This is a genomic window from Corynebacterium sp. LK33 (assembly GCF_014334955.1).
Classification (GTDB): Bacteria; Actinomycetota; Actinomycetes; order Mycobacteriales; family Mycobacteriaceae; genus Corynebacterium; species Corynebacterium jeikeium_D.
In genome coordinates this window covers 173014-230684 of sequence record NZ_PDGU01000007.1, presented here as the reverse complement: position 1 = coordinate 230684, position 57671 = coordinate 173014, and the positions used below count along the sequence as shown (strand labels likewise).

Genomic DNA, 57671 nt, shown 5'->3' with positions numbered 1-57671 from the left:
TCACGCGCCGTCGCCCAGGACAGATGTCCGGCGGTCAAGCACAACGTGTGGCAATTGCCCGCGCGATGGCCGGCGAGCCAGGTGTCATCTTCGCCGATGAGCCGACTGGCGCGCTGGACCAGTCCACAGGCCATGAGGTCATGCAGCAGCTCACCGCGTTGGTGGAGCAGACTGGCACGACATTGGTGATGGTCACGCACGATGTGAAGGTGGCCGACTGGTGTCGTCGACGTGTGGAGATCCGCGATGGCCTGATTCACGACGACCGCATGCTGGCAGGAGCGGAGGTTACAAAGTGAGCACCGTAACTGAAGCACCAAAACCCCAGAGAATTCGTACCGGCGCACTAGCGGACTTGAGCACGCGGCTGCAGCGCGCCGGGCGTGAATCGCATTCGGGAAACGGCTGGTTGTCCGCACTGTCCGTGGTAGCTATGACCGTGAGTACCTGGTTGGCGTTGGTCGTCGTCGGTGGCACGGCGATGTTTTACCGCCGTTGGCAGGCTGAGCCACAGTTGCCGCCGAACCCAACGCCCGAGGATTACATGAATCAAGGTCAGGGCGAGATGTACCTGCAGCTGGCCCTCGTGGCCTGTGTTTTTGTGATTCCGGCAATGGTTTCGCTCGTGGCACAGTCGGCGGTGCTTGGCGCTGCAGGACGTGAGCAGCGGTTGGCAACTCTGCGCTTGATTGGTCTGTCTAACGGGGCAGTTACGCGCATGGTGATTATCGAGACCCTTGTATTGGCAGCTGTTGGGCTTGTGGTGGGCACGTTGTTGTCGGTGGCCACTGCGCCATTCTGGGCGATAATCAAGTTCGACAATGACTACCTGGATACCTGGGACATGTTGCTGCCCTGGTGGGGCTACCCGCTGGTCTGGGTTGCCGTGGTAATCCTCGCGCTCTATGCGGCTGTGGTTGGTTTGCGAAGGGTGATGATTTCACCACTCGGCGTTAGCCGTAAAGAAGTGCCCAAGTCGATGAAGGCGTGGCGCATGATTGTGGCCGTTGTCATCGGTGCGGGTGTCCTGTACGTGGTTGCCAACTCCAATATCGCGGGTGGGACCGTCACGGCCACGCTTGGTGTCGCAGCGATGATGTACCTGATGGTCTGGGCAATTGGCCTGGTGGCGCCTTTCTTTATCCAGCTTGTTGCCCGCATCTCCAGCTTCTTCGGTACTTCAAGTGATTTTGTGGCGACGCGACGAGTAGCGACTAACGCTAAGGAATCGTGGCGTCGAGTAAGTTCCATGGCCTTCCTGTCTCTGCTGCTTGGCTACACAATGATGGTGCCTGGCGAAGACAAGATTGAAGAGGTTGCAGATGTCACATTCGCGCACGATATTGCAACCGGTGTGACTATCACTTTCGTAATCGGTTTCATTCTGCTGCTGGTGTCAACGCTTCTGACTCAGGCCTCAGCCGTCTATGAAGAGGCATCGCTGACAAAGGCGCTGGACTTCATCGGGACGCCAATCAACTTCCACCGCACGGTCACTTTCAAGCAGACATTCTTTCCCATGCTTGCGACCAGTATCTTCGGCTTTGTCATGGGTGCGCTGTTGGGAGCCACCATGTTCGGACCGATTGCGAACGAAATCACGTTTGGTCAACGCTCCCTTGTTGTTGCGCTGGCGTATCTCGTGGGAGTTGTATCAGTTGGCGCTGTGACCTTGGCGGTTGATCCGCTTCGCCACAAGTTGCTGGGTCGCCAAATCCGTCACAACGACTAGTCACCATTGCAACGACTAGTCGCCATTAAAAGGGCAGTGGAGTGGCCGGGCAGTGGTGCTCGGTGCTCGGCCAGTTCCTTAGGGTTCAACTTGAGGATTAGAGCCTGTAACCAACTGTGGTTCATCTGATAACCAAGCATTCATCTCACAACCACGTAATTTCTACCTCTGACTTTTAGCCTGAGGGCATGCGTACCTACGTGCTTGATACCTCGGTCCTGCTGTCCGATCCCCACGCCACCAAGAAGTTCGATGAGCACCAAGTTGTGCTTCCGCTGGTCGTGGTGAGTGAGTTGGAGGCCAAGCGCCACCACCCAGAGCTGGGGTGGTTCGCCCGAGAAGCGCTCCGTTTCCTCGAAGAGCTGCGTTACCGCTACGGCCACCTGGACCGGCCTGTGCCCGCCAATGATCTTGGCGGGTTTATGCATATTGAGCTCAACCACTCCGATCCCTCCATCCTTCCCGCAGGCTTCCGCACCGCCGAAAACGATCACCGCATTCTCGCTTGCGCCCTTAATCTTCAGCACGATGGACATGATGTCGTGCTGGTCACCAAGGACATTCCGCTTCGCGTCAAGGCTGGTGCGGTCGGCTTGCCTGCCGACGATTACCGCGCCCAGGACGTCGTTCTGACTGGGTACTCGGGAATGGTGGAAGTAGACGTCGACCCGGAGGAAATTGATCGTCTCTTCGCCAATGGGTTCCTTGAGCTCGAGCAGATCCAGGATCAGCCGCTGCACTGCGGCGTGCAGCTCAGCGCTGGTAGCCAGTCTGCGCTGGCACGGGTGAGCGCCCCGGGCGTCGTCAAGCTTGTGCGGGGCGATACGGAGGCGTTTGGCCTGAAGGGGCGGTCGGCGGAGCAGCGTGTGGCGCTTGACCTGCTGTTGGATGACTCGGTGGGGATTGTTTCCCTCGGCGGCCGAGCCGGTACGGGTAAGTCGGCGCTTGCGCTGTGCGCGGGACTGGAGTCGGTGCTGGAGCGCGGACTGCATCGCCGGATTGTGGTGTTCCGTCCGCTCTACGCGGTAGGTGGTCAGAACCTTGGCTACTTGCCAGGTAGTGAGGACGAAAAGATGAACCCGTGGGCGCAGGCTGTTTACGACACCCTGGAGGGATTGGTTTCAGACAACGTGATGGATGAGATTGCCTCGCGCGACATGCTGGAGGTACTGCCACTGACACACATTCGCGGTCGTAGCCTGCATGACAGCTTCGTGATTGTCGATGAGGCACAGTCGCTGGAGCGCAACGTACTGCTGACGGTGCTGTCGCGTCTTGGTAGCAATTCCCGGGTCATCCTTACGCACGATGTGGCGCAGCGTGACAACTTGCGCGTCGGCCGCCATGACGGCGTGCAGGCGGTGATTGAAAAACTCAAGGGCAACGAGCTTTTTGCACACATCACGCTGAAGCGCTCGGAGCGCTCGAAGATTGCGGAGCTCGTGACGGGGCTGCTCGATTAAGGGTAAGCTTGTGAGGCAGATACGTAGGAGCTGTTCCTGCGGTTACTTTCACTCGGATCGTTCGGCACGTACCTGCCGATGAAAGGTTTGTATTCACATGGCTACTGTGACTTTTGCTGATGCCACTCGCATTTACCCTGGTGCGACGAAGCCTTCTGTGGACAAGTTCAACTTGGAAATTGCCGATGGCGAGTTCCTGGTTCTGGTGGGCCCCTCCGGTTGTGGTAAGTCCACAACACTGCGCATGCTTGCCGGTCTGGAAGAGGTCAATGAGGGCAAGATTTTCATTGGTGACCGTGATGTGACCAATGTCTCGCCTAAGGATCGCGATATTGCGATGGTCTTCCAGAACTACGCCCTGTACCCGCATATGACGGTGCGCGAGAACATGGGCTTCGCGCTCAAGATTGCTGGTGTGGACAAGGACGAGATTGACCGTCGTGTCGAAGAAGCTGCGAAGACCCTGGATCTAACTCAGTTCCTGGACCGTAAGCCTAAGGCTCTGTCCGGTGGTCAGCGTCAGCGTGTGGCAATGGGGCGTGCGATTGTGCGCAAGCCGCAGGTGTTCCTGATGGACGAGCCGTTGTCGAACCTGGACGCGAAGCTGCGTGTTCAAACCCGTACTCAGATTGCGGCCATGCAGCGTCGGATGGGTGTGACCACTATGTATGTCACCCACGACCAGACTGAGGCGCTGACCATGGGCGACCGCATCGCGGTCATTAACTTCGGTGTTCTGCAGCAGGTCGGTACTCCGCGGGAACTCTACGAAACCCCGGCAAACGAATTCGTCGCAGGCTTCATTGGTTCGCCTGCGATGAACTTGGGCACGTTCAACGTCTCTAATGGTTACGCCACGTTGGGTGAGGCCAAGATTAAGCTGCCGGAAGCCACACTTGCTGCAATCACGCCGGAGGATCAGAACCAGATTATCGTGGGCTTCCGTCCGGAGGCATTCGACCTGGTCGAGGGTCCGGGCGATGACGTCATTCCGGTGCAGGTTAACTTGGTCGAGGAGTTGGGCTCCGATGCATTCATGTATGGCGACCTCGTCGGTGGCGGAGCACTGAGCTCCGGATCTTCCTCTAACCCGGACGAAGAGGAACACGGTCAGGTGGTTATTCGTACCGCCCCGCGCACCGCGCCGAAGTTGGGCTCGGTAGTTTACGGCAAGATTCGTCCGGGCATGCTGCACCTGTTCTCGAAGTCGACTGGTATGCGCCTTCCGGCCTAAACTCTTTCGTTTAGATGAAATGAGTAGCTGGTAGGGCAGTGGGACAGTAAGACAGTTTTAGGAGCCACCGTGTCGGAAACTATGAAAATAGCCGCGACAACGGTGGCTTCAAAGCTTTTGCGCCTTCCTTGGCATATACCTCTGGAACAGTGGCCAGATGATTTGTTAGCCGCCTTGCCTCAGGGAATTTCGCGACACATTGTTCGATTCGTCAACTTAGATGACCGCGTCATTGCAGTGAAAGAAATTGGTGAGTTCACTGCTCATCATGAGTATCGAATGCTGCGTGACCTGGTCAGGCTCGGTGCTCCATCGGTTCGCCCGCTCGCGGTAATCACCGGCCGGAAGGATCCAGATGGCGAACCGTTAACTGCCGCACTCGTCACAGAACATCTCGAGTATTCGCTGCCGTATCGTGCAGTTTTTTCTCAACAGGTCACCCGCGAAACTGTGGTCCGCCTGATTGACTCGCTGGTAGTCCTGCTAGTTCGGTTACATCTCCTTGGTTTTTACTGGGGCGACGTGTCACTGTCGAACACGTTGTTTCGTCGTGACGCAGACGCTTTCTCCGCCTACCTTGTCGACGCGGAAACGGGAGATTTGCAAGGCACACTCTCAGATTCCCGCAGGCTTTACGACGTTGACGTTGCCCATACCAACATCATCGGAGAGCTCATGGATCTGCAGGCCGGCGGATTCCTCGATCCTGAGTTGGACGTAATTGCGGTGGGTAGGCGCATTATTGAGCGTTATGAGGACCTGTGGCAAGAGCTGACGGGGGAAGAATCTATTGGTGTTGAGGAGCCTTGGCTTGTCGATGAGCGGATTCGCAGGCTCAACGACCTCGGTTTCGATGTTGGCGAGCTGAAAGTCACCAGTGATGGTGGCCGCGTTGTGTTCCGACCACGAGTGGTTGACGCAGGGCATCACAATCGGCAGTTAATGCGACTGACGGGGTTGGATGTTCAAGAACGGCAAGCGAGGCGGATGCTCAATAGTATGCAGACCTTTCGGTTGGCGGAAGGTCTTGAAGGGGTTCCGCTAGAGCAGGTTGCGCACCGATGGCTGCGTGAAGTTTTCGAGGCCACAATCCTGGCTGTGCCCGAGGGGCTGCGTGGAAGGCTGCAGGATGCGCAGGTTTTCCACGAGGTCTTGGAGCATCGCTGGTACATGGCAGAAAAACGCCGTGCGGATGTGCCGCTTCAAGAAGCGGTGCAGAGCTACGTGGACCGAGTGTTGCCCGGGCATCGCGACGAGTCCGTATATCTTCCGGCGAGCGATGAGGTCGAGTAGCTCTCTAGAAGCAGACTGTCGAGCGTACGATTATTTCAAAAGTGACAAGTAAACGACCCGCCAGAATATTATAAAAATATACATTCAGGCCAAACAGGGGTGCTTTTGGTGGTCGGGTGGTTGTCGGGTCTGCGTGTGATTGTCGCGGCCAGGTGCCTACTTTGGTGCCGGTAGGCGGCTCTGTTCAGCGAAAACAGCTCGAATTCTAGGTGTGCTTTCGAGAGCTTTTGCTATTTTTCTCCTTTGCATTTGTTCACAGCTGGCTGAAGGTCAACCTAAATTGGTTTTGGTCAAGTAAGATTTTGGTGAGACCGAATACCCGCGTGGGTGGCGTCGAAGTTCGCATGAAAGGCTACTTCTAGCCGCAGGGCGGGATAATCCAATTAGGCCACGGCTGCTGGCAAATATTCGTCCGAATTACTCGGAGGATGCCATTGAAGTGGCCTTTCTTCTCAAGGGAGAAAATATAGTGAAGAACTTCAAGCGCCTTTCAGCTCTGTGTGCAGCAGGCCTGATGGCAACCGCTGGTTTGGTTGCGTGCTCGAGTGATGATGCGGTTGCAGATGGTGGTGTCTACTTCCTTAACTTCAAGCCGGAGCAGGATGCCGCATATCAGAAGATTGCGAAGGCATACACTGACAAGACTGGTGTCCAGGTCAAGGTCGTTACCGCTGCTTCGAATTCCTATGAGCAAACTCTGAAGGCCGAGATTGGTAAAAAGGACGCGCCAACACTGTTCCAGGTCAATGGTCCGGCGGGCCTGCGTACTTGGCAGGAATACATGGCTGACATGTCTGACACTGAGATCGCACAAAACCTCAACGAGGGCATCGAGCCGCTGAAGGGCGAGGACGGCAAGGTATACGGCGTCCCGTTTGCAGTCGAGGGGTTTGGCCTGATCTATAACGAAGAGATCATGGACAAGTACTTCGCGCTGCCCGATGCCAAGGCCAAGAGCATCGACGAGATTAAGGCCTTCGGAAAGCTGAAGGAAGTCGCTGAGGACATGCAGGCCAAGAAGGACAAGCTGGGGATTTCCGGCACCTTCGCTTCCACCTCGCTCGCATCCGGTGAGGATTGGCGCTGGCAGACACACTTGGCCAACGGACCGGTTCATTATGAATTCGAGGACCTTGGCACCAAGGAAACCGCTGATGTGAAGTTCAAGTACAACAAGGAGTTCAAGAACCTCTTTGATCTGTACCTGAATAACTCCACTGTCGAAAAGACTCTGGCCCCGTCGAAGGCTGTGTCCGACTCGATGGCTGAATTCGCTCAGGGCAAGGCCGCTATGGTTCAGAATGGCAACTGGGCATGGTCCCAGATCAACGATGTCTCCGGCAACGTGGTCAAGCAGGACAAGATTAAGTTCATGCCTATGTACATGGGCCTGAAGGACGAGGATAAGACCGGCATCTCGGTTGGTACTGAGAACTACCTGACGGTCAACTCTAAGGCTTCGGAGGCTTCCCAAAAGGCAACGAAGGACTTCGTCAATTGGCTGTTCAACACCGATGAGGGCAAGAAGTACGTCGTCGAGGATCTTGGATTCATCGCTCCGTTCCAGAACTTCACTGAAGCCGACACTCCGAATGACCCGCTGGCCAAGGAAGTGGCCGCAGCAATTGAGAACGAGGACCTGACCACCATCCCGTGGGACTTCCAGTACTTCCCGTCTCAGCAGTTCAAGGATGATTTTGGCGCAGCGCTGGCGCAGTACGCTTCCGGAAAGATGCCGTGGGACAAGGTTGTCGAGACTTTCGCCGACAGCTGGAATGCGGAATCTCCGAACAATTAAATACCAGCAAATCAATGGTGATCCATTCCATCGGTGAGTGTGAAGCGAAAGCTTCTCGCGCATGAACAACCGACGGAATGAGTTCATCCAATGGCAAGGCGGAGCTCGGGGCTCGGTGACCTGTTAAACCGGTCTCGAGGCACCGGGCTCCGCCTTTAGCTTTAGGAGCGGTGTTGTAGATGCAAGCAACATTGAAAAAGTATTTCCCAATTTTCGTGCTACCCACGCTGATTGCCTTCGCAATCGCGTTCCTGGTGCCGTTCGTTATCGGTTTCTTCCTATCATTTACTGACTTCACAACCATCACTAATGCGCAGTGGGTTGGTATCGAGAACTACCAGAAGGCATTTAGTGAGCGCGAGGGCTTCGTCGCTTCCTTCGGATTCACTCTCATGGTGGTTGTTGTTTCCATCATTACTGTGAACTTGTTCGCGTTCTGGATCGCATGGATTCTGACGCGCAAGCTGAAGGGCACGAACTTCTTCCGCACAGTCTTCTTCATGCCGAACCTTATCGGTGGCATCGTGCTCGGTTACACCTGGCAGTCGATGATTAACGCCGTGCTGGCATCGTACGGTACGACGATTGTGTCCGACTGGAAGTTCGGTTACGCAGGTCTGATCATCCTCATCAACTGGCAGCTGGTCGGCTACATGATGATTATCTATATTGCCGGTCTGCAGAATGTCCCGCCGGAGCTCATCGAAGCTGCGGAGATTGATGGCGCTGGACGCTGGGAGATCCTGCGGCACGTTACTATCCCGATGGTCATGCCATCGATTACCATTTGCCTCTTCTTGACCCTGTCGAACACTTTCAAACTCTTCGACCAAAACTTGGCCCTGACCAATGGTGCGCCGGGTTCAGAGACAGAAATGGTTGCTCTGAACATCGTCAACACCATGTTCAACCGAATTGGTGTGGAGGGCGTTGGTCAAGCCAAGGCAGTAATTTTCGTCGTCGTGGTCGTAGCGATCGCGATGCTGCAGCTGCGTGCTACTCGCAGCAAGGAAGTGGAGGCATAAATGTCTGTCGACGCTGCAATGACCACTGAAACGGCCACCAAGCTCCCCAAGGCCAAGCCCGCTAAGCAGGACGAGGCCAAGGTGGGAGGCGTATCTAAGGTCATCATCTACGCGATTCTGGTGTTTTTGACCGTCGTGTTCTTGGGGCCAATCGCGTTCATTATCTTCAACTCGTTCAAGTCCAAGTTCGCAATTTCAGATAACCCCTTCCAGCTGCCACTAGGTGACATGTGGGTCGGGTTCGAAAACTACGCCGTCGGCCTGATGAAGGAGGGCTTCGGCTGGGCGATCGTGTGGTCCTTTGTCATCACGATCCTCTCGGTTATTGCGATTGTGTTCTTCTCTGCGATGACGGCTTACTACATCACGCGAGTGAAGACGTGGTGGACCTCGCTGCTGTATTACCTGTTTGTGTTCTCGATGGTCATCCCGTTCCAGATGGTGATGTTCCCGACCGTCAAGATCGCCGACATGCTGCATTTGAACAACCCAATCGGCATCGTGGTTCTCTACTTGGGCTTTGGCTCCGGCTTGTCGGTCTTCATGTTTGCCGGCTTCATCAAGTCCATCCCGATTGACATCGAGGAAGCCGCGATGATTGATGGCGCATCTCCGATGCAGAACTACTTCCGCATCGTTTTGCCCATGCTCAAGCCGACTGCAGTGACTGTCGCCATTCTGAACGCTATGTGGGTATGGAACGACTACCTGCTGCCGTACCTGGTCATTGGCCTGTCTACTAAGTACAAGACCATCCCGGTTGTCGTGCAGAGCTTCGTTGGCTCCAACGGTAACCGTGACCTTGGCGCGATGATGGCAATGCTGGTGCTCGCAATCATTCCGATTGTGATTTTCTACGTCGCCACCCAGAAGCACATTATCGAGGGTGTTGCTGCGGGTGCCGTTAAGGGATAGCTGCCTAAGCGTTAGCGCATAGGACGCCAAGCACCGCGTTTTACGAAAGCGAAAGCCTCAACCGCGTAGGTTGAGGCTTTCGTCTGTTAATCAGCCTTTATTAGGATATGAACCCGTGGATAGATTTTTCAGCACCGATACAAAGTTCTACGCAGCCTGGTCGCTGTTAGCAGACCTTGTAATCATCAACCTGCTGATGATCGTCGCATCCATCCCGATAGTCACTGCAGGCGCCGCAACTCGCGCTGGGGTAGTGGTCGCTCGCGACATGGTCCGTGACGAAGGCTCAAGGCCCGTACGGCGCTTCTTGCGCGCACTGTTGGACAATTGGCGCACACCAACCGTGTGGTGGCTATTCACCTTGGTTCTCGCCAGTGGCATTGGCTATGAGTTTTACGTTATCTCCCGCGCGGACCTCGGCACTGTCGGCCTGATCTTCGCCGCAGGAGTTACCTCCGGGGCGCTAATCCTGCTGGGAATTACCGCGTGGGTCTACTCGCTGTGCTCGCTTTCCGACGGTCAGTCGTCGCTACGCCGAACCCTGGCAACGGCCACCAGCATGACCGTCAAAAACCTGCCGCGGACTGCGCTCGCAGTTTTGGCGCTTCTCATCGTGCCCGCGGCCATATTCTTTTTCCCGGCGAAAATCTACGCGATTGCTACCTATGTCTTCCTCATCGGGTACGCGTTGAGTTGGTACTTGGTGATGCTGGCGCTTGAGCCCGTTCTGCCAGACAATGCTGGGTAGGTTCTCCCGCTGGCCCCACTGGCCCGGCTGGCACTGACTTAATCGGTGCCAGCTCGCACACCAGGCTGTTGACAATTCTTAGCCCGCGTACTCTTTCACAGAGGGAAAATCCTCCGCCTCGACCATCTCCAGCAGTTTTTCGCGACGTGCAAAAGCGGAGCATGCGCCGACCGCCTGTACAGCTGCTGCGCCTGCTGCGGTGGCCAGGGGGACGGCGTCGTAAAGCGAGGTGCCCTTAGCTAGTTCCGCGGTGAGCGTGCCGACGAACGCATCACCGGAGCCAGTGCCGTCGACAATCTTCTCCTCTGGCAGCTTGAGCGCGGGGTGCTCGTAGATTGTCGGCTCGTCGTCGAGACCGTCGGAGTGCTGTGCGAAGAGACAGCCGTGGTCGCCCCGGAGCATGACGACACTGGGGCAGTACTGCAGAAGCGCCTCGAGCTGTGCGCGGTAGTCGGTAGCGCGGATTCCTTCGGCGATGTCCAGGCGACGGATTGTTTCCCAGGCGCCCTTCATGTTGACGATCAGCGGATCTGCATGGTCAATCAGGGCAGGTGTAACGGTTACGACCGGATTGAGGTTCAGCACCAGTCGCGCGCTGTACATGGATGCGACGGACGCGATGGCCTCAGTTGCTTCCGGAAGTAGCTCGCCCTGCGCGAGCACGACATCCGCTGATGCGAACTCGTCGACGAAATCGGTGGGGTCGGTTAGCGCATCGGCACCGCGCTGGACAAAAATCACCGGGCGACCCTTGCGGTTCGTTGCGACGAAAGCGCTGCCGGTCGGCAAATCCCAGGACGTCTGAATGGAGTGGACATCTACGCCGTGTGCGTTGAGTTCCTCGACCACGAAATCCGCTGCGCGGTCCTCACCAACCGTACCGGCCATGATCGCACGGACGCCGTCATAAGCGATAGCAACGGCCTGGTTAGCGCCCTTGCCGCCCAGCATATTCGTGCCGTCATCAACGATGAGCGTGCCACCTTCTGCGGGGACACTATCGACCTGTACCAAGGTATCTAGGTGGATAGATCCACATACAACAACTGTTGGATTCTCATTCAGGTCAGGAATCGGCTGCATAAAAATAAAGGATAGTCGGGAATTCAAATCCGTGTTGGCGGCCCGAGTTTACAGCCGTCAGAGCCCGCGAATCGATGCCCTACAATCGATGGCTATGGCAAAACTGTACTTCCGCTACGGAACCATGAACAGCGGAAAATCCATCGAGGTCCTCCGCGTCGCCCACAACTACCGCGAGCGCGATATGCGGCCGTTGATCGCCAAGCCGGCCGTGGATACTTTGGCTGACGGCGACGTGCACTCCCGCATCGGAATCGCGGAACGCGCGCACCTCATCCACGATGGCGATGACCTCTCCTCGCTTGCCGACGGCTACGATTGTCTAATCATCGATGAGGCACAGTTTCTTACCCCTGACCAGGTCGATCAGTTGCTGGGAATTACCCTTCGCGGTACTCCGGTGCTCTGCTACGGTCTGCGTACCGACTTTCGCACGCATGCCTTCCCAGGCTCCCAGCGCTTGCTCGAAGTTGCCCACACCATTGAGGAAATTAAGACAATTTGCACCTGTGGGCAGAAGGCCATCTTTACTGCACGGTTGAATCCGGACGGCAGCATTATCCTCGACGGCGAAACCGTGGAAATTGAGGCACTCGAAGCGCCGAAGTACATCTCCCTGTGCGCCAGCTGTTACAACCGGATGTCGGGTAAATGGGCGTGAGGTGAGCCCGGAGTTTTTAGTGCCCCCAGCAGGGCTCGAACCTGCGACAAAAGGGCGTTAAGTCATTGTGACAGCCAGACGATTTCCCCGCATGTGGTGGAAACTACTACAGCCACGTTCACTATCTTTCAGTCTCAGTGTCATGGTGTGACATGGCAAAAAGGGAACAAAAAGGGAACGTGTTAAAGAGTCAACGCCGCTGACTCACGGAGAGAAGAGAGAGCTAACGCACTCGCTAGCGCTCGTTTGTTCTGCCGCGCAAAAGCTAACGCTTTTGCTTGCCTAACATTCTCACCTTTGGTTAAAGATGAGTTTTAAAGATAAGTCTCTGACCTGTGAAGATACAGAAGAAGTTGAAGATGAGGGTATATAGGGACATTCCTCATCTTCGCAGGTCACGGGGACGCGCCGGACAGGGCGCGGGGTTTAGCTTTTCGGGCGATAATCACCGAGCGCGCCGGAAACATCGGGCGCTACCGCAGCCCGCTGGACGTAGTGCGATTCAGTGATAGCCGTCGTGGTGTGCCCGGCGACGTCACGGGCTGCAACCATGCCGTAAACGTCGGCAACCGCCGTGAGAGCGGTCGAACGGAGCAAGTAAGGGTGAAAGGCAATCCCCGTGTGCTTCAAGGCGTCTCGCAGCGACCGGCGGACGTTGGCTAGATCCATCAGGCCGCCGTGACTGCTCGGAAAGACTAGACCGGGTGGCGTCGTAAGTTTCCCGCTGTCTTCGCCCCACGGGCTTAGCCGTTGGAGCTCAAGCGCTGTCATTGACCAATCCGGCAGGGTTACCGCGCGGAAACCCCGCGCCGTCTTTGTCGCTTCCTGTAAAAACAGGTGACTTTTCCCATCTTCGCCGCTATGCCGCGTCACGGTTGACTTCAGCGTAATTTGCCGCGTCGGAATATCGACATCGTCCCACCGGAGCCCTAAAATCTCATTGGGGCGCGCACCGGAGCCAATCAGCACATCGAGAAAGTGCAGCAGGTACGGCGCGCGGCCACCGGCCAAGGGGGTGGCACTCTGCCAAGCGCGGATAGCGCCGCGCACCGTTTCCATATCCGCCGGGGTGATAGCCGCCGCTGTCGGACGTGGCCGGGGTACGGGTGTTGTTCCCTCAACCGGGTTGGACGTCACAATTCCGATGCGCAGGCCGTGCGTATACGCGCCACGCAGCAGGACACGCGCCGCGCGCCGCCTAGAGGGTTGCTTAATGGCCTGTAGGTGGTGCTCGAAAATCGGTGTCGTTCCCTCACGCGCCAATAATGACCCCATAGCCGGGTACACGTCTTTTTCCGCGTGATAGTCGTATTGGTCGGCTGTTTGTGGCCGCCACTTATGGGCGCGTCCCCACTCAAGATAAGTCTCTACGAGTTCTTTCACCGTGCAATCGGATTGGGAACCGACGCCGACGCGGGCAACCTGTTCGACGGCTTGCAAGGCGTCACGTTTCGCCGCTGTCTTTGTCGCTGCCACGCGCTGCACGCGCTTAGTCTCGCCGCTGGCCGCGCGATAGAGCACGCGGGCGCGCCAACGGCCATTAGGCATTTGGTTAAGCTGCACGCCGCCCCATTCACCGGGAGCCAATCTAATCCGCGCCATCGTTCTTCCATTTCGGCATAGGCGCATCATTTGGCACCCGTCGACTCGGTCGTAGGTTGAGGGGCGCATCGGTTTTTGTTAGCCGTGCTGCCTGCGATAGTGCTTTTCCCGTCAAGTTGATTGAACGAATCGCGAGAGCATAGAGGTTAGTAGTCGTTTCCGATGGAGTAGCTGGATCAATGCCCGCTTCGTTATCTAGCTTCAATTGCTCCTTATAGAGCGAATACGTGGCAAACGAATCAAGATAGTCGCGAAGTGCGCCGGTGAAATACTCCCAATCAGAGTCGCCAAAACCTGTGTAGTAACCACTAAACATTTCAGCAGCAGCCCCCGCCGATTCAGTTTCTCCCGGTAAATATGTCACCCGCCCGCCGGGGGCATTGGGAAACAGTAAATAGACCGGCGGAGTCTCCAAAGCGCGAGCTAATACAAGAAGATCTGCAACTGATACTCTTGGCCGCCGTTTCTCGTTTGAGTAATCAGCAATTGCAGAACGAGAAATTTTGTGCCCTAGTTCAGCGGTTTTGTCGCTTAAAGCTTGTGCACTTAATCCGAGCGCGTTACGCCGCTCGTCGATTGCGCGGCCTATTTGCACAGTTAGTTCTCGTTCCCAGTCCATAGGAGTAAGCATACAGGGGATAAATCTGGCGTAGATTTACGCAATGCGTGCAATTATTGCGTTGGCGTTCACATTAGGGTACTGTCGTTCATGTACGCAGGAAAGCTAACGAATTGCGTACGTAAACCGAAAAGGAGTCTTTTATGCCGAAGTCGGAGCCCCCAGCCGCGACGCTCACGGTTCCCCAAGCGGCTGCCGCGCTCGGAATCAGCACCCGAACCGCCTACTACCTCATCGCAGAAGACAAGTTCCCCGTTTCTGTCATTCGTCTCGGGCGCGCTATCCGCGTTCCCCGCGCCGCTCTGAACAACCTCGCAGAGACCGGAACCGCAACAAATGAGGGCGAACTGTGAGCCGGCCGGCAATGACCGCGCGGCTCGCCGGCGGCATACAGGTCGACGTCACAGCCGACGGAACGGCACGGCTCAACGGCCACCGCGTCAACGCAAAGGAACTAGAGACAGTGATAGATCTGCTCTCGCTTGCAGCGCGCCTAATGGCCGTCGCCAACGACCCCTAGAATCCGCCAAACCCCCGAAAAAATAAAAAGCCCCGCCAATCCCAAATCTGTTTCACCTTTGGACTGGGAACAATACAGAAATGGGGGCGGGTGCCGTCGATGCAAACCCGGAAAGGAATGCAATGAACACTCTACCAGCACAACGTATTTACCGATCTACCTGTGAATACATGCCAACCTCGAAAGCGTGGGAGGAACTGGAACAGCTCGAACTATTCGCTATCGACCTGTTGGAAAATCTTGACTGCGAAGCATTGGCCGACCAGTGGGGTGAACACAACCATGTCTAACGCCTACCGCCGTGATTACGGCAATCTTATTGAGTCGATTAAGGCAACTTCCAGCGCCATCGACGAACACGCCCGCCAACTCGCCACAGAACTAGCGTGCGCTACCAACAACAAGAACGCCCCGGAGATGCGCCGCGTGGCGATGGAATGGCTAACCGTCAACATTCACGCCGTCCGCCTTAAGCATATTCTCGCCGACATCACCCGACCCGCCGCAAACGAAAGGTGAAGCCATGTCCCGATTGGGTGAAAACCGAGTTAGCCGCACCGCGCTAATAGAGATGCAGAGCTTCGTCATGAGTGTCATTTGCCCCGATATTCCCGTTCTTGATGAGGTCGAAGCTGGCACACCGATAACGATGGAGCACGTAGCGATGTTGATCCAAGCGATTAAGGACATCACGGGCAAAGATCGTCAGCTAGACATTTCCACGTTGATGGAGATGATTTTCTTCCCATGACCGAGCCGACACCTACAAACGTGTACCAAGCCGTTTACGACGGACTAGCCCGAGTTGCATTTCTGCACTGCTTTCCGTCGATGCCGCTTCCCGCGCCGGACGTGATTGCAGACCTAACCGTCCATGATATTCACCGGGCTTGCCGTGAATTTGCACAGAGTACGGGATCAGAAACCGCCGACGTTCTCCAAGCCGTCCTACGCGCCGCGCTCGTGGCCACTGAATCGCAACCCCAGTTCACTGTTCTCGACGGCCACAGCATACCCGACATAGTTTAGGAGACCCGCCACCATGATGGACACCAAGGCAATCGAAAAAGCACTAACGACGTCCAACACCGCCTACGCCCGTGGCATCACAACCGGCCTACTACTTGCAGCCACTACGCAACTAGGAAGCATCATTTTCCAAAACCTCGAACTAGTCACCGACGCCAACGGGCACGTAATAGGCGGATACCTCGCCAACTACATCGACTCGCCCGCCTGCGAAACAAACGAGTACGGGATAAAAGAAATCACCCTCGCCGCCGACCCCGCCGCCGTAATCCGCGCAACCCACAACCGCATGACCGCCGCCGGAGACGCCACAGAGCGGGACTTCCTCGCCGGAACCGACATAGAAAACGATATGGGGCTGGCAATCGAAATTTGTCACACCGACGACTACACACCACACGCACGGGCAGAGTTCATTTCAGGAATCTACACCGCCTTACGCATCATTACAGAAGCGTCACAGTGACAAAAGAAAACCCCGGAGCCGCCAAACGCAGCACCGGGATTAACCTTATGGAGAAAACAGTGAAAACACCTGAACCGAAACAATCGCACCCAAAGGCTAACACACGAAAACTAGCCGCGCGCCGGGCATCGACAGTAAAACCGCACCGCACAACCTGGCTACTCGACGCCTGGATTCCAGATGCCGCCTTAACTCTCATCGCAGGCCGTGAGGGAATCGGCAAATCAACCATTGCCGCCGACTTTGCAGCACAAGCAACACTAGGCATCTTCAACAGCCCCATGCGCGTGCTCTACATCTCGATAGAAGACTCACGAAGCATCGTCACAGTTCCCCGCCTACTCGCCGCCGACGCCGACCTAGATCGCGTGGACTTCCTCGATGTCACCAACGCAGACCTACCCGGAGCGCTCGAGCTGCCCCGAGACATGGCCGCGCTATCCCACCTAATCCAACTTGAAGGCTACGGGCTCGTAGTCATAGACCCAATAACCGCCGTGCTCTCTCCACAACTCAACCCAAACCACGCCGGAGACGTCCGCCAACTACTCGACCCCCTGGCCGCACTTGCTGAAAGAAGCAACGTCGCAATCATCGGAGTAACCCACTTCGGTAAAGTCGCCACCGCTGACACCGGCCGCGCCGTCCTCGGCTCGTCGGCATGGTCACAAGTCCCCCGCTCAGTCCTAGCCGTCGCCGCCGACGACACCAACGGGGGAGTACTCGTAACTAACACCAAATCGAACCTAGCCGCCCGCACCATCACCCGCCCGGCGCGCCTAGAAGACTGCCTAGTCCCAATCCCCAACGGCACACCAGCCCGCGCGCCGCGTGTCATTTGGGGTGCAATGACCAATCGCGACGCCCGCGACCTACTCGACGTAGACAATTCACCGGACACCCGTGCCACCCGCCGCGGTGTTGATGCATGGCTACGCGAGCAACTAGCCACCGGCGCTAGATGGTCATCCGAAATTAAAGCCGACGCAATGGGCGCCGGTTGGAGCATGAACCAAGTGCGAGCCGCCAAAACACGGTTAGGCGTCCAAGCCAAAAAGCAAGGTACAGGCGGCTGGGCATGGCACCTACCCGGAACACCACCGACACCAGCACCGGAAAACGCCATCAAAAAAGACACCGCCGCATAGCCACAGCACAAAAAGGAAACCTCACAATGCAACGCACGCGATCCGATGCGCACCGGCTGCCACAAATACCAGCCGAACTAGCCGACATCATCGATACCCGGCTCACCGGAGCCGCGTGCCGAGGCTACGCACCACTATTCGACGCCCGCGCAACACAAGAAACAGAAATCGCATTCGAAGTACGCACCCACCACGCTGCCAACCTATGCCGACACTGCCCAGTACAAAACGCCTGCCACCAAGCAGCCCAAGAACTCGAACCCCAGCACCGCGCCGGGATCTGGGCAGGCATCGCATACGACCACAACGGCACCCCAATTAACACCCGCCACCTACAAAGGGGGCGGGGCGCGCCGGGCGGGGTGGCTGGCGTTATGGAGGGGTGATTAGTGATGCGTATCGAGCATGGTTTTTTGGTCACTGGCGATAATGCTCGTGAGGTCTATCGGCTGTTGCTTCACGGTGCTAGTGCAATGCGTCGTAATGGGGTGCCGTTGTCGTTGGTTCAGTCCAACTCGATTAGGGAAATTGGGCTGATTGCCTTATCAGGACATGGGGACGTGTCGGATAGGTCAGATTTGAAAGAGTGCCCACCAGAGCCCATTTCAGAGCCGTTGAGTACGGTTCAGGTCGCTGAGATGTTGGGGGTCTGTCCTCGCCAAGCCCGGCGGTATGCGGAAACGCTCGCCGCCCGGCGCGTTGGTCATCGGCTGATTTGGGACAAATCGGAAGTACTCGACTACCTGGAGGGTAAGGAACATGGCTAACGACAATGAGCAGCCGCAGAATGAGCAGGTCGAGATCAGCAAGGTTGCTGTACGGGTGGCAGAAGCTCTAGCCGCTACACCTGTGGAGGACGCGGCTGTTGGTATCGCCGTTTGGTATGCAGAGCTTGACGCCGACGGGCAGGAGCTAGTTCGGAAGATTATTGCCGATGCTCATGCCGCGAATGATAAGACCGCGTACCCATCGAATTGGAAGGTCTAGGAACAATGGCGGTTGAACACCTGGCCACGTTCATTGATGCCCTGGGCAGGGCGGGAGTGTCTAAGAAGACCCTCGCCCCCTTGCTTCAAACCCGGGATAAGTTCGCCGACATCGATGCGCTGCTGGCTACTACCTACAAGACCGACCCCCTGGGGGATTTGCTTGAATCAGCTACCCCGGGCGGCGACCTAGCGACTGTGGCGAAGCAAGCCGCAGAGCACCGGGCGATTGCTGAGACTTTGGAGCTTTACACGACACACGCTGATTTCTATGAGCGTCAAGCCGTCACGCAGTGGAAAACTGAAGACGTCATGAATGCAGTGCTGTCCCAAATCGGTAAGAAGTGGGATACCGCTAACGCTTACCTTGCCAAGATTGAACAGCGTTGGGGCTCAACGGAGCCGTCGCCTGCCCAGCTGTTGGCAGAGGCCACCGAGGAGGATCTAGCCCAATGGCGGGGGCGCGCGCCGCACCTACGGACGATTGCCGCAATCAAAGACCTGTTTAAGCATTGGCTTGTAACAGGACCGTCAAGCATTCCAGGTGTCTATCGGTTCATCGATCTAGAGGGCGTGCGAACGATGCGAACTAATCCGCAAATGAAGTTCGCCGCGCCGATTGATTGGTTCCTTGATGGTGACGGTCGCATCGGAACCGTGCAAGACTCGTACAAACGTGTCAATGACGTCTTGGCAAACGACGAGCGAAGCCGATTCATTGAGGATTGTCGAAGTGTTTCGCCTGCGCCGCGATTTGTTGGAAAGTATTGCCTAACACGCGATGCCGCTAACGTGCGGTTCAATGCAGACGGAACACCAGAAGACCCAAGCGTGATTGCTACTCACGACGAAGTAATGCGCCTGTGGAACCCGTCACTGTTTGCAACAGAGGTAAACCGTGACGCCCTTTAACCCGGCTGGTCATCACATCAACCCCACCTACCGCAATTCCCACGCGCCTGCCCAGAATGACCCCACCGCAGAGCAGGGGGAAAAGATTCTCGCCACTATTCGACGTCAACAGCAACGCGAACGCGCCGAATATGCAGCAGAACACTATCGTGACTCTACTGAGCCGTGGAAGAAAATCATGATCGAGCAGTACAAGAACGGACAACGCGCCGACTTTCCAGCCGGTCACGCCGACACTCACAGCAAAGTCACCCGAGACGCCAACGGGCGAATTGCCTAACCGCCCTCACCGAATGCAAACCCCGCCACCACGCCGCACCAGTTGCGCGCACGGGGTGGGGGAGGGCTCCCGTTTCCAGCAGCCAGCCAGGGCGGAGGGCATTGCTTTCGTTTTTGTGTACGGGTTACAGCATTTTCCCAGTTCAGGGGTAAAAACAGCCCAGAATGTCCCATAGGAAAACGTTCTCACCTGCGACAATGTAAAAACGCTTCCAACCTAGTTTTAGGCTTGTAACGCGCCAATCTGCACGCCATAAAAATAGAGCGTTAAACCCGCTGGTCAGCATACCGAAACGTAACGAACGATGGTAAAATTAAAGTATGCGCAAACAATGCGAAGTGTGTGGCACCCCGCTCCCTATTCAAGCCCCGGGGCGTATCCGTAGTTACTGTTCTTCAAGATGTCGGCAAAAGGCGTACCGCCTGCGGAAACGTAACCAGTACCCGGAGCAAATGACCGACGCTAAACGGTGGGCGGCTGCTCGGGGTAAGCGACCATTTCAGACAAACGGGCGCGCTGCATCTTCTACCGATTCCACAACATGGGCACAATTCGCAGACGTCAAAGGTTGCAATCATGGTTTCATGCTCGGTGCCGGGTTTGCGTGCATCGATCTAGACGGCTGTTTTCGCAATGGCAGACTACAGGCATGGGCGCGCCGTATCATCAACGCCGTACCCGGCGCTTTTATTGAGCGCTCAATATCCGGCAACGGTCTCCACATCTTTGGACTGTTGCCAGAAGCACGAGGGCGCAAGTATGGCAACGTCGAAATCTACTCACGCGCTCGTTTTATTCGAACGACTGCCGACGTGTGGACGCCGGGGGAACTTGTTGCGCTAACCCCAGCTGTATCCGTGATTCACGAAATGGTCAACGCCGGAAAACTAGCAAAGAAGAAGTAGCCAAGATGTGCGCACCCTGTAGACCCACATCTTCAAATCTTTAACATCTTCACAGGTCACGAGGATATTTAACGCCCCATCTTCCACGCCTTTAGTCCCATCTTTGAATGACCTGCGGAAACGTCCAAAAAGGGAACAAAAAGGGAACGTCCCCCGGTAGTCGAACCGTGGAAGTTCGCCCACCAGGGCATTTAGTGCCCCCAGCAGGGCTCGAACCTGCGACAAAAGGATTATGAGTCCTCTGCTCTAACCGACTGAGCTATAGGGGCAAGGATTGGGCACTATGAAGTGACAATTAAGCACTATGAACCAGTGCCCAAAACCTCATAGCATCATAGCAATCTGCCACCGTGCGGTGATAAAAGCCCTATACCCAGCGGGTTCGGCTGCCATTGCACAGTTTCAATGAAGCAAAGTGTTTCCGTGTCGACGAAGGTAATCCCCGTTCTCAACGAAGCTGATCTTTCCGCAAAGTTACGACTTTCGGTTGATGAATCAGTGCTTGGACACTTCTAGCATTAGTCCTATGAGTACAAAACCTTCCTTGAGCAGCGCCGACGTCTCAGCCGACGCACAACCCGGTGCCACAGCGAAAGCGAAGGGCACCACCGTCATGGCAATCGCCAACGAGGATCAGATCGCTGAGTTCGCGGCCTCACCACAGCGCTGGTGGGGTTTGCTCGTGCTCGCGGTTGGCCTCGGCATGATCGTCCTGGACGGCACCATCGTCGGTGTTTCATTGCCGACCATCATTTCGGAGCTGAGTCTCGACATCGTGGGCGCGCAGTGGATCACCACAATCTACTCCGTCGTTTTCGCCGCACTACTCCTGACCTCTGGCCGCGCTGGCGACCGCTTCGGCCGTCGAACGCTTTTTCTCGTCGGTCTGGTCATCTTCACGGTCGGCTCCGTCGTGGCCGCACTTTCCACAGCCTTGGCGCCACTGGTCATTGCCCGCGTCATCCAAGGCATTGGTGGCGCGTGCATTCTGCCATCAACACTGTCCAGCGTGAACGCACTATTCCGTGATAAAGATCGTGCCACCGCATTCGGCATCTGGGGTGCGGTCATGTCTGGTGCTGCAGCAGTCGGCCCACTCCTGGGTGGCGTGCTTACGCAGTTTGCTGGTTGGGAAGCTATCTTCTGGGTCAACGTGCCTATCGCCGTCGTGCTTTTCGTCCTTGCGCTGCGCTGGGTGCCGAACACCGCAGGCGATACCAATGGCGCGGGTCGCTTCGATGTCCTTGGCCTGGTGTTGTCTGGAATTGGCTTTGGTGCCGTGGTCTTCGGCATCATTCAAGGCGCCAAGATAGGGTTTGCTTTTCCCTCCGCGCCCCTCGTCACGCTCTTGGTTGGTGCGGTGGTGCTTGTCGCTTTCGTACTGTGGGAAAACGGTCGTCGGAAGAACGCGGATCCTGCGCTGTTGGACGTGTCGATGTTCTCCTACGCCACGTTCAGCTGGGGGAATACCACGGCGATGCTTGTCGCGGTGGGTGAGTTCGCGCTGGTCTTCGTGCTGCCGCTCTACCTGGTGTCGGCGATTGGCTTATCGACGATCGCAACCGGCCTGGTCCTGGCAGCAATGGCTCTCGGTGCGTTCTTCGCAGGTGCCATGGCGCGTCATCTGGCAGCTCGGATTACCCCGGCCGGTGTGGTGATTGTGGGCCTTGGTCTCGAGGTCTTTGGTTCGCTGCAGTTGGCGGCCGAAGAGCGCGTTGACCTGCCGCTGTGGCTGGTTGTGTTTGCATTGATTGTCTACGGTCTGGGTCTTGGTCTGGCATCGGCGCAGCTGACCTCGTTGGTGCTTGGCGATATTCCGGTGCGTCTGTCGGGGCAGGCATCGGCAACGCAGTCGACAATTCGGCAGATTGGTTCGGCGCTCGGTGCTGCGCTCGGTGGTATGGCGCTGACGATTGGGCTGGATCGTGAGATCGCGAAGCTGTCGCCGGGCCTGGAGCAGATGGGGCAGGGGCTGAAGGATTCCGCTGGCTCGATGCTGATTGGTCTGCGTGCGCAGGGTGCTCCCGACAGTGTGTTGGTGCCGCTGACAAATGCGTTTGCACATGCCACGCAGTTTGCGCTGTATTCCGCTGTCGGCGCGTTGACTATTGGCTTCCTCTGCTCGCTGAAGGTACTGCAGTTGCGCAGGCAGGCTGAGAAATCGAATTAGCGATGTGGAATATTCGGGTGAGGGGCCGTGTTGGAAATTGGTGTCACAACATCAATCGTGGCAGTCTTATCGTTTGTCTCTTAACCGGACTTGCTAGATAGAAATGACCAACATGAAAATGCTCACAAAGCGGCGTTGGCTCGATTACGGCCGAATCTCCACTTCCTCCTGTCGTTAAACACTTCGGGGCTTCCGCCTCGCTGCGCCTGTCTCTTCGAGGCTGAGCTCAGCGGCCTCGGATCCCGTCGCGCGCATTTGTCAGACGGCATAAGGCGCGGCACAAGTGTTTTCAGAGAAATAAAACTCCAGGAGGAAAAGTGAATAAATTTAAATGGGCGACCGGCTTCGGTGCCCAAGTTGTCTATGGCCTGATTATTGGTCTCATTTTGGGCTTCATGGCCCGCAGTACTGGCGATGACTCCTCGCTGCGCACAGCGCTCGACGAGGTCGGCAGTACCTACGTCACGCTGTTGAAGCTGCTCATCCCGCCACTAGTTGTCACCGCAGTCGTAGTGTCGATTGCCAACCTGCGTCAGGTCGCAGGTGCAGCCAAGCTGGCTGTTTCGACACTGATTTGGTTTGCCATTACGTCCTTTGTATCGGTGGTCATCGCCATCGTGCTGGGCTTGGTCATCAAACCGGGCGTTAACTCTGGTGTGGATGCCTCGGCAGCGCAAGAGCCGAGTTCCGTGGGCTCCTGGTGGGGATTCCTGCAGAGCATTGTCCCGCAGAACTTCCTCGGCCTTGGCGTGAAGATCAGCGAATCTGACGGTGCTGTATCTGGATCGCTGAACTTCAACGTCCTGCAGCTGCTGGTCATCGCGATTGTCTTCGGTGTCGCCGCAGTGAAGGTTGGCCCGAAGGCTGAGCCATTCATCGAGTTTTCCGGCTCTCTTTTGACCATCGTGCAGAAGGTCCTGTGGTGGGTCATCCGTCTGGCACCGATTGGTACCGCAGCCCTCATCGGCCACGCCGTCGCTGAGTATGGCTGGGAAGCGCTCGGCAGCCTGGGCAAGTTCGCCATTGCTATTTACGTTGGCCTGTTCCTGGTCATTGCAGTCGTGTACCCAGTCGTGCTGAAGATTCATGGCATTAGCCCAATCGACTTCTTCCGTCGCGTCTGGCCAGTGACCTCGCTCGGCTTCTTCACCCGTTCGTCTATGGGCGTCATGCCAGTCACTGAGCGCGTTGTCTCCCGTCGTCTGGCAGTGCCGGATGAGTACGCCTCCTTCGCCGTACCGCTGGGCGCCACCACGAAGATGGATGGTTGCGCCGCCATTTACCCGGCTATCGCGGCTATCTTCGTCTCGCAGTTCTACGGTGTGCCGTTGGACTTCACGGACTACCTGCTCATCATTTTCGTCTCCGTCATCGGTTCGGCTGCAACTGCTGGCACCACCGGCGCTACCGTCATGCTGACCCTGACCCTGTCGACCCTTGGCCTGCCACTCGCCGGTGTCGGCCTCCTGCTGGCTGTCGAGCCGATCGTGGATATGGGCCGCACTGCGGTGAACGTCACCGGTCAGGCTGTGGTCCCGTTGGTCGTCGCAAAGCGTGCGGGAATCTGGGACAAGGACGAGTGGGACGCCAGCGCCAACGCCGACCTGTCGCCAGCCGACGAGTCGGACGATGAGTCTGCAGACGCGCCTGCTGAGAAGTCCGAGTCCGCCGAAAAGTCCGAGTCCGCCACGCTTGCGTAGTCTTGAGGCCATGACTTCTTGGAAGCCCTCTGTTCTTGCGCAAGTTGATCAGTGGCCAGTTGACACGGTCGCGGCTGCCGTGCGTGCCGATGATGGCAGTTGGCACACCCACGGTGATAGCGGTCGCGTTTTTGAGCTCGCTAGCGTGACCAAGTTACTGGCCGCTGTGGGCATGCTTGTGGCCGTCGAAGAGGGCGCGGTGGAGCTCGACCAAGAGCTCACGCCACCCGGTCACGGCGCGACTGTGCGTCACCTTCTGGCACACGCCGGCGGGGTGGGCTTTGCCAGCCGCGAGCTGGAAAAAGAACCAGGGGAGCGGCGCATTTACTCCTCCGCGGGCTTTGACATCATCGCCGATGCCATCGCTGCGGAGGCAGAGATGCCGTTTAGTGAATACCTGCGCCAGGCCGTGTTTGAGCCGCTGGGGATGGCGGATTCCGTACTGGATGGCTCGGCAGGGCATGGCGCGCGTAGCAGCGTCGCTAATCTCATGGCCTTCGTCGATGAGATCTTCACCCCGACTCTGCTGCATCCCGATACCGTGACCGAAGCGTTGACCGTGCAGTTCCCGGGCCTGAATGGTGTCGTGCCGGGCTATGGTATGCAACGTCCGGCCGATTGGGGCCTGGGTTTTGAGATTTTCGGACACCCCGATTCCAAGCAGGGGCTGTGGTTTGGTGCTTCGATGCCCAAGGATGTCGCAGGCCACTTCGGGCAGGTGGGCACGTTCCTGTGGCTGCATCGTCCAACCGGACGGGCGGCGATCGCGCTGACCGACCGAGATTTCGGCGAGTGGGCTAAGCCGCTGTGGACGGATTTCAATGATGAACTCTGGCGTGAGCTGGAAGAACACGCTGAAGATTAAGGGGATATGAGCTAAGTCGGCGTCGCTTGCGGCGCCGATTTTTCGTCTCAGCGATAAATCACATCTGGGGGATTAAGGACAACTTGAGGGTTGCCAGCAGCCGTCTCGGAAATAACAATCATAAACACGTGCAACGCAAACCTCAGAAGTGTTGTTTTACCGCAGTGCTTTTTCTGCAGTGTGGCAAGTGTCGTTGGATGAGTTCGTAGGGGAAGACGAATCTCGTCTTACACCAATTGACCGCAACTTTTCCGAGGACCTTCGTCTATGCGCACCCAACTTTCAGGCGTTCTGTGGATTCACAGCATGCCAGGGCCGCTGCAACCACACATCACGTGGGCGCTGGCCCGACTCAGCATGCCCGATGGCACTAAGCCAGGCCGGGATATTTGGCGTGCGACCGACCAGGATGCCACTTTGTGCGCCGAGGTGCCTTTCACTGCAAGTGCTGACACCATCGCCACACTGGTGGACAACCTGGCTAGGTGGCCGCGCCTCTATTTCGAGCTGGCGCAAGACCCAGCCGTGGATGATGACGGCTACGCCATCGATGGCATGCGCTACTGCCATACCCCGCAGCTGGGGACTTTCGCCGGACAGACCGATGCCGCCGGAAACATCGTGGTCAACGAGGATGCGCTGCGTTCCATCATGGCACGCGGCGGCGACATCGAAGGAACCCTCGACGCGGCCATCGGCGGGCCGTGGGATCGCGTGTTAGAGCCGATGCGCATGATGACGGCAGGCTACGCCCCCGAAGAGTGCTTTACGACGTCCACCCCTGCCGGACCCGACAGTGCCAGCGGCAACTCGACCGCTGGCAACGCAGACCTCGGTGGGGTAGAGGCAGCTAACGTGCTGCAGCTCTACCCGCGCCGGGCGGCGATGTAGTCAACTACATCGCCAAGGGTCTTAAACGAGGGAATGTCCTCGTCCTCAATGCGGACTCCCAGCTCTTCCTCACAGCGGACGGCCAACTCTACGACGCTCAAGCGGTCAAAGCCGTAGTCGGTCAGCGGAGTGGGGAGCTCTAAGGACTCCACCGCGTCGTTAGCCATCTTTTTGACGATTGCCGCGACCTCTCCGTGAAGACCTGCGGGCAGGTCAGCGTCGGCGGAACCCTTCTTCGAGCCCGCGTTCGCTGCATTGGCATCGTCAGCGTCCCTGGCCCCGGTGACCTGTGTGCCCAGTAGGGCGCTGAGCTGATCTCCAAGGCTAGAGGTCATTATTCAGCGCCCTGAGTGGTTGCGGTTGGATCGGTAATCTGCAGCTCTTCGGCTGCTTCCTGGGCGACACTCTTGTCGAGCTTGCCAGCGCGTGCCAGTGCGGCCAGGGCCGCAACAGCGACTGACTCGCCGTCGGAATTGAAGTAGCGGCGAGCGGCCGGACGGGTATCCGAGAAGCCGTAGCCATCGGTGCCGAGGACGGTGTAGTCACCTGGAACCCACTTGCGAATCTGCTCCGGGACCGCACGCTGGAAGTCAGTCACTGCGATGAATGGCCCATCGGTGTCGGACAGCTGGCGGGTAACGAAGGCGTCCTCGACCTCTTCAGCCGGGTTGTGCAGACGCTCAGTGTCACGCTCGTGTCCATCGCGAGCCAGCTCATTCCACGAAGTCACCGAGTAAATCGAGGAAGCCACACCGTAGTCTTCCAGGATGTCCGCGGCGCGCAGCGCCTCCTGCATGCCAATGCCGGAAGCCAGCAGGTTGACATGCTTGTCGCCCTCAGCCTTGCGGAAGCGGTAGATACCGCCAAGCAGCCCTTCGACATCGAGGTCTTCCGGGACAGCCGGCTGCGAAGTCGGCTCATTGTAGATAGTGAGGTAGTAAATGACATCTTCGCCGCGCTCCGGACCATACATGCGGTCGATACCGTCGCAGACGATGTAAGCAATCTCGTAGCCGAATGCTGGGTCGTAGGAGACCACGGACGGGTTCGTAGCTGCCAGCAGCTGGGAGTGACCGTCCATGTGCTGCAGGCCTTCACCTGTCAGCGTCGTGCGACCGGCGGTAGCGCCGAGTAGGAAGCCGCGGGACATTTGGTCACCGGCAGCCCAGATGGAGTCAGCCGTGCGCTGGAAACCGAACATCGAGTAGAAGATGTAGAGCGGAATCATGGCCACGCCATGGGTGGCGTACGCCGAGCCGACAGCGGTAAACGACCCCACAGAGCCCGCCTCAGAAATGCCCTCGTGCAGAATCTGGCCGTCCTTCGCTTCCTTGTAGGACAGCATCAGTTCATGGTCGACCGGGGTGTAGTTCTGGCCGTGCGGGTTGTAGATCTTCAGCGTCGGGAACCAGGAGTCCATGCCGAAAGTGCGGGCCTCATCAGGGATGATAGGCACGAAGCGGTCCTTGAGATCCTTATCGCGCATCAGGTCCCTGAAAACACGCACCGTCGCCATAGTGGTGGCAACCTTTTGCTTACCTGATCCCTTGAGGAGGTTTTTCAGGGTTTCCGGCTTTGGCGTTGTCAGTGGTTCGTAGCTAGTGCGACGCTCCGGCACGAAACCGCCGAGTTCCTTGCGGCGCTCCAGCATGTACTGCACTTCCTCGGACTCCGGGCCCGGGTTGTAGTACGGCGGCAGGTAAGGATCCTTCTCCAGCTCCTCGTCGGAGATCGGAATGCGCTGGTTATCGCGGAAAAGCTTCAGATCATCGAGCGTCAGCTTCTTCATCTGGTGGGTCGCGTTGCGGCCCTCGAAGTTATGGCCGAGGCCATAGCCCTTAACCGTGTGCGCCAGAATGACGGTCGGCTGGTCCTTGGTCTCCAAGGCCTTCTTGTAGGCAGCGTAAATCTTGCGGTAGTCGTGGCCACCGCGACGGAGGTTCCAAATCTCCTCGTCGGTCATGTCCTCGACCAGCTTGGCAGTGCGCGGGTCACGGCCGAAGAAGTGCTCGCGCACCCAAGCGCCGTCGTTAGCCTTCAGCGTCTGGTAATCGCCATCGCAGAACTTATTCATCAGGTCGACTAGTGCGCCGTCCTTGTCCTTAGCGAAGAGCTCGTCCCACTCGCGGCCCCAAACGACCTTGATGACATTCCAACCAGCGCCGCGGAAGAACGACTCCAGCTCCTGGATGATGCTGGTGTTGCCGCGCACCGGACCGTCGAGGCGTTGCAGGTTACAGTTAATGACGAATGTCAGGTTATCCAGGTTGTTCAGCGCCGCATGCTGAATGGCGCCACGAGATTCCGGCTCGTCCATTTCGCCGTCACCGAGGAAGGCCCAAACGTGCTGCTGTGAGGTGTCCTTGATGCCGCGGTCATGCAGGTAGCGGTTGAAGCGTGCCTGGTAGATGGCGTTGAGCGGACCAAGGCCCATGGACACCGTCGGGAACTCCCAGAATTCTGGCATGCCATGCGGGTGCGGGTAGGAGGGAAGGCCATTGCCCTCGCCGAGGGAGACTTCCTGACGGAAACCGTCGAGGTCCTCTTCGGTCAGACGCCCCTCTAGGAATGCGCGGGCGTACATACCCGGCGAAGCGTGGCCCTGGAAGAAGACGTGGTCACCGCCGCCTGGGTGGTCTTTGCCGCGGAAGAAGTGGTTAAAGCCGACCTCGTAAAGCGGTGCGGCGCCCGCATAGGTGGAGATATGTCCGCCCACGCCGATACCCGGACGCTGTGCGCGATGGACCATAATTGCCGCATTCCAGCGAATCCACTTGCGGTAGCGGCGCTCAATGTCCTCATCGCCTGGGAATTCTGGCTCCATCTCAGTTGGGATGGTGTTGACGAGGTCTGTCGAGGTCAGCGGCGGTAGAGCCACGCGCTTTGCCGTGGCACGTTCCAGCAGGCGCAGCATGAGGAAACGTGCGCGCTCCGGACCTGCCTCTTCTAACAGTCCGTCGAGAGACTCAAGCCACTCCTTGGTCTCTTCAGGATCTGCATCCGTGAGATAGGAGGCGACCCCATCACGGATAAGGGCAAAGTTTGACTCATCAGAGTGGGCTTGTGGCGTACCCGACGAGGTATCGGACATTGTGAGCTCCTTTCAGTCCCTGAAGGAAAGGCAAAGGTTATTTTTCTCCACTCTACGTCTGAATCGTTTGTTGTGCCCCTAGCCGTTTCTTGCACACGCTTTCACCGAACAATCCGGTCGGCTTTACGACGAACATTGCGAAGAACACTGCGAAAACTGCACCTTTTTGGGGAAATTCTTATTTTGCAGCTGTGAAAAATGTATTTGAGCGGTAAAATTTCTCCACATAGTTCGAAAAATCGAGCTGAATATTTTTTCTAGAGGAGGAAAAGGGAAGTGGTCAACGCCACAGGCGCTGCTCATGAATATGCGAGCAGGCTCGGCATCAAGGAAGGTCAGCTAGTCCAGGAGGTTGGCTGGGATACGGACTGTGACTCAGCAATCAGTGAGTCGGTCGAGAATTTCCTGGATGCAGACCTGCTCGACGAAGACACGGATGAGGTTGTCGACGTCGTATTGCTGTGGTGGCGTGAAGAAGACGGCGACTTGGTCGATGGTCTTGTGGATGCTTCCCGCCCTTTGGAGGATGAAGGCCGCGTTTGGTTGCTCACGCCGGGTGCTGGTCAGCCGGGTGCCATTGATCCTGGTGTGATTGACGAGTCCGCACAGCTGGCAGGTTTCTCCAACACCTCGGCGCTTCGTCTGGGGGATTGGCAGGGCAATTGCCTGGTGCAGCGCTCTAGCTAGCCGGCTTTCGCTGTCCCGTTTGAATCGGCTACTAGCCGAGCTATTGAAATAATCTGCATAAACGCTGTGTGTAGTGCGCAATTGGCAATCTATGTTTGCCGTGTGTTAAAGTTTCGCAGCAGCGCGGCGATAGCTCAGCGGTAGAGCTCTGGTTTTACACACCAGCGGTCGGGGGTTCGAAACCCTCTCGCCGCACAGACATAATCCGCCCGGATTCTTGTAATGGAGAATCCGGGCGGATTTTGTTTGTGCTAAACTTCCGGTCTGTGCGTTTTACAAAATCGCTTGCCACCATTGTTTTTGTCGGATCTCTGCTCGCGGGCGCTCCCGCCTACGCAATCGGCGGGGATGGTAAACCGATAATCGATTCGGCCACCTGTAAAGCAATGGTCAAGGCTGCAGATGCGGGAGAGCCGGTGGATAATCCGTCGATTCTCCATCTCTCGGATCAGATGCCTTCCTACATTGCCGACGGCACTTTGGATTACGTTGTTGCCCCGGATTTTCCGTACCGCGCACAGCTAGATGCTGCTACTCAAGAGTGGAATGAAAAGCTCGGTGGCAAGGTAGTGCTTCGGGAAGTGACCAAGGACAAGGCTGATTCGGATACTGTGAACGTTCGCTATGTGCCAAGGCCGGACTCGCGAGTCTTAGCTTCTGCATCGGAAATTAGTAAGGAGATGACGGTTTTCGTTACTTCCACTCTCTATCCCGATGCAATTCGCAGCACTCTTGCCCACGAGTTTGGGCACTTGCTCGGTATCCGGCACACTTGTGATTACACCTTGATGGCTGCATCGCAGCACCGCCATCCGGCAGCGCATGTCACTCCGCTCGATGTCGCAGCCGTTCTGCAGGGACAGTTTGATTAGATTGCGTACACATGCCAGAAGTCGACACCTCTGGCGGCGTGGTGCGGCTATCGCAGTGGGGTATGCACTTGACCGCATTTTCGCAGACCCCACCAATCACCATCCGGTGGCCCTCTACGGGCAGGCCGTCAGCAAACTTGAGCGCCGAATCTACGCCGACTCCAAAGCGCGCGGAGTGGCGTTCACCGCAATCGCCGTGGCCACACCGGTAGCGCTTACCGCCGCAGTCAGCACAGTCGCACCGAGTCTCACGCTGGCTGCCGCCACGTGGGCTTCGCTCGGCGGCACCACTCTCCGCCGTACTGGCGAGCGCATGACTGACCGACTCACCTCCGGCGACATCGATGCCGCCCGCGAACTTGTGCCGTGGTTGTGTTCGCGTGATCCGGAAGCTCTCGACGCTGATGGCATCGCCCGAGCGACCGTCGAATCGCTCGCTGAAAATACCTCCGACGCAGTCACCGGCACTCTCATGTGGGGTGCCATTGCAGGCGCTCCTGGTGTGGTCGCTCATCGAGCGGCTAATACCCTCGACGCGATGGTGGGGTACCGCAACGCTCGCTATCGACAGTTCGGGTGGGCCAGTGCACGGCTTGACGACGTCGCCGGGTTCTTCCCCGCGAGACTTACAGCTGTCGCAACTGTGGTTGCAGGTCCGGACCGTCGTCAAGCATTGGTAGCGTGGCGACGAGACGCCGGCAACCACCCAAGTCCAAACGCGGGCGTCGTGGAGGCAAGCGCTGCAGGCGCGCTGGGGCTGCAGCTGGGCGGCGCGACGGTGTATCCCAGCGGAGTGGAGATGCGCCCGGTGCTTGGCAGTGGTCGGAGGCCTGCGGTGGCCGATGTGCGGCGTGCCGCAGGGCTGAGCAAGCGAGTGCAAAACATTGTTGCGCTCAGCTGCGCCGGAGCAGCAGTAATTGCCGGATGTATCCGACGCGTGAAAGCGCGAGCTGAGAGTTAGAAACGCTCGTCGTATCGGTTATCGCGATAACCTGCGGCGCGGTGGCCAGTGTTGCCGTAGCGTTGCGCCATGCGCTGACGGTGCAGCTCGGCGGCGCGATCCTCGTCGGACTTAGCCGGCGGAGGCGTCGGAGTGGCGTCGTCGTCCGATTCGGGTGTTGCGGCCTCGGTGGCATCAGCGTCATCTACTGGTTCCGCGGCTTCGGCGTCGCGGAGGTTCTTGGCCATCTCCTCCTGCTCCGCGCGGTCTCGTCTGCGCTCGACGATTTCAGCGCGAATGAACCAGACGACGGCAAGCGGCACGAGAGCGCCGAAGAAAATCCATTGAATGCCGTAGGAGAGGTAGGGGCCGGACTCCAGAGTGGGCAGCGGAATGGCCTCGATGACGGCATCGGATTTGTCCGAGAGCTGAAGCCAATCGGGGTTGAGTTCGGTGTCGACTAGCTCGGACACTTCCTTGGTATTGATTCCGTAGACCTGCGGCGGGGTGCCGGCGATTGGAGCGGTCTCGGCGGGAATCTCGTTTCGGCGGGTAAAGGCCGAGATAGTCAAGGTGCCCTTCGGGGCTGGCTCAACATTGGGGGTGCTGGAGTCTGTAGGGCGTACAAAGCCACGGTTGACCAGGTAGTTTTCGCCATTGTTAGCGACGAAGACATCGAGTACCTGGACAGCGGGTGCGCCATTTACTGGGCGGTTACGCAATAGTACGCGGGTATCCGGCAGGAAGGACCCGGTGGCGGTAACGCGACGCCATTCGTTGCCCTCGACGAAGCCTTTGCCCTTGGGCATTAGCTCATTGACATCTACGGGGTCGAGCTCGAATGAGTGCTCAAGCTGCTGATTGCGATGCTGCGTCGCGGTGTTCTTACCCAACTGCCACGGAGCCAGAACAGTAAATGCGAGATAGGAAAACGCAATGGCGACAATCGCAGTGAGAACCCATCCAGGGGTCAGAAACTGGCGCACATTCTTAAACACATTCATTGAGCTTACCCGGTGCTGTGGATGGCACTAGAGCGGCTGGTGATTGGCGGTGCGGAGATTGAGTGAACTTCGGGTAAAGTTATTTGAGCGTATTTGACGGGGAATCTACCCGGGGATAGATGGAAAGAGAGGTGTCGTGGTGGGCACGCAAACAGCGAAATCTTCGCCTTCACGCCGCTTCAGCACAGTCTCGCGCCAGTTCATCAAGTTCGGTCTGGTCGGCGGCACAGGTGTGGTTGTCAACCTGATTGTCGTGATTATTGCCCGCAAGTTGGGCCTCAGTCTGGGCACCAATGAGCACGACGTGTTTATGAACTTGTTCGGAACGCGGTGGAATATCCGTTACTCCCACGTCTATGCAACTCTGGCGTTTGTCGTGGCTAACATCTGGAACTTCCAGCTCAACCGGTCCTGGACTTTCCGAACTGACAATCGCCCGAACTGGTTTAGACAGTTCTTCCCGTTTTTATTTGCAGGTATCTCAGCACTGATTGTGAACCTGGTTGTTATCACGCTGCTGACTAACCCCACCTCGCCACTGGCACTGCCGGTGGATATTTTCGACGACTCCACCGGCTTTAGGAACCGCCTCTACTGGGCAAACCTCATCGGCGTCATCTTGGGTACGCCCGCTAACTTCATCTTGAATAAGATTTGGGCGTTTCGAAACCGGGGCAATGCCAGCAAAACAAAAGAAAAGGTTGTTTTGAAACCTTAACGCTCAGAGGCCAGCGCCAGAGTCTCACGCAACCATGCGATGATTCCCGGCGTCGCGGCCTCAATTTCGTTTCGAGTGCGGACGAATCCCTCCGGACCTCCGTAGTAAGGATCGGCCACGACGGCCCCCTTCGGGGATGCCGGGTCGAAGGAACGCATCAGGCGAATCTTCTCTTTTGGCACGCCAGCGTGGAGTAGACCATTGATGTGCGATTCATCCATGGCGATGAAAAGCGTTGCATCCATGTGCTCATCGCCCAGCTGTGCCGCGGTGTGGTTCGGATCGTAGCCAGCATTTTCCAGCTCGGCTTGTGCTCGCTCGTCGGCGGGTTCGCCGACATGCCAGCCGCCGATTCCGCAGGAGGCGAGCAGGACATCGTCGGCAAGCGCATTGGCTTCAACCGCGTCACGGACGATGATTTCAGCCATGGGGGAGCGGCAGATATTTCCGGAGCAGACAAACACGACGTACACGGACTCAGTACGATGCGACGAGTTCATAAGCATAATAGGCAAAACCAAACTTCTCGGAAAATAAAAATAGGATTGTCACTAATCGTTGACGAGTCTTAAAGATACAACATTTCCCGCACAACACGATTCAGGTCCTCAGGCGAGGACGCCACCGCCGCTGCCGATGCCCACTCAGATTCTGAGCCGTAGCCCCATTTAACAGCGATGGCGGGGATACCGAACTGTGCGGCGCCCTCAAAATCATGGATACGATCGCCGACCATTACGACCGAACCACGCGGGCGCACTGCTTCATCGGTTTCAATGCCCAACTCCTTGAGCGTGTACTCAATGACCTCGGTCTTTGTCTGTCGTGAGCCGTCGTCGCTGGCGGCGCCGATGAAGTCAAAGGCGTCGAGAAGCCCGAAATTGTCCAGGGTCTTGCGGGCGAAGTAGTCGCCCTTGGACGTCGCAGTGGCTAGTTGGACACCTGCTGCCCGCCAATCGCGCAGGAGCTCCGGCCAGCCGGGGAACATCTCGGCACGCTGCCAAGCACCGGCGTGTTGATGCTCCATGTACACAGCGAAGGCTCGGTCGACTTGTTCGTCGGAAAGTCCGAGGGATGCGAGTGTCTCCACCATTGGCGGGCCGGGGATCGTGTTGATAAAGCTTTCGGGCGGAAATGGGTGGTCAATTGCCTTCAATGCAAGGCGGAATCCATGTGCGATTGCGGGGAGAGAATCGGCGATGGTGCCGTCGACATCAATAAGGACAGTGGGGCGATGGCCAGTGGACATATTGTTCATCCTAAAAGGTCATTAGGCTGGATGGCATGTTAGACGACCCGCTGCGCTATCACGGCGATCAGGCCGCCCATGGCGCTGACCTGGACTTTGCCGTCAATGTTCACGGCACCACACCGCAGTGGCTGCAGGACTCGCTGGCCACGTCCCTCGGAGAACTTGCCGCGTATCCGTCTGCGCAGCTCGATGCCGACGTCCGCGCTGCCATTGCCACCAACCACAATCGCAGCGCCGACGAGGTACTGCTTCTCCACGGCGTCGCCGAGGGCTTTTCGCTCTTGCCGCACCTGGGCTTGCCCGCCACCATCGTCCAGCCGCAGTTCACCGAACCTGAAGCCGCGTTCCGCGCCGCGGGAGTCGGGGTGGATTCGCTGGTACTACCGTCGCCGTACACGCTCACGCCTACGCTTGCCGACGTCCACGAGAACGCCTCCTCCCCGCATTCCCAGCAGCTTGACGGCCGGATGGTCATCATCGGCAATCCGACTAACCCCACCGGTGTTGCTCATTCAGCGGATGACCTGCGGGGGCTCGCCAGCCGTTGTGGGATCTTGGTCGTGGATGAGGCATTTATGGACGTCGCCGATGGTGAGATTATTCGGCGGTGCTCGCTAGCTGATTGCAGGCCGGGGGAAGCGAACAGTATCCCCGATAATGTCATCGTTTTCCGCAGCATGACTAAGACCTGGGCAATCGCAGGCCTGCGCTGTGGTTACGCGCTGGGAACCCCTGAGCTCCTGGCGAAGTTGGGGCGACTGCGTCCGCACTGGCCACTGGGCACGCTGCAACTTACCTCTATGGCGGCAATCGCGCGTCGCGAGGCAGAGCTGTTGCCACAAATCCGCGCTGAGATTGGTCAGCAGCGCGAGGCTATGACACAGCTGTTAGTAGCCGCCGGCTGGCAGGTGTTGGATTCCAAGGCTCCCTTTGTGCTGGCACGCCCGGGGGTTGCCCTGAGCACGCATGATGGTCCGGGCGCTGCGGAGGTTGACGTCGTCAAGCACGAGCGCCTGAGACAGCGGCTCGCTGCGCGCGGAGTAGCCGTGCGGCGTTGCGACACCTTCGCCGGTTTGGACGGTTCGTGGTGGCGGCTGGCTGTGCGGGACGAGACGAGTGTGCGGCGGCTTATTGCGGAAGTAGCGGATTTGCTGTCGCAGAACTGATGGGGCGGGGCAGAGTTCACTACGCTGGAAGAGAAGCTGGAGAGAAATGCATGTTGAAGGGATGGATGTATGACGGACTCTGCGCAGACCCGTGCCGAGGGTAATAACACGGTGGTGACCGTCGCCGACGTGCGTGCGGCGATGGATGCGGCCTACCCGCCGGCACTGGCGGAGAGCTGGGATAAAGTCGGCCTGATTTGCGGTGACCCGCAGGATGAGGTGCGTCGTATCGCGTTGGCGCTGGACTGCACTGACGAGGTTGCAGATCGCGCGATTGCCTCCGGTGCTCAGATGCTCGTTGTGCACCATCCGCTACTTCTGCGTGGTGTGAATTCCGTGGCGGCGGATACACCGAAGGGTCGGATTATTCATAAGCTGATCCGGGCAGGTGTAGCTCTTTTTGCAGCGCACACCAACGCTGACAGCGCCCGACCGGGTGTCAACGACCAGTTGGCCACGGTGCTCGGAGTTGAACCGGGTGCGCCGCTGGCTCCGCAGCCGGCTCCCGGCTTGGATACCTGGACGGTGAAGGTTCCGGCAGATCACGTCGATAAGGTCGCGCAAGCCATGTTTGAGGCGGGCGCGGGCACTATCGGCGACTACGACAGCTGTGCGTTTCGCATTAACGGCCGCGGCCAGTTCCGCCCGCTGAGCGGGGCGAATCCCTTCATCGGTGCCGAGGGGCAGATTGAGTATGTCGAGGAAGTGCGCCTGGAGATGGTCGCGCCACGGTCCGTGCGCGCGGCGATTGTCAAGGCTCTCGTTGCAGCGCATCCGTATGAGGAACCGGCCTTCGACATCGTGGACAATCAAGCCACCGGCTTGGATCCACAGCAGGCTGTGGGCATTGGGCGAGTGGGCACGCTGGATACGCCGATGCCATTTAAGGACTTCGTCGCCCGTGTGGCTGAGCGCCTGCCTGCAACGGCATGGGGCGTGCGTGGCGCAGGCGATCCGGAGCGGATGATTCGCACGGTTGCCGTCGCATCTGGTTCAGGTGACTCTTTCCTGGACACTGTGGCAAAGATGGGCGTCGATGCGTTCGTTACCTCTGACCTGCGGCATCATCCTGTCGATGAGACACTGCGGACCGCGGACTTCTGCGTGGTGGACACGGCTCACTGGGCCAGCGAGTTCCCCTGGTGCTACCAGGCCGCAGACATGCTGGCCGAGAGGCTCGGGGTCGCGACCGAGGTCCTTGAGGTGCGCACCGATCCCTGGACAGTGGCAAAATCGTCGACACAGGCAAGGAAGTGAAGACCATGAGGCTTAGTCCACAAATCCAAGTTGCGATGTTGGAAAAGGCGGAAAACCAAACTCAGTTGGATGGGCTCACCGCCCGCCAGAACGTTCTGCCCGAGCGTGCTGAGTTGCAGGAGCTGCGCAAAAAGCACAGCCGTCAGGCCAGTGAGGCAGCGCGCTCCAAGCTCAGCGCCTCCGATATCGGCCGCGATATTGCCAAGCTGGAATCGGACATCAACAAGCTGAAGGCCCGCGAAAAGGCTGACCGTCTGTCGCTCGGTGCCGCAGAAGACGCATCCACGCGCCGTGACCTCGAGCACGACCTGCGCTCCACCAAGCGCCGCCGCGAACGCGCTGAACAGGAACTCCAGCAGTACGAGCGCATGCAGGAGGCCTATCAGGTCGACGCTGAGCACGAATACGACGCCGACGAGGCGCACGATGACATCGTCGCCGCCAAGCAAAGGCTTAACGACGCCGAGGTTGACCTCATTGCGCGCATTTCCATCGCTGAGACCCGAATCGAAGAGGCTGACAAACTCATTGATGGTTCGGCAGCCAAGCTGTACCGTCGTCTAGCGCTTGCTAACGGCATCCCCGTTGCCCGCTTAAACGGACGCACCTGCGGTTCCTGCTTCATGGAGCTCGATGTAGGAACCGTGCATGAATTCACCACGCTTGCGCCGGAAGAAGTGACGTTTTGTCCTGAATGTGGCGCGATGATTGTGCGTGCGGAAACGCTGGGAGCGGTGAAAGGCGCGTAAATGAGCCAGGCTGCAGACAAGCGCGATAGCGCGCCGGGCTGGACGGGTGCGACTACAGATCCCACGCGGTTGGTGCTGCTGCGCCATGGGCAGTCGCCAATGTCGATTCGCCGGGAGTACTCGGGAAGCCGTTCGAACCCCGACCTGACAGAGGTGGGCAGACAGCAAGCGGAAGCGGCAGCACGTCACCTGGCGGCGTTGGTCGATAGCGGCAACATGAGTTTCTCGGCGATTGTGGCCTCTCCACAGCGTCGTGCACAGCAGACCGCAGAGGCGGCAGCCAAAGCGCTCGGCCTGGACATCCACGTTGAAGAGGATCTGCGCGAGACCGACTTTGGGCAGTGGGAGGGCATGACTTTCTCCGAGGCTCACAACGCCACCCCTGAGCTGCACAGTTCCTGGCTTGCGGATCCGACCGTGGCGCCACCGGAGGGGGAGGATTTCCGCACGGTCGATAGCCGAGTGAGCGCCACGCGTGAGCGCATCGCTCAACAATTCGGTGCCTCGGATGTGCTGGTAGTCAGCCATGTCACGCCAATCAAGTCGCTGCTGCGCCAGGGGCTCGGCTGCGGCTTTGAAATCTTCACTCGCCTGCACTTGGACCTGGCCAGCCTCTCCATCGCGGAGTTCTACGCAGATGGGCCGACATCAGTGCGGCTGATTAACGACACCAGCTACCTGCGTGGTTAGCAGCCGAGCACGGCGGGTTATTTGAATTGCGGTTGTGGCGGGTACACTAACCATTCGAGCGAGCCGGCCGGGTGATCGCGGCAGTTAACGGAACCGGACGCCTCTTTTACAGAGTGTGTCCAGGCCGCTGTCGAGGAAAGTCCGGACTCCACTGGGCATGGTGGTTGCTAACAGCAACCCAGGGTGACCTGCGGGAATAGTGCCACAGAAAATAGACCGCCGGGCGCACAGCCGATGTCTTTGACGTAAAGCTGTGGAGATCCGGTGAGGGTGAAAAGGTGCGGTAAGAGCGCACCAGCGGGGCAAGTGATTGCACCGGCTAGGTAAACCCCACCAGGAGCAAGGCAAAATCGCGCATGCTTCGTCGTGCGCGTGCGCGAGTGTTTGAGGGCTGCCCGTCCGATACTCGCGGGTGTGCTGCTTCAGGCTGTCAGCAATGGCAGACCGAGATGGATGATCGCCACCCGGCGCTTTCCGAAAGGAGCGCCGAGGGACAGAATCCGGCTCATAGGCCGACTCGTTCACACAAGCTTTTTACTCGACCACCGCGCCGGCCGCAGTGTTCTCCACACGGATGGTCTCGGAACCGCCGTCGTTAAGCGCGGAGGCAATCCGATCGGCATCGTCGACGTGGGACCACATCACCAGCGACGCACCCGGGCACGGCGCACAACGGGCAATCTTCTCGCAGTCGATGGTGTCGGTCAGCTCGGCAATCTGTCCCAGCACAGAGCTTGCCGACGGCGCGGAGCCACGCTCACTGACATCGCGCGAAACCCCTGCGATGGCTGCTTGAATATCGCTGTGACGGATGTGGCCGATGACTGCGCGGGCGCGGTCAGAGGATGCGTCGGCTTCGTCAAGCCACTGAATGGCACGGCCGATGGTGGGGATGTCTTCGTCGTCCGGGTGCACCTCGTGACGAGCACGCACCCAGTCCGCGACCCGCTCCTGTGAGTCGGGGAGGCTAGCGAGAGTCGGCACGCCAAAAGCGGCGCAGGCCTGCTGGAAGAATTCGTAGCGCTCCTCGTCGGGCGAACCGCCGGTGACATCGGGGGAGTAAGCGACAGTCAGCGCCAACGACTGCGGGAACGCCGTCTGCGTGACTGCCTCATCGGAGTGGTTGATGCACAGCAGGCTGTCCGGGCGGCTGCGCAGCGCCGTGGTGTAGGGGTACAGCGGCCACGACTGTCCCTTAATCTGCACCATGGTCTCGTGGATAGCGGTGGCAATACGCGTGCGGGTGGGCACATCATCGCGGTCGCCAAAACGCGCATTGAGAGCCAGTGCGAGGGCACACTGAATTGCCGGAATTTCTCCAAAACCGCGACCTGGCGCGATAGTGGAGGCAATGGTGACCTTCAGGCCGTTGCTGTTGCGCGGAACGAGATGCAGCGAGTGCTGCAATGCGACGATGGCAGCCGCGACAGCGGTCGGCACCTGAGAAAAAGCGGCGGGGACGCTATCCGGGAAATCCATCTTGGTAGTTTCGCGCTTGTACACGACAACGAGCTGCTGCTCGTCGATTTCCTCGATACCGACCGCAGCATAGGCAGGAATGGCGGTGGCTAGGAGCATGCCGCCGGAGGACGCGCAGTCCTCACCCAACAGGTTGATGGAACCCGGGGCGTATGCAACTGAAGCATTAGAACCGACGGCATCGAAGACGTCGTTTACGACAGCGGGTGCGGCGGGCATGGGTGAAACCTCTCCAGAGATCGGACTCATAGTGCTGGTGTGCAGTGTTCGCGTTCAACGCTTGTGTTCTAAGGTGAACAATTCCGTCGATAATACCCGGGTCGGGGGACAGTGACAAACCTATATACTGGGATTTTATGTCGCCGCAGCGCACATGGCAGGCAAATGGTTGCCTCTCTGCAAGTTTGCTTATGTGTGGAGTTGGCGGTGGCAGAACCGCTTGATAACTCGACATGTTCTCGATGTGGAAGAGGAGAAAAATCGTGAGCGACAACAGCAGTAAGTGGTACTACCAGCCGTCGACGGGCACGGTGTTTCAGGGGAAGAAAACCGGTTGGGACGACCGAATGGGCCCCTACGATTCCGAAGAGGAAGCCCGCGCTGCCATGGAAAAAGTCGCCGAGCGCAACAAGGCGGCCGACGACTGGGATGAAGAAGATGACGACTGGGGCGTAGCTGAAAAATAAGGCTCTACGCCTTTAGGCCTTCTTGTCCTTCTTAATCTTCTTTTCCATCTTGCGGAAGGCCTTGAAAACCTTTGCCACGGCATCGTCGTACTCAGTCAGGGCCTTCAGACCGTCGTAGTACTCCATCTGGTAAAGCACGCCGTAGCCGAAGGTGTCCCTGCCCGCACGGGAGGCACGCTTAGCGCGAGCCAGCACGAAGTCGCGCGCAGTACAGGTGTCCTGGAAGTCACCGAGAACTGACTGCAGGTTCTTGCAGGCAGCGTAGAGCTTCTCGGTCGGCAGGTCCGCGTTCTGAGCAGCTTCCGCGCTGTAGCGGAGCTTCTTCGCAGCCTTGCGGACATCGTGGTAACGCTCGTCCAAATCTGCCTCTGGCAGATCAGCATCCTCGCGGCCATCGAGTACCAGGTTGTGGCGACGACGGAACTTCGAAAACGCGCTGCGCAGGTGATCGAGCAGCACAGCAGTGGTGTCGAGTTCCTTCGGTGTCGCTACCTTCTCCGGTGCGGCCTTGTCTGAGGTCGTGGAAACTGCTGCATCGGCTGCTGCAGTATCAGGCTCAGCCGCGACCTCGGAGTCGGCTGCCGAAGAATCCTCTGCGGCTGCGTTCTCCGCGCCGTCGGCAAGCGAATCATCCTTCTTCTTAGACTTCTTTTCCCCAGCCTCGGCCTCGTCCGCATTTGCGGCAATTGGCGGATTGGCGAGGAATTCATCGAGATCGTCGAGAAGTTGCAGGTACTCGCTGGAATTGAGTGCGAGAATAACGCGATGATGGGCGCGCTCGTAGTCCTTCTGGACATCCTCGACGAGATTCGCACGCAGCTCCTCGCCCAAAGCGGCGCTTTCACGATTGGCCAGCAACTCCTCCCAGCGCATAGCGACGACCTCAGCGTCACGAGCCACGCCGAGAACACCCGCCAGCTGCTTGAGGTTGCTCTCCAGTTCAGCGACCTTATCGCCCACAACAATGCCGTGGAAGGTCTGCATATGACTGCGCAGCTCACGAGTGGCGACGCGCATCTGATGCACCGAGTCGAACTCATCGCGGCGTACCTTCGGGTCGTACTCGACCATCTTGGCCACGTTAGCGGCCAGCGCATCGACCACAGTGCGCCCCGGAGTGCCCTTCGGCAGCTTCGCTGGAACCGGCGGCAGGGGAGCGGAGTCGATGGAGTCACCCAACGCCGTCGCCAACTTCGATGGGCTTTCCGACGGCACGGCGCCAGCCACCTCAGCGACCTTGGACATCGCTGCCATTACGGCCTTGCCGTCCGGGTGATTTGCCCAATCCCCGAGCAGCTCAATCTCCCACTCACGCCAGGTAGTGGTTTCGCCGCCGTCGAGGAAGGAAGTCGCCGTGACGTGATCATCCGCAAACTCCGCCATGGGTGTGCCATCGAGGGCAAACACCGTGGTGACGTGGCGCTCATTGTCTACCTGCGCGATTGGTTGCAGCGGGTGATTGCGCACAATTGCGCGGACGGGGGCAAGCAACTCAGTAGGCACGATGTAGTCAGCATCGCGGCCTTCACCGTTAACAGAGCCCTCTTCCAGGCCAACGCCGTATTCGAGGCGACCGCCGGTACCCGGCGCCTTCAGATGCCACCCCTCATCGGGGCCGCCCGTGCGGCGACGCAGAGTGTGCTTGGACCGGGTCAGACGCAGGTCCGCCGTGTCCAGGTAAATCGCGGAGAGATTTCGCACCTCAGTGGTGGTGGAGCCAACCTGTGGAACGAAATCGAACGATGGGGCTACCACTTCTGGGGTAGCTGAGAACTTAGATTCCACCTCCAACGCCGCAGTTGGAGTTTTGGACTTAGAACCAGACTTAGATGCCATAACCACTAATTCTACCCCTGAATCGAAGAGCTAACCCGAGAAGTTCTGCGCCTCAGTAGGGAACTCGCGGGAGTGCACCTGGTCGACATACTGCTTCGCTCCCATGGTCAGCATCTCACCGACCTCTTCGAACACCGAACTAAACGACGGCCTGCGGCCATCGGCCGGAACTGCAAAGGCATCCTGCCAGACGAGAACCTGGCCATCGCACTGATTACCAGCGCCAATGCCACAGGTCGGGATGGATAGCTCGCGGGTAATCTCGGTGGCCAGATCCGCAGGCACCATCTCCAGGACCACGGCCGCGGCACCAGCATCGGCTACCGCATGGGCGTCGGCACGCAGCTGTTCCGCCCCCGCACCGCGCCCCTGTACCTTGAATCCGGACAGCGCGTTGACGGACTGCGGGGTGAAACCGATGTGCGCCATGACCGGAATGCCGGCGTTGACCAGCGCACGGATGCGCGGAGCGATACGCACGCCACCTTCGATCTTGATCATGTGTGCGCCGGTTTCGCGCATCATCTTCGCGGCGGACAGCACGGCCTGCTCATCGGAGGCCTCGTAAGTGCCGAAGGGTAGATCGGCAACAACAAGTGCGTTGCCAGCGCCCCGGACGACACCGCGCGCAAGCGGGATCATTTCTTCCAGCGAGATCTCGGTGGTGGTGTCGTAGCCGTAGACAACGTTTGCTGCAGAGTCGCCGACCAACAGTAGCTCGACACCGGCGGCGGAAAAAGCGCGCGCGGTGGAGTAGTCGTAGCAAGTCAGCATTGCCCAGGGGCGAGACTCAGCCTTCCATTCGGCCAGATTATTCAGACGAATCTTTTTTCCGCTCATGTCAATAGAGCATGCCATAGTCACCCGCAATTCGAGGCCACGAGGGCAGCGGTTATGGCACGGGTGCGGCAGTTGGCTAGCCACGCCGGATGGTCAAAATGTGTACCGCGAATCCGGGCACCTGGGTAACGTTGGAAAGTATGAACAGTCAGCAGGAATTCGTCCTCCGCGCAATCGAAGAGCAAGATATCCGTTATATCCGTCTGTGGTTTACCGACATTTTGGGGTATCTGAAGTCCGTTGCCGTCGCACCGGCTGAGCTCGAGGGCTCCTTTGAAGAGGGCATTGGTTTCGATGGCTCCGCGGTGGAGGGCTTTTCCCGCGTCTCCGAGGCTGACACTATCGCGCAACCGGATCCTTCGACGTTTCAGGTCATGCCGCGTCTGCATAAAGAAGACACAATCACGTCCGCGCGCATGTTCTGCGACATCGTCATGCCCGACGGTCAGCCGTCGTGGGCAGATCCACGCCAGGTGCTGCGCCGCCAAATTAAGGCGCTTGCCGACGAGGGCTTCCACGCGTTCATCCACCCGGAGATTGAGTTTTTCCTAGTAGAGAGCCTGGCTACTGATGGAAAGCCGCCGGTGCCAACGGACAATGGCGGTTACTTTGACCAGGCGGTCTACGACCGCGCACCGCGCTTTCGCCAAGAAGCGATCACGGTGTTGGAAGACATGGGAATCCCTGTGGAGTTCTCCCATCACGAAAACGCGCCGGGCCAGCAGGAAATCGATCTGCGCTACGCCGACCCGCTGACTATGGCGGATAACGTGATGTCTTTCCGCTACATCATTAAGCAGATTGCAATGAAAAATGGTGTGCAGGCGACATTCATGCCGAAACCTTTCCAGGACTTGCCGGGCAACGGCATGCACACGCACATTTCCCTTTTTGAAGGGGACACCAATGCATTCCATGACCCGGATGATGAAAACCAGCTCTCGGACACCGCAAAGGGTTTCATTGCCGGCATTCTGACCCACGCCAGCGAAATTTCCGCTGTGACCAATCAGTGGGTCAACTCCTACAAGCGCACGGCATTTGGCGATGAGGCTCCGACGTCCGCGACATGGGGCATGGCCAACCGCTCGGCTCTCGTGCGTGTGCCCATGTACTCACCGGGTAAGGCACATTCGCGCCGGGTGGAAATTCGTTCCTTGGACTCGGCCTGTAACCCGTATCTTGCTTACTCGGTGATTTTGGCCGCCGGTTTGAAGGGAATTAAGGAGGGTTACCAGCTTCCGGAGCAGGCAGAGGACAACATCTCCGAGTTGACCAAGCGGGAACGACGTGCGATGGGCTACCGCGATTTGCCGACATCCCTGGAGGTGGCGCTGCAGGAGATGGAACGCTCCGATCTGGTGGCCGATGCTCTCGGTGACCATGTTTACGAGTTCTTCCTGCTCAATAAGTGGCGCGAGTGGCGCGAGTTCCAGCGTCAGGTGACGCAGTGGGAGCTGCGCACAACTCTGGATTACTAGTTTCCCCGTACCGCCCCTTCCTTTTTCGTCTTTAATTTGTTTTTTTTGGGTGACCAGTTTCAATGGTGATGAATCGACCTCGCACATCTCGCCAATCAGTGCCGCGGCCCGCAGCGCTGGGCTTGCGTAATGACGATCGGACGCGGGCTGACCTGGAAGATTTGGGGTGGTACAACGAGGAGTCCCTACATCTGTTGTGGGGTCTTGCCGGAGCCAGCGACCCCAAGCTGGCGCTTATGGCGCTAGTGCGGCTGAAAGGCGCTCTCGACGAGCTGGAGCAGCAGGGAAAGCTGGAGAACTGGGCCACCTGGTCCGGTCTCGATGAAGCCATGCGCGAGCAGGTGCCGCTACGTACGCGTATGTTTGCGCTGCTCGGCGGCTCGAGTGCACTGGGCGATCACCTGGTTGCACACCCAGAAAAGTGGGTTCTGCTCCAAGCTGAGTTTCCAACTGAGGCAGACATGTTCCGCGAGATGCTCTCCAGCGTCGGGGCTGTGCCAGAGGTCATTGAACTCACTGATGAGGCCAGCCTGGAAAAGCAGGAGGATCCGGAGTATCGCAAGCCCGTCGTTGCGCCCGCCACGCTTGAAGGCCCCGGTTTGTACCGTGCGAAGCTAACCGGCCGTGAGGCCGAAGTTGCGATGCAGTGCGCCTACCGCGATTTGATTATGCGTATTGCGTGCTACGACTTGGCTGGCACATACCCACGGGGCCCTCGCCGTCCGGGACAGCCACAAGTCCCATTCCGTCAGGTCTCGGAGGCACTCAGTGATCTGGCTGATGCGGCGTTGACGGCTGCACTCTCTGTCGCGGTGCAACAGGTCTTTCCTTCGTCGCCGGTCTCAACACGCCTGGCCGTAATCGCCATGGGCAAGTGCGGTGCGGAAGAGCTGAACTACATCTCCGATGTGGATGTCATTTTCGTCGCAGAGCCGGCGGATGCCCGAGCCACCCGTTTGGCCAGCGAATTTATCCGGATTTCTTGCCACTGCTTCTTTGAGGCCGACGCGAATCTCCGACCGGAGGGTAAGTCGGGTGCACTCGTACGCACCGTGGATTCCCACGTCGCCTACTACAAGCGGTGGGCTGAAACCTGGGAGTTCCAGGCGTTACTGAAGGCGCGGCCGATGACAGGCGATATCGAGCTGGGCCGCGAATACATCGATGCTCTAGCTCCGATGGTGTGGACCGCCTCTCAGCGGGAATCCTTCGTCGATGATGTTCAACGCATGCGCGCCCGTGTGGTCCAAAACGTCCCCGAAGAGCTTCGCTACCGAGAGCTCAAGCTCGGTCGCGGTGGTCTGCGTGATGTCGAGTTCGCGGTGCAGCTGCTGCAGCTGGTCCATGGTCGCTATGACGATAGCCTCCGCGTGCTGCCAACTGTGATGGCACTCGACGCACTTGTCGAGGCTGGCTATATCGGTCGCGAAGACGGTGCCGCGCTGATTAACGCCTACGAGTTCGTCCGTCTGCTGGAGCACCGCCTGCAGCTGCAAAAGATGCGGCGGACGCATTTGTTGCCTGCCGACGACGACACCGAAGCTCTTCAGTGGCTCGGTCGCGCCTCTGGCATCGTCGGTGAGGGCGGCACCGATGCCAGCAAACCGCTGGCCAAGCAGGTTCGACTGGCCAGCTCACAGATCCGCTCCCTGCACAACAAGCTTTTCTACCGTCCACTGCTGAACTCCGTGGTGGAGCAGGACATTGGAACCCTGCAGCTATCGGCCGATGCGGCAAAGCGCCAGCTGGCCGCGCTGGGCTATCAGTACCCGGATCGCGCCTACGAGCATCTTTCTGCGCTGGCGGCGGGCACCTCGCGCAAGTCGCGTATTCAGGCGATGCTGCTACCGACGCTGATGGAGTGGCTATCGTCGACGCCAGACCCCGACGCGGGTCTGCTCAATTATCGCAAGCTCTCTGAGAAGCTCCACGACGAAACGTGGTTCCTGCGTACGCTGCGCGATGAGGGCGTCGTCGGCCAGCGGTTGATGCGGGTGCTCGGTTCTTCGCCGTACGCGTCTGATCTGATTATGAGTGCGCCGGACGTAATTAAACGGTTCGGCGACGGCGCGTCCGGGCCGAAGCTACTGAATACCGACTCCGATGCAGTCGGGCGTGCGCTGGTCGCAGCGGCTGCTCGTCACAACAGTCCAGCTAAGGCCATTGGTGTGGCACGTGCGTTGCGCCGTGCAGAGCTCGCGCGCATTGCCTCCGCAGATCTCTTCGGACTGATGGATGTGCAAGAGGTCTGTCACTCTCTGTCGATGGTGTGGGACAACGTGCTCGAAGCTGCCCTTGCCGCCGAAATCCGTGCATGGTCGCTGGAGCATCCTGACTCGGAGGTCCCGGGCGTTATCTCCGTGATTGGTATGGGGCGACTCGGCGGTGCTGAACTGGGGTACGGCTCCGATGCCGACGTGATGTTCATCTGTGAACCCCGCAAGGACGCCGATGGAGCGCCGCTTGTCGACGATTCCGAGGCGGTCAAGTGGGCAACCAGGATTTGTGACTCGTTGCGTCGTCGGCTGGCAAAGCCAAGCCAGGACCCGCCATTGGAGGTCGACGTGGACCTGCGCCCAGAAGGACGCTCGGGCCCGATTGTCAGGACCCTGGATTCCTATGTGACCTACTACGAGCGCTGGGGTGAAACCTGGGAGATTCAGGCACTGCTACGGGCTACCTGGATTGCCGGCGACAAAGACCTGGGCACCCGCTTCCTCAAGGCCATCGATCCGCTGAGGTACCCACAGGGCGGAGCTGATGCCAAGATGGTCCGCGATGTCCGTCGTATGAAAGCGCGTGTTGATTCCGAGCGGCTGCCTCGCGGAGCCGATCGCCGTACCCACACCAAACTCGGTTCCGGTGCACTGACCGATATTGAATGGACTGTGCAGCTGCTAACCATGCTGCATGCCCACGAGGTGCCGGAGTTGCACAACACTTCGACGTTGGAGTGTCTGGAAGTGCTGAAAGACCGCGGAATTCTAGATGCGGAGGATACCGACGCACTTCGGGATGCCTGGCTGATGGCGACGAATGCTCGCAATGCGCTGGTGCTCACCCGTGGTAAGCGCACGGATCAGCTGCCACAGCCGGGGCGTCAGTTGACTCAGGTCGCCGGTGCGGCGGGGTGGGAGGCATCGGATTCCAACGGTTTTATTGAGCACTATTTGCGTCTAACTCGTCACTCCAGCCGTGTCGTCAATCGTGTGTTTTGGGGTGAGGAGAACCCCGACCACGAGTAGACCGGGCAGAGGTCTGCCGAACCTCGCTGCGAGGCTCATTATGTGGCAGTGGGGTGCAGCCTTTGTCTTAGCACGGCGACCGGGCATAATGGTGGGCTATGGAACGCAACGTCGATTACTCGGTACGCCCTAGGTATGAGGATTTCATTCTCAACCTCGATGGCACTGACCTGCGTTTTTTATTGAGCCGCACGTGCCCAGCCGCTGATACCTCAGCTGCTGGGCAAGAGGCGGTGGAATTGCTGATGTCACAGGATTCAGCGCATACAGCGCTGTCTTTTTGTGATCCCGATGTTCTCGATGTGGCCCACTTAGTTCATATTCTGGAGGATTCCGCATCGCTGGATACCCTCACAGAAGTGGCTTATTGGGCATCGGATGCGGACGTGATGGCGCACGATACGCCGAAGGGTGTTGACCGCAAGCGTCGTCGCGTCGGCAAGCAGCAGCTTGAGCATGTGCTACGCCGTGGCCAGCGCCAGGGGCTCGTGTGGGAGGAACCGGCGGGCGTGTGGCATGTGCCGCCACATATTTCGGAGGTGTTCCCGGCGGAACCGAGCCTCAGCTTCCGCGTCGCCGACTTGGTGGCGAATATGCCAGCGGATGTGCTGAGTCGCCGTATGGAACGCATGGGGCTGGAGCCGGATAACGCGCCGGGAGAGGGCACATCGCGAGCCCTGAGCGCCAGCGATCTGACGGTGCGAAATTTGCAGGCTCGCCAGGTGGAGCACATTGCAGGCTTCCTTTGCGATCCGGTGAAGGTGCGGGCTCTGGTGATGACAGCTCCGGTGGATATTCGCAATGAGCTGCGCTGGATGGCAACCGACGAGAAGTACTTGCCCTCCTATATGTGGTCTGAACTACGTGCCGACGCGGTGCGCTGGGCCGAAGAGCGTCTGCTGCTGACTGTGCTAGAAGAACCGGCGATGCCGACATTTGAGCAAGAATCGGAAGCACGCAACGAATCGACAGTGGTTGCCCGCCTGGTGGGCGCAGTCGCGTTGGCGCTCAAGGGCGACATGTGGTCGATTCGTAAGCCGCATCCGACGGAGTCTTTCCCGGCAACGCTGGAGTCAAAGGAATTGACCGAAGCTTCGGTGGCTGCGGTGGCGTTTGCTTCGGCGTTTATGGATGCTGCGGGCAGCGGCGACGGGCGCCTGAAGGACCCGTTGCACATGTATGAGGAATCGAGCCTACTGTGGATTCAGGACTTCGCAGCCTCAATAGGTGCGAGTGCTTTCGCGGCGCCCTGGATTGTGGAGATGTTGGTCAACGCGGGATTGATTCACGCTGACAGCGGGCATCCGACTCCACGCGCACTGCAGTACTGGTACAACGCTGATGCCTCGACCCGATGGGCGTATCTCGCGGCGGGCTTCCTCGTTGGTCGCGGTCCGTGGCACGGCGAGTTTCCGTGGGTGACCATGGGCGTCGATGATTTGTCGCATGCCACCCTTGCCTACGGCTACCCGTATGCCGCGCGTGAAGTAGTGTCACTGGCCGCGCAGCTGGAGGAAGACCAGAAGTTCTATGGCTGCTGCGTCGAAGGACATATGGCTTGGAATGTCGACAACCTCTGCGCTCGCAACGGCACCGATGGGGAAGCGATGGTCGGTTGGCTGCTGGAGCAGGCCGGCATCTTGGGCATTCTCTACCATGGGCACGCCTCCTGGCAGGCCATGGCTATCATGTATGCCTTGCACGACATTTGGCTGACTGATCAGCACGTCGGTGCTCAGCGCATGGCCGAACTCATCGCTGAGTATGCCGCTGGTCAGGTGCCGACGGCGGAGGCAGTCCAGATTGCCCGCCTGTTCAAGGGTGCCGCACCTAACGAGCGCCTGGCTGCCACATTGGATGGCGTCGCCAGCAACCAGGTTGCCCTCGCGTTGGACTTCATCGGCGACCGCGAAACCTGCGCTGAAACTTCTCGCTGGATTATTTCCGAGGAGAGCCTGCGTCGCGCTTGCCTCGCGGTTGACGGCGACGTCGATGTCCTGTTTTCCCAGCTGGGGCCACTGGTCAATAGTTCTATGAAGCTGGTCATCTACGCCGAGCTAGTTCGTATTACCAAGACCGAGAAGCTGCAGGAAATGTATGAGCGTGAGGCCGTAGCACCAACGCCTTCGCTTGACGACGTCCCGGAGAACGCAGCCTCCGAAACTGACACCGGTGAGCGCGTTTCCCATGGTGCTCAGACCGATGGCAGCGAACGCACGGCGGATAGCGGCCGCGCAGACTCCTCTGGGCGATCGGAGGACTCGGATGACTCGGAGGGACTGGAAGGACCAGAGCAGCTTTCGCTGTTCTAGCCGCTCCGTCTTTCGGCTTCCTGTAGTTCCTACTCCGTAGGTTCCAGCTCAAAACGGCTTTGCTGGGCGACAAAGCGTGCTGCCGCACGCTTTGCCACCAGCAGGCCAACGAAACCGATCACCCACACACCGACGACAGCCAACCAGCCAATGCGGAAGGTCTCCCAGGTGTAGTTTCCATCGGGAGCTGCAATATCCAGCAGGAAGCCGACACCTTGTGCAGCGAGCATGGTGGCCACAAAACCGCCCATATTCGCCAACCCAGTGCCGGTGGCGAGTACCTTGCGATCGACCTCTTCGCGCACTGAGTCAAAGCCGAAGTTGGACATTGCACCAAGACCGGCCATTAGGATGTTGACTACAATAATTGCCCAGTACGCTGGTGGGTTGCTCGGTGCCAGGAAGACAATCCAGACGGCCATGTTGATAAACGCGATTGCGACAACAACCTTGATGCGGTCGCGGCCGGTGCGTGCCGAGACCATGCCCATTAACGGCCCGGCGATAATAACTGACAACGTGTTAACGACCAGTACCACACTGGCTTCGGAGGGCTTAAGACCCATACCCAGCATCATCAGAGGCATACCCCACAGCAATGTGAAGATGCACTGATGCATCAAACCAGTCCAGTGAGTGAAGAAACCCTGCCAGCACACCGGGTGAGTGGTCACAATCTTCAGAGTCTGGCCGATAGTTAGTTTCTCATCGGCTGCGGCAGAGGCTCCGCCATCGGCAGCCGTTTTCGCGGCCTTCTTGGCGGCGCGGCGTTTACGAAGTGACATCTTGGCTGTGGAGGAGTTCTCCGGGACGTCGGCAAGCGCGATCATGCCTACGATAGCGATGAGAAGACCCGCGGTGCTCAGCGACAAGAACGCGGGCACCCACCCCGCGGCGTGCAGAATCGCGAGGAACGGGACCGCAGAGATGAACTGGCCGAGCTGGCCAAGACCAGCCGTGAGCTGCGTGAACAGCGGAGTGACGCGCAGTGGGAACCACGCGGGAAGCAGCCGCATAGCACCGAGGAATGCGGTGGCATCGCCGGCGCCGATGAACACACGAGCGATGACAGCCAGCGGATACGATGTCGTGAACGCAATGATGACCTGGCCCAGCGCCATGATCAGTGCGCCCACGACCATCGTTTTCTTGGCGCCGACGCGGTCAATGATGATGCCCGTCGGAATCTGCGCCAGGGCGTAGACGCCAACCTGCACGGCGGTGAACAGCGCGAGTTGGGAGGCGTTGATATGGAAGCGATCGAGCGCCTCGACGCCAGCGACACCCATGGAGGTGCGGCCGACGATGGCAACGATGTAGGTAATCAGCGCCGCCAGCCAGACGGCAATCGCGCGGCCAGTGACGTGCTCGCGCGGGTCCTTTGCCACCGCTGTGGCGGGCTGATCTGTTGATGAAATTTGATCTTTACCGTTACGCTGCTTTACCACTCGCCACATTGTAGACCCCATCAACCAACCGGCCTGAAGTTGGGTCGCACCGGGGTTCTAGGCAGCCCGATTATGCCTGCGGCAAACTACCTTTGTGCCTTAGCCAGAACTTCCTTCACGAAGTCCGCAACCACCAGCCGTGAGACCTTGAAATCAATTACGGCAACGGAGGCCTCATCGGAGTTGGAAACTTCATGGAAATAGGCGTCGAGCTGGGCAAGGTCCTCAGGTGTGCCGACACTGAAACCGTGAGCGCCATAGGCACGTCCGACTGCGGCGAAGTCGTAGTCGGCAATCTCCATGGACGAGGTGTCCAACCCGACATCGCCAAACTGGTGCAGCTCCGCGCCGTAGGCAGCATCGTTAATGAACACCACGCAACCGCCACGACCACGTCGCAGCTGCTCGATCGCCGCAGGTAAATCCGCAATACCCATCGTGCCGCCACCGTCACCGGCGACTAGCACGCAATAGTCCTCGGGCCGCGCTGCCGCGAGGCCGACAAGCGACCCCATCCCCAAACCAATTGACTGAATCGCCGTGCCCACAATCACTTGCTGCTGCGGACCAGGCACATCGAGATACTTCGGTACCCACCCCAGGAAATGGCCACCGTCGGTACACACAGCGCGCTGATTGGGCAGGATACGATTCAGATACTGTAGGCACGCCCGCGGATCCAACCGGCCATCCGCGCACGTCAGGGACTCGACCTCCGCTGTCGTCGGCAGTGTCTTCAACTCCGCTCGCCATGTGCTTGACGACAACCGGGGCTTCTCCAGCTGCTCTGCCAGTACGGGCAGAAGTTCCTCCAACTTAGCCAATAGCGGTGTCACGGACGGCTGAGCGGCGGGATGGGGTTCGTCGACAACCTGGATAATCTTCGCGTCCGGTGCAAACATGTTGCCGCCACGGTTTTGGAAAGCGTTAAAGCTTGCTCCCAGGAACAGCACCACATCGGCCTGTCGAGCTAGCTCCACCTGCCACGCATGCGCAAAACCGCCCACGGTGCCGATCTGCCACGGACTGGAAAGCACATGACGAGCCATCGCTGAGTGCATAAAGAGTGCCCCCACGCTGTCCCCGATGCGGCGGACTAGCTCTGCGGTATCAGAGAGCAGTACACCTCTACCAGCAATAATGAGAGGGCGACGGGCAGTCTGCAGTTCCTCGGCCAGCGACGTGACAGTTGACTCCAGCCATTCTGGTCGGCCCGTGTGCAGATGTTCCTGGTTAGCCGACTGTGTTTCAGATGCAGATGCCGTTATCGGTGCTTCTTGGATGTCATAGGGGAGCAGCAGCACGACAGGCTGCCGAGAGCTCAGTGCGTGCTGAACCGCAAAGTTTGCGTCGTCAAGCGCGGACTCGGTAGTGACAGTGCGATGACAGACATCGAGTGCGTCGAGGAGCGCCGCCTGATTAAGGTCAAAGGGACGTGGGCGTTCCGGGTGCGTGCCGACGACAAAAATCAGCGGAATACGAGCTACTCGAGCCTCGGCCAGAGTGGTTAGCGCATTGGTGAATCCTGCGCCGCAAGTGGCGGTCGCGATAGCAAGCCCACCGCCTGCGCGGTGGAAGGCATCGGCGGCCCCGACAGCAGCCGATTCGTGTCGGACGGAGGAGTAGCCGAATCCCGATTCAGTAAGGGCTGACGTGAAGTGGGAGTTCGCGTTGCCGATGAGCCCGAAGCAGTGGTCGCAGTGCTGGGCCAATGTGTCGGCCAACGCCCGCGAGACCGTGGTGGTCTTTTGGGAACCTTCCTGCGGGGAAGAAGCGGGCGCGTGGGGCATAGGACGGCTATTAACTCGAGTGAAACTCATGTGAACAATTGTGAGGTAATCACGGGGGTAATAACAGCCCTATAGTCCAAGATAATGCCGTTTGCCCTTAAAAAAGAGGGCACTCTTCCACATTGCCGCTGCGCGGATGGGGGGGACGTTGGGCTATGCCCGGTTTTAAGCCACGTTGTCGTCGATGAACTTCTTCACCACATCGACATCATTCGGCAGCTCGGTAACGCGGCGCGGGGCATTCATGATGTCCGCGAAACGCTCCGGGCAGTCCGGCTCGCGTCCGGTGGCCTCCAGGATGGTCTCGGAGAACTTTACCGGCAGAGCGGTCTCCAGGCAGACAATTGGGGTGGATACCTGGTCTACCAGGCCGCGGGCGACGTGAATACCGTCAGCGGTGTGCGGATCGACCATGACCTCTAGGCGCTCCCAGCAGTCCTTGATGGTCTCGACGCGGTCAGCGTGAGTCGAGCGACCGGAGAGGAAACCGTACTGGGCAGAAGCCTCCGGGAAGATCGGATCAGCAGTAAGAGAGAAGCCGCCCTCCTTGACCTTGACACCAAAGAGGTCTGCAGTGCGCTCAGCATCGCGCCCCAGCAGATCGAAGATGAAACGCTCGAAGTTAGACGCGCGGGAGATATCCATCGATGGGGAAGAGGTAGCCTGCGTCTCCGCAGCGCTGCGCACGCGGTAGGCACCCGTGCGGAAGAACTCATCCAAGACATCGTTTTCATTGGTAGCCACAATCAGGCGGTCAATTGGCACACCCATCTGGCGCGCAATATGACCGGCGCAAATATCACCGAAGTTGCCGGTCGGCACACTGAAGCTGACCTTCTGCGCGTTGTTCGCCTCAGCACCGTTGCCGCCAGTGACACGAATCCACGAGGAGACGTAGTACACGATCTGAGCCATCAGGCGAGCCCAGTTGATGGAGTTGACTGCGCCAATGTGGCGGCTGGCCTTGTACTCCAAGTCACCGGAGACCGCCTTAACGATGTCCTGGCAATCGTCGAAGACACCGTCGAGGGCGACGTTGTGAATGTTGGCATCCTGCAGACCAAACATCTGAGCCTGCTGGAAGGCGGTCATTCGACCAGCCGGAGTTAGCATGAACACGCTGATTCCCTCACGGCCGCGCATTGCATACTCGGCCGAGGAACCCGTGTCACCAGAGGTGGCGCCGAGGATGTTCAGGGTCTCGCCACGACGAGCCAGCTCATACTCGAAGAACTCACCGAGCAGCTGCATCGCCATATCCTTGAATGCCGCTGTGGGGCCCATGGACAAGTGACCGATGTAGAGCTGATCTTCCAGCTTCGTCACCGGCACAATATCCGGATCGGAGAACTTCGGGTAGGTGTACGCCCGTGCACAGATACCGCGCAAATCCTCCAGTGGAATGTCGTCCACAAAAAGGCTGACGACCTCTGCAGCCAAGGCTGCGTAACCGTCGTCGACAAGCACGGAGCGCCAACGCATCAAAGTGGCATCGTCAACCTGTGGGTACTCGACCGGCAGGTAGAGGCCACCGTCGTTAGCGAGACCTCCCAGGAGAATGTCTGAGAACTTGTGCGGCGTGCGCTCTGGGTCGCGAGTCGAAATGAAGTCCAAGGCGGGCCCCTTACATGTATGCCAACACCCGCCGCATCGGCCCATAAGAAGGCCTTTTGAAAGATTGCGACGGGGTTGACCGGTGGATGTTTTCTTTAATTTTTACATATGCACCGAAGCCAGTTAGGCCTCGGTTGTGGAAGATGCGGAATTGGCCTCTTCAGCGTCGAAGCTGAGCTCTTCGGAACGGTCGATGACATCATCCTTGGCAAAGCGGTTAACAATCATGGCAATTGCACCGTCACCAGTGACATTACATGCGGTACCGAAGGAGTCGATGGCGATGTAGGCGGCAATCATCAAAGCGACCTGCTCCTGATCGAAGCCGAGCATGGACTGCAGCACTCCGACCGCGGCCATAATTGCGCCACCCGGAACGCCCGGAGCCGCGATCATGGTGATACCCAAAGTGAGAATGAAGCCGATGGCCATGCCCGGCGAAAGCGGCTTGTCCGCCATAAACATCACAGCAAACGCGAACAGGGTGATCTTCATCATCGAACCGGCCAGGTGAATGGTCGCGCACAGCGGCACGGTAAAGCCTGCGACCTTCTCCGAGACACCATTCTTCAGCGCGGCCTTGTAAGTCACCGGAATGGTAGCGGCCGAGGAGGAGGTACCGAGTGCGGTGGCGTAAGCCGGCAGCATGTTCTTCAGGGACGTCCACGGGCTGCGGCCAGCGATGGCGCCAGCGATGGAGAACTGGATTGCCAACAGGAGCACGGTGCCGATGACTGCCAGCAGCAGCACCTTGAAGAACATCGACAGCGTCGTGGTCAGGTTGCCGTTCATGCCCATAGACAGGAACATGCCGAAGATGTAAATCGGCAGCAGTGGGATGATAAATGCCGAGATGATCTTCATAATCACGTCGCGCAGCTGCGTCGCACCGCGGTAGAGCGAGTCCGACTTCACGGTGGTCATCGCCACACCGACCGTGAAAGCCAGCAGCAGGGCGGTCATGACGTCAAACGGTGGTGGCATCTCTACATTGAAGAAGCTCTCCAGCGCGCCCTCATCAATATCCACCGATGTGCCGGCCTGATCAGCGCCGAGCAGCCAAGGGTAGAGCCCCTGGGTGGCGGCGTAGGCCAATAGACCCGAAAACACCGTCGAGCCGTAGGCGATAGCAGTGGTAATACCCAGCCACTTTCCGGCGCCGCGGCCCAGGCTAGCAATCGCCGGCGTGATGAGGGCAAAAATCAGCACCGGGATAAAGAAGCCCAGGAAGTTACCAAAGAGGCCATTGAAAGTGACAAAAATTCGAGCCAGCCAGTCCGGGAAGAAAAAGCTGCAGACAATGCCCAGAATAATCGCGACAATAACGCGGAAAAGGAGCGTTTGCGTAAAACGCATTCGGGTACTCATAGTCAATCCTTGTTCGGATGGAATTTACTTCTCTAGCGTGCGGTATTTACGTTATGCAACGCAAATAACCGGGTGTGGTTTTACGCCTTTTCGGCTACCTCTTCTGCAACGGTCTCGTCGGCAAGCACACTCGCCGGGCGATTTGCGCGCTGCTTTCGCGTGACGACGTCAATTGCGTATCCGATCACCGTCGCTGCCAGAGTCGGCAGGAACCATCCGAACTCGATGGTCTGACCAGGTACGAGACTGAGGAAGTCCGCCAAAGCAGAACCACCGACACCCAAACCGGAGAGTACTGAGATACCCGACCAGATGGTGGCAACCCAGACGCCCAGGCGGTAGGTGTAATGCAGCTTGAAGGAGTAGGAAATGACCGGGTCGAGAAGAGTCAGTGTAATCAGAGTGATAGCCGGCGGGTAAATAAAGGTGATGATCGGCGCGGCAATCGCCAGTACCTGAGACAGCCCCTGTGTTGCCATTACGAAGGACATGACCGTGAAGATAATGGCCCAGGCCTTGTAACTGATGCCCGGAAGCAGCAGGTTGAAGAACTCACTGGTGGCGGCAATTAGGCCGACAGCCGTGGTCATACATGCGAGCAGAACGATGAGGCCGAAGACAATCTGTCCGACCTGGCCCATGGCCAGCTTGGAAGCCTCTGCGAGAATGCCCGAGCCGTTATCGAAGGAGGCGGCATTCGGCAGCACCTGGCCGACATAGCCCAGACCCAAGTAGATGATGGCGAGCAAAATGCCGGCGAACAGTCCTGCGGTCATGGTTCCGCGAACCATGCGCTTGCCTTCTGGGACACCGCTGACGCGCAGGGCGGAAATCACAATAATGCCGAATGCCAGGCCGGCGATGGAGTCCATGGTGAGGTAGCCCTCGACCAGGCCGGAGGCAAATGGGGTAGAGGAGTACTTCTCAATTGGCGCAGCCGGAGCGGCATCGAATTTGAATGCCGACATTCCAACCAATACAACCAAGAGAATCAGCAAAGCCGGGGTGAGAATCTTGCCCAGTTTGGACACAATTTCATTCGGATTCCACGCAAGTGCTAAGGCGATACCGAAGAAAACAAAGTAGAAGGCCGCAGCGACG

Annotated in this window: 54 protein-coding genes, 2 tRNA genes, 1 other RNA gene and 1 pseudogene (2 of these 58 only partly in view); 41 read left to right on the top strand and 17 right to left on the bottom strand. The window is 58.4% G+C overall.

Translation table 11 applies throughout. The annotated features are described in order from the left end of the window. The 9 genes from CRD20_RS01935 to CRD20_RS01895 form a co-directional block, all read left to right on the top strand. Positions 1–299, top strand: the final stretch of a protein-coding gene (locus tag CRD20_RS01935) for an ABC transporter ATP-binding protein (RefSeq protein ID WP_083310559.1). It extends 418 nt beyond the left edge of the window; 299 of the gene's 717 nt are visible here — the last part of the coding sequence; its start codon lies beyond the left edge, outside the window; the stop codon is at positions 297–299. After that, a complete protein-coding gene (locus CRD20_RS01930; protein ID WP_187404745.1) occupies positions 296–1732 on the top strand; it encodes an FtsX-like permease family protein in 1437 nt (478 codons plus the stop codon). Before CRD20_RS01935 ends, CRD20_RS01930 begins: the two co-directional genes overlap by 4 nt. A 188-nt stretch (positions 1733–1920) precedes the next feature. Then, complete coding sequence (locus CRD20_RS01925; protein ID WP_042388806.1) at positions 1921–3195, top strand: PhoH family protein; 1275 nt, start codon at positions 1921–1923, stop codon at positions 3193–3195. A gap of 97 nt (positions 3196–3292) precedes the next feature. Beyond that, on the top strand, positions 3293–4429 hold the full coding sequence (locus CRD20_RS01920; protein WP_016423093.1) for an ABC transporter ATP-binding protein: 1137 nt from the start codon (positions 3293–3295) through the stop codon (positions 4427–4429). A gap of 81 nt (positions 4430–4510) precedes the next feature. Further along, on the top strand, positions 4511–5722 hold the full coding sequence (locus CRD20_RS01915) for a DUF4032 domain-containing protein (RefSeq protein WP_187404751.1): 1212 nt from the start codon (positions 4511–4513) through the stop codon (positions 5720–5722). A 514-nt stretch (positions 5723–6236) separates the two neighbouring features. Continuing rightward, positions 6237–7520: an ABC transporter substrate-binding protein gene (locus CRD20_RS01910; RefSeq protein WP_088611979.1), complete on the top strand. Its 1284-nt coding sequence runs from the start codon at positions 6237–6239 to the stop codon at positions 7518–7520. Between the two features lie 179 nt (positions 7521–7699). After that, positions 7700–8545 (top strand): carbohydrate ABC transporter permease, encoded by an 846-nt coding sequence (locus tag CRD20_RS01905; RefSeq protein WP_016423090.1) that lies wholly within the window; start codon positions 7700–7702, stop codon positions 8543–8545. Positions 8546–8563: 18 nt separating this feature from the next. After that, positions 8564–9460 carry a carbohydrate ABC transporter permease gene (locus CRD20_RS01900; RefSeq protein ID WP_042389412.1) on the top strand — a complete coding sequence of 299 codons (897 nt, stop codon included), beginning with the start codon at positions 8564–8566 and terminating at the stop codon, positions 9458–9460. A gap of 115 nt (positions 9461–9575) precedes the next feature. Next, the gene (locus CRD20_RS01895; protein ID WP_049189607.1) at positions 9576–10208 is read left to right on the top strand and encodes a DUF624 domain-containing protein; all 633 of its coding nucleotides are present in this window, start codon (positions 9576–9578) and stop codon (positions 10206–10208) included. A gap of 78 nt (positions 10209–10286) precedes the next feature. On the opposite strand, the gene CRD20_RS01890 is transcribed toward CRD20_RS01895, so the two are convergent. Next, the gene (locus tag CRD20_RS01890; protein WP_187404744.1) at positions 10287–11291 is read right to left on the bottom strand and encodes a PfkB family carbohydrate kinase; all 1005 of its coding nucleotides are present in this window, start codon (positions 11289–11291) and stop codon (positions 10287–10289) included. A gap of 94 nt (positions 11292–11385) precedes the next feature. Between CRD20_RS01890 and CRD20_RS01885 the strand changes: the two genes are divergently transcribed. Next, positions 11386–11952 (top strand): thymidine kinase, encoded by a 567-nt coding sequence (locus tag CRD20_RS01885; RefSeq protein WP_048732776.1) that lies wholly within the window; start codon positions 11386–11388, stop codon positions 11950–11952. A gap of 426 nt (positions 11953–12378) precedes the next feature. On the opposite strand, the gene CRD20_RS01880 is transcribed toward CRD20_RS01885, so the two are convergent. Together CRD20_RS01880 and CRD20_RS01875 are read right to left on the bottom strand one after the other, a co-directional pair. Next, positions 12379–13500, bottom strand: a complete 1122-nt coding sequence (locus CRD20_RS01880) for a tyrosine-type recombinase/integrase (RefSeq protein ID WP_187404743.1) — start codon at positions 13498–13500, stop codon at positions 12379–12381. A 40-nt stretch (positions 13501–13540) separates the two neighbouring features. Then, positions 13541–14173 carry a helix-turn-helix domain-containing protein gene (locus CRD20_RS01875; RefSeq protein ID WP_187404742.1) on the bottom strand — a complete coding sequence of 211 codons (633 nt, stop codon included), beginning with the start codon at positions 14171–14173 and terminating at the stop codon, positions 13541–13543. 143 nt (positions 14174–14316) lie between these two features. On the opposite strand from CRD20_RS01875, the gene CRD20_RS01870 reads away from it, so the two are divergent. From CRD20_RS01870 to CRD20_RS01810, 13 genes are all read left to right on the top strand, one after another. Next, positions 14317–14526: an AlpA family transcriptional regulator gene (locus CRD20_RS01870; protein ID WP_187404741.1), complete on the top strand. Its 210-nt coding sequence runs from the start codon at positions 14317–14319 to the stop codon at positions 14524–14526. Next, positions 14523–14693 (top strand): hypothetical protein, encoded by a 171-nt coding sequence (locus CRD20_RS01865; protein ID WP_187404740.1) that lies wholly within the window; start codon positions 14523–14525, stop codon positions 14691–14693. Before CRD20_RS01870 ends, CRD20_RS01865 begins: the two co-directional genes overlap by 4 nt. Before the next feature lie 122 nt (positions 14694–14815). Beyond that, positions 14816–14983, top strand: a complete 168-nt coding sequence (locus CRD20_RS01860) for a hypothetical protein (RefSeq protein WP_187404739.1) — start codon at positions 14816–14818, stop codon at positions 14981–14983. Then, on the top strand, positions 14976–15212 hold the full coding sequence (locus CRD20_RS01855) for a hypothetical protein (protein ID WP_187404738.1): 237 nt from the start codon (positions 14976–14978) through the stop codon (positions 15210–15212). Before CRD20_RS01860 ends, CRD20_RS01855 begins: the two co-directional genes overlap by 8 nt. Positions 15213–15216: 4 nt before the next feature. After that, positions 15217–15444: a hypothetical protein gene (locus CRD20_RS01850; RefSeq protein ID WP_187404737.1), complete on the top strand. Its 228-nt coding sequence runs from the start codon at positions 15217–15219 to the stop codon at positions 15442–15444. 291 nt (positions 15445–15735) lie between these two features. After that, on the top strand, positions 15736–16188 hold the full coding sequence (locus tag CRD20_RS01845) for a hypothetical protein (RefSeq protein WP_187404736.1): 453 nt from the start codon (positions 15736–15738) through the stop codon (positions 16186–16188). A 59-nt stretch (positions 16189–16247) separates the two neighbouring features. Further along, entirely contained in the window at positions 16248–17336 is a 1089-nt protein-coding gene (locus CRD20_RS01840) for an AAA family ATPase (protein WP_187404735.1), read from the top strand. Next, positions 17267–17722 (top strand): WhiB family transcriptional regulator, encoded by a 456-nt coding sequence (locus CRD20_RS01835; RefSeq protein ID WP_370545777.1) that lies wholly within the window; start codon positions 17267–17269, stop codon positions 17720–17722. Before CRD20_RS01840 ends, CRD20_RS01835 begins: the two co-directional genes overlap by 70 nt. Before the next feature lie 6 nt (positions 17723–17728). Next, a complete protein-coding gene (locus CRD20_RS01830) occupies positions 17729–18103 on the top strand; it encodes a helix-turn-helix domain-containing protein (RefSeq protein WP_187404733.1) in 375 nt (124 codons plus the stop codon). Next, positions 18096–18323 carry a hypothetical protein gene (locus CRD20_RS01825; protein WP_187404732.1) on the top strand — a complete coding sequence of 76 codons (228 nt, stop codon included), beginning with the start codon at positions 18096–18098 and terminating at the stop codon, positions 18321–18323. The genes CRD20_RS01830 and CRD20_RS01825 overlap by 8 nt, the downstream gene beginning before the upstream one ends. A 5-nt stretch (positions 18324–18328) precedes the next feature. Further along, positions 18329–19234, top strand: coding sequence for a hypothetical protein (locus tag CRD20_RS01820; protein WP_187404731.1), 906 nt, complete (start codon positions 18329–18331; stop codon positions 19232–19234). Beyond that, on the top strand, positions 19221–19514 hold the full coding sequence (locus CRD20_RS01815; RefSeq protein WP_187404730.1) for a hypothetical protein: 294 nt from the start codon (positions 19221–19223) through the stop codon (positions 19512–19514). The genes CRD20_RS01820 and CRD20_RS01815 overlap by 14 nt, the downstream gene beginning before the upstream one ends. 584 nt (positions 19515–20098) lie before the next feature. Continuing rightward, complete coding sequence (locus CRD20_RS01810; protein WP_255468669.1) at positions 20099–20419, top strand: hypothetical protein; 321 nt, start codon at positions 20099–20101, stop codon at positions 20417–20419. 195 nt (positions 20420–20614) lie between these two features. Here the strand turns inward: CRD20_RS01810 and CRD20_RS01805 are convergent. After that, positions 20615–20688 (bottom strand) — tRNA-Ile (locus tag CRD20_RS01805). A gap of 257 nt (positions 20689–20945) precedes the next feature. On the opposite strand from CRD20_RS01805, the gene CRD20_RS01800 reads away from it, so the two are divergent. From CRD20_RS01800 to CRD20_RS01785, 4 genes are all read left to right on the top strand, one after another. Next, complete coding sequence (locus CRD20_RS01800; RefSeq protein ID WP_187404728.1) at positions 20946–22589, top strand: DHA2 family efflux MFS transporter permease subunit; 1644 nt, start codon at positions 20946–20948, stop codon at positions 22587–22589. Between the two features lie 317 nt (positions 22590–22906). After that, the gene (locus CRD20_RS01795) at positions 22907–24289 is read left to right on the top strand and encodes a dicarboxylate/amino acid:cation symporter (protein ID WP_070644125.1); all 1383 of its coding nucleotides are present in this window, start codon (positions 22907–22909) and stop codon (positions 24287–24289) included. Positions 24290–24299: 10 nt separating this feature from the next. Further along, complete coding sequence (locus CRD20_RS01790) at positions 24300–25154, top strand: serine hydrolase (RefSeq protein ID WP_187404727.1); 855 nt, start codon at positions 24300–24302, stop codon at positions 25152–25154. 267 nt (positions 25155–25421) lie between these two features. After that, complete coding sequence (locus CRD20_RS01785) at positions 25422–26045, top strand: DUF3145 family protein (RefSeq protein ID WP_070546216.1); 624 nt, start codon at positions 25422–25424, stop codon at positions 26043–26045. Here CRD20_RS01785 and CRD20_RS01780 read toward each other — a convergent pair. Next, positions 26021–26380: an acyl carrier protein gene (locus CRD20_RS01780; protein ID WP_187404726.1), complete on the bottom strand. Its 360-nt coding sequence runs from the start codon at positions 26378–26380 to the stop codon at positions 26021–26023. The two genes, CRD20_RS01785 and CRD20_RS01780, sit on opposite strands and share 25 nt — an antisense overlap. After that, the gene (gene aceE / locus CRD20_RS01775) at positions 26380–29136 is read right to left on the bottom strand and encodes a pyruvate dehydrogenase (acetyl-transferring), homodimeric type (RefSeq protein ID WP_187404725.1); all 2757 of its coding nucleotides are present in this window, start codon (positions 29134–29136) and stop codon (positions 26380–26382) included. The genes CRD20_RS01780 and aceE overlap by 1 nt, the downstream gene beginning before the upstream one ends. A 276-nt stretch (positions 29137–29412) precedes the next feature. On the opposite strand from aceE, the gene CRD20_RS01770 reads away from it, so the two are divergent. The 4 genes from CRD20_RS01770 to CRD20_RS01755 all read left to right on the top strand — a co-directional run bounded on the left by CRD20_RS01770 (position 29413) and on the right by CRD20_RS01755 (position 31656). Next, on the top strand, positions 29413–29823 hold the full coding sequence (locus CRD20_RS01770) for a DUF3052 domain-containing protein (RefSeq protein ID WP_005511050.1): 411 nt from the start codon (positions 29413–29415) through the stop codon (positions 29821–29823). Between the two features lie 123 nt (positions 29824–29946). Beyond that, positions 29947–30018: transfer RNA gene (locus tag CRD20_RS01765), tRNA-Val, on the top strand. 71 nt (positions 30019–30089) lie between these two features. After that, positions 30090–30695 (top strand): hypothetical protein, encoded by a 606-nt coding sequence (locus CRD20_RS01760; protein WP_126108112.1) that lies wholly within the window; start codon positions 30090–30092, stop codon positions 30693–30695. After that, positions 30661–31656: a cobalamin biosynthesis protein gene (locus CRD20_RS01755; RefSeq protein ID WP_370449428.1), complete on the top strand. Its 996-nt coding sequence runs from the start codon at positions 30661–30663 to the stop codon at positions 31654–31656. The genes CRD20_RS01760 and CRD20_RS01755 overlap by 35 nt, the downstream gene beginning before the upstream one ends. Here CRD20_RS01755 and CRD20_RS01750 read toward each other — a convergent pair. Continuing rightward, positions 31653–32639, bottom strand: coding sequence for an SURF1 family protein (locus CRD20_RS01750; RefSeq protein ID WP_049189600.1), 987 nt, complete (start codon positions 32637–32639; stop codon positions 31653–31655). The two genes, CRD20_RS01755 and CRD20_RS01750, sit on opposite strands and share 4 nt — an antisense overlap. A 136-nt stretch (positions 32640–32775) precedes the next feature. Between CRD20_RS01750 and CRD20_RS01745 the strand changes: the two genes are divergently transcribed. Beyond that, positions 32776–33357, top strand: a complete 582-nt coding sequence (locus CRD20_RS01745) for a GtrA family protein (protein WP_042388795.1) — start codon at positions 32776–32778, stop codon at positions 33355–33357. Here CRD20_RS01745 and CRD20_RS01740 read toward each other — a convergent pair. Beyond that, positions 33354–33857 (bottom strand): low molecular weight protein-tyrosine-phosphatase, encoded by a 504-nt coding sequence (locus tag CRD20_RS01740; RefSeq protein WP_369707166.1) that lies wholly within the window; start codon positions 33855–33857, stop codon positions 33354–33356. The two genes, CRD20_RS01745 and CRD20_RS01740, sit on opposite strands and share 4 nt — an antisense overlap. A gap of 68 nt (positions 33858–33925) precedes the next feature. Next, positions 33926–34606 carry an HAD hydrolase-like protein gene (locus tag CRD20_RS01735; protein WP_070644112.1) on the bottom strand — a complete coding sequence of 227 codons (681 nt, stop codon included), beginning with the start codon at positions 34604–34606 and terminating at the stop codon, positions 33926–33928. A gap of 35 nt (positions 34607–34641) precedes the next feature. On the opposite strand from CRD20_RS01735, the gene cobC reads away from it, so the two are divergent. The 5 genes and pseudogenes from cobC to rnpB all read left to right on the top strand — a co-directional run bounded on the left by cobC (position 34642) and on the right by rnpB (position 38995). Continuing rightward, positions 34642–35775, top strand: a complete 1134-nt coding sequence (gene cobC, locus CRD20_RS01730) for an Rv2231c family pyridoxal phosphate-dependent protein CobC (RefSeq protein ID WP_070644110.1) — start codon at positions 34642–34644, stop codon at positions 35773–35775. A gap of 69 nt (positions 35776–35844) precedes the next feature. After that, positions 35845–37032, top strand: coding sequence for a Nif3-like dinuclear metal center hexameric protein (locus CRD20_RS01725; protein WP_070644107.1), 1188 nt, complete (start codon positions 35845–35847; stop codon positions 37030–37032). Between the two features lie 5 nt (positions 37033–37037). Continuing rightward, positions 37038–37781: a zinc ribbon domain-containing protein gene (locus tag CRD20_RS01720; RefSeq protein ID WP_070644142.1), complete on the top strand. Its 744-nt coding sequence runs from the start codon at positions 37038–37040 to the stop codon at positions 37779–37781. A 24-nt stretch (positions 37782–37805) separates the two neighbouring features. After that, positions 37806–38471 (top strand): annotated as a pseudogene (locus CRD20_RS01715) (histidine phosphatase family protein); the annotation flags it as partial. A gap of 59 nt (positions 38472–38530) precedes the next feature. After that, positions 38531–38995: RNase P RNA component class A (gene rnpB, locus CRD20_RS01710), an RNA gene on the top strand. Positions 38996–39005: 10 nt separating this feature from the next. On the opposite strand, the gene CRD20_RS01705 is transcribed toward rnpB, so the two are convergent. Further along, positions 39006–40169, bottom strand: coding sequence for a galactokinase family protein (locus CRD20_RS01705; protein ID WP_049170173.1), 1164 nt, complete (start codon positions 40167–40169; stop codon positions 39006–39008). Between the two features lie 263 nt (positions 40170–40432). Here CRD20_RS01705 and CRD20_RS01700 point away from each other — a divergent pair, with 263 nt between their 5' ends. After that, positions 40433–40636 carry an SPOR domain-containing protein gene (locus tag CRD20_RS01700; RefSeq protein WP_016423068.1) on the top strand — a complete coding sequence of 68 codons (204 nt, stop codon included), beginning with the start codon at positions 40433–40435 and terminating at the stop codon, positions 40634–40636. Positions 40637–40648: 12 nt separating this feature from the next. Here CRD20_RS01700 and CRD20_RS01695 read toward each other — a convergent pair whose 3' ends face one another. Next, on the bottom strand, positions 40649–42472 hold the full coding sequence (locus CRD20_RS01695) for a CYTH and CHAD domain-containing protein (protein WP_187404724.1): 1824 nt from the start codon (positions 42470–42472) through the stop codon (positions 40649–40651). A gap of 30 nt (positions 42473–42502) precedes the next feature. Beyond that, positions 42503–43312: a 3-methyl-2-oxobutanoate hydroxymethyltransferase gene (gene panB, locus CRD20_RS01690; protein WP_246819696.1), complete on the bottom strand. Its 810-nt coding sequence runs from the start codon at positions 43310–43312 to the stop codon at positions 42503–42505. Positions 43313–43452: 140 nt separating this feature from the next. Between panB and CRD20_RS01685 the strand changes: the two genes are divergently transcribed. The 3 genes from CRD20_RS01685 (at position 43453) to CRD20_RS01675 (ending at position 50350) form a co-directional block, all read left to right on the top strand. Then, positions 43453–44793 carry a glutamine synthetase family protein gene (locus CRD20_RS01685; protein WP_005511085.1) on the top strand — a complete coding sequence of 447 codons (1341 nt, stop codon included), beginning with the start codon at positions 43453–43455 and terminating at the stop codon, positions 44791–44793. Positions 44794–44855: 62 nt separating this feature from the next. After that, positions 44856–48038 (top strand): bifunctional [glutamine synthetase] adenylyltransferase/[glutamine synthetase]-adenylyl-L-tyrosine phosphorylase, encoded by a 3183-nt coding sequence (locus tag CRD20_RS01680; protein ID WP_370545775.1) that lies wholly within the window; start codon positions 44856–44858, stop codon positions 48036–48038. Between the two features lie 98 nt (positions 48039–48136). Next, complete coding sequence (locus CRD20_RS01675) at positions 48137–50350, top strand: hypothetical protein (protein WP_187404722.1); 2214 nt, start codon at positions 48137–48139, stop codon at positions 50348–50350. Positions 50351–50379: 29 nt separating this feature from the next. Here the strand turns inward: CRD20_RS01675 and CRD20_RS01670 are convergent, their stop codons facing one another. The 5 genes from CRD20_RS01670 to brnQ all read right to left on the bottom strand — a co-directional run. Continuing rightward, complete coding sequence (locus CRD20_RS01670) at positions 50380–51807, bottom strand: nitrate/nitrite transporter (RefSeq protein ID WP_070429146.1); 1428 nt, start codon at positions 51805–51807, stop codon at positions 50380–50382. A 77-nt stretch (positions 51808–51884) separates the two neighbouring features. Continuing rightward, complete coding sequence (locus tag CRD20_RS01665; protein ID WP_255468667.1) at positions 51885–53618, bottom strand: thiamine pyrophosphate-binding protein; 1734 nt, start codon at positions 53616–53618, stop codon at positions 51885–51887. Between the two features lie 135 nt (positions 53619–53753). Continuing rightward, positions 53754–55202: a threonine synthase gene (gene thrC / locus CRD20_RS01660; protein ID WP_070644082.1), complete on the bottom strand. Its 1449-nt coding sequence runs from the start codon at positions 55200–55202 to the stop codon at positions 53754–53756. Between the two features lie 123 nt (positions 55203–55325). Then, positions 55326–56570 (bottom strand): dicarboxylate/amino acid:cation symporter, encoded by a 1245-nt coding sequence (locus tag CRD20_RS01655; RefSeq protein WP_070438613.1) that lies wholly within the window; start codon positions 56568–56570, stop codon positions 55326–55328. 80 nt (positions 56571–56650) lie between these two features. Then, positions 56651–57671, bottom strand: partial view of a branched-chain amino acid transport system II carrier protein gene (brnQ, locus tag CRD20_RS01650; RefSeq protein ID WP_187404721.1) — the 3' portion only. The gene runs 383 nt beyond the window's last position; 1021 of the gene's 1404 nt are visible here — the last part of the coding sequence; its start codon lies beyond the right edge, outside the window; the stop codon is at positions 56651–56653.

Bases quoted from the DNA above. Each gene is read 5' to 3' on its own strand.
- CRD20_RS01925 (WP_042388806.1), top strand. From the start codon at position 1,921: ATGCGTACCTACGTGCTTGATACCTCGGTCCTGCTGTCCGATCCCCAC.
- CRD20_RS01920 (WP_016423093.1), top strand. From the start codon at position 3,293: ATGGCTACTGTGACTTTTGCTGATGCCACTCGCATTTACCCTGGTGCG.
- CRD20_RS01915 (WP_187404751.1), top strand. From the start codon at position 4,511: ATGAAAATAGCCGCGACAACGGTGGCTTCAAAGCTTTTGCGCCTTCCT.
- CRD20_RS01910 (WP_088611979.1), top strand. From the start codon at position 6,237: ATGGCAACCGCTGGTTTGGTTGCGTGCTCGAGTGATGATGCGGTTGCA.
- CRD20_RS01905 (WP_016423090.1), top strand. From the start codon at position 7,700: ATGCAAGCAACATTGAAAAAGTATTTCCCAATTTTCGTGCTACCCACG.
- CRD20_RS01900 (WP_042389412.1), top strand. From the start codon at position 8,564: ATGACCACTGAAACGGCCACCAAGCTCCCCAAGGCCAAGCCCGCTAAG.
- CRD20_RS01890 (WP_187404744.1), bottom strand. From the start codon at position 11,291: ATGCAGCCGATTCCTGACCTGAATGAGAATCCAACAGTTGTTGTATGT.
- CRD20_RS01885 (WP_048732776.1), top strand. From the start codon at position 11,386: ATGGCAAAACTGTACTTCCGCTACGGAACCATGAACAGCGGAAAATCC.
- CRD20_RS01880 (WP_187404743.1), bottom strand. From the start codon at position 13,500: ATGCCTAATGGCCGTTGGCGCGCCCGCGTGCTCTATCGCGCGGCCAGC.
- CRD20_RS01875 (WP_187404742.1), bottom strand. From the start codon at position 14,173: ATGGACTGGGAACGAGAACTAACTGTGCAAATAGGCCGCGCAATCGAC.
- CRD20_RS01870 (WP_187404741.1), top strand. From the start codon at position 14,317: ATGCCGAAGTCGGAGCCCCCAGCCGCGACGCTCACGGTTCCCCAAGCG.
- CRD20_RS01860 (WP_187404739.1), top strand. From the start codon at position 14,816: ATGAACACTCTACCAGCACAACGTATTTACCGATCTACCTGTGAATAC.
- CRD20_RS01855 (WP_187404738.1), top strand. From the start codon at position 14,976: ATGTCTAACGCCTACCGCCGTGATTACGGCAATCTTATTGAGTCGATT.
- CRD20_RS01850 (WP_187404737.1), top strand. From the start codon at position 15,217: ATGTCCCGATTGGGTGAAAACCGAGTTAGCCGCACCGCGCTAATAGAG.
- CRD20_RS01845 (WP_187404736.1), top strand. From the start codon at position 15,736: ATGATGGACACCAAGGCAATCGAAAAAGCACTAACGACGTCCAACACC.
- CRD20_RS01835 (WP_370545777.1), top strand. From the start codon at position 17,267: ATGGCACCTACCCGGAACACCACCGACACCAGCACCGGAAAACGCCAT.
- CRD20_RS01830 (WP_187404733.1), top strand. From the start codon at position 17,729: ATGCGTATCGAGCATGGTTTTTTGGTCACTGGCGATAATGCTCGTGAG.
- CRD20_RS01825 (WP_187404732.1), top strand. From the start codon at position 18,096: ATGGCTAACGACAATGAGCAGCCGCAGAATGAGCAGGTCGAGATCAGC.
- CRD20_RS01820 (WP_187404731.1), top strand. From the start codon at position 18,329: ATGGCGGTTGAACACCTGGCCACGTTCATTGATGCCCTGGGCAGGGCG.
- CRD20_RS01810 (WP_255468669.1), top strand. From the start codon at position 20,099: ATGCTCGGTGCCGGGTTTGCGTGCATCGATCTAGACGGCTGTTTTCGC.
- CRD20_RS01800 (WP_187404728.1), top strand. From the start codon at position 20,946: ATGAGTACAAAACCTTCCTTGAGCAGCGCCGACGTCTCAGCCGACGCA.
- CRD20_RS01790 (WP_187404727.1), top strand. From the start codon at position 24,300: ATGACTTCTTGGAAGCCCTCTGTTCTTGCGCAAGTTGATCAGTGGCCA.
- CRD20_RS01785 (WP_070546216.1), top strand. From the start codon at position 25,422: ATGCGCACCCAACTTTCAGGCGTTCTGTGGATTCACAGCATGCCAGGG.
- CRD20_RS01780 (WP_187404726.1), bottom strand. From the start codon at position 26,380: ATGACCTCTAGCCTTGGAGATCAGCTCAGCGCCCTACTGGGCACACAG.
- aceE (WP_187404725.1), bottom strand. From the start codon at position 29,136: ATGTCCGATACCTCGTCGGGTACGCCACAAGCCCACTCTGATGAGTCA.
- CRD20_RS01755 (WP_370449428.1), top strand. From the start codon at position 30,661: ATGTCGCAGCCGTTCTGCAGGGACAGTTTGATTAGATTGCGTACACAT.
- CRD20_RS01750 (WP_049189600.1), bottom strand. From the start codon at position 32,639: ATGAATGTGTTTAAGAATGTGCGCCAGTTTCTGACCCCTGGATGGGTT.
- CRD20_RS01740 (WP_369707166.1), bottom strand. From the start codon at position 33,857: ATGAACTCGTCGCATCGTACTGAGTCCGTGTACGTCGTGTTTGTCTGC.
- CRD20_RS01735 (WP_070644112.1), bottom strand. From the start codon at position 34,606: ATGTCCACTGGCCATCGCCCCACTGTCCTTATTGATGTCGACGGCACC.
- cobC (WP_070644110.1), top strand. From the start codon at position 34,642: ATGTTAGACGACCCGCTGCGCTATCACGGCGATCAGGCCGCCCATGGC.
- CRD20_RS01725 (WP_070644107.1), top strand. From the start codon at position 35,845: ATGACGGACTCTGCGCAGACCCGTGCCGAGGGTAATAACACGGTGGTG.
- CRD20_RS01720 (WP_070644142.1), top strand. From the start codon at position 37,038: ATGAGGCTTAGTCCACAAATCCAAGTTGCGATGTTGGAAAAGGCGGAA.
- CRD20_RS01705 (WP_049170173.1), bottom strand. From the start codon at position 40,169: ATGCCCGCCGCACCCGCTGTCGTAAACGACGTCTTCGATGCCGTCGGT.
- CRD20_RS01695 (WP_187404724.1), bottom strand. From the start codon at position 42,472: ATGGCATCTAAGTCTGGTTCTAAGTCCAAAACTCCAACTGCGGCGTTG.
- panB (WP_246819696.1), bottom strand. From the start codon at position 43,312: ATGAGCGGAAAAAAGATTCGTCTGAATAATCTGGCCGAATGGAAGGCT.
- CRD20_RS01685 (WP_005511085.1), top strand. From the start codon at position 43,453: ATGAACAGTCAGCAGGAATTCGTCCTCCGCGCAATCGAAGAGCAAGAT.
- CRD20_RS01680 (WP_370545775.1), top strand. From the start codon at position 44,856: ATGGTGATGAATCGACCTCGCACATCTCGCCAATCAGTGCCGCGGCCC.
- CRD20_RS01675 (WP_187404722.1), top strand. From the start codon at position 48,137: ATGGAACGCAACGTCGATTACTCGGTACGCCCTAGGTATGAGGATTTC.
- CRD20_RS01670 (WP_070429146.1), bottom strand. From the start codon at position 51,807: ATGTGGCGAGTGGTAAAGCAGCGTAACGGTAAAGATCAAATTTCATCA.
- CRD20_RS01665 (WP_255468667.1), bottom strand. From the start codon at position 53,618: ATGAGTTTCACTCGAGTTAATAGCCGTCCTATGCCCCACGCGCCCGCT.
- CRD20_RS01655 (WP_070438613.1), bottom strand. From the start codon at position 56,570: ATGAGTACCCGAATGCGTTTTACGCAAACGCTCCTTTTCCGCGTTATT.